The sequence below is a fragment of the Limibacter armeniacum genome (genome assembly GCF_036880985.1).
Classification (GTDB): Bacteria; Bacteroidota; Bacteroidia; order Cytophagales; family Flammeovirgaceae; genus Limibacter; species Limibacter armeniacum.
Genome location: NZ_JBAJNO010000009.1, coordinates 2,249,186 through 2,306,856, shown reverse-complemented (window position 1 = coordinate 2,306,856; position 57,671 = coordinate 2,249,186). Strand labels below are relative to the sequence as shown.

Genomic DNA, 57,671 nt, shown 5'->3' with positions numbered 1-57,671 from the left:
TTGACCCCAAAAAGTAGAGGAGGTTACATACTTTAATTACTAATAAATGAATCGTCTTTTAAGAACACTGTTCTGCTTGGCGGTACCCTTATTGGTTACATCTTGCTTTGAAATTCGTGAAGATATATACCTAAAACATGATGGTACAGGCCGCTATGAAATGATGCTTGATTTCTCAGAAGCCAAGACCATTTTAGAGCAGGTAAATATTAGTTCGTCTCATATTCCAGGCTTTTGGGAAGGAAACAATCCTTTTTTGCACATGGACTCAGTGATGCAGAAACAAGCTTATCAGGTAGCGACCCAATTTGGAATAAGAGACAGTAAAGCTTTGGTAGATCATCAAAACTTTAGATACGGAATAGGGTTTACCTTTAAAAGTGTGGCTTCACTGAACAATGCACTGGTAACGGTTGCCAATTGGCATGGTAAGGAACATGAGTTTTACAGTTATGCAAAAGGAAAGTTAAAACGAAATGAAGTCTTTTACTGGAATGGGTTAACTGAAAAACTGGAGAGTGAGTCTTTACATCAAGAGAATGTTGAGGAATATGCGAAAGAACTTTATAACCGAGCAGGGTATGAGTGGGTTCTACATACAGAAGGTAAAGTCAGTAAGATAAGTAACAAGGGGGTATCACTATCAGAGGATAGCAGTACTGTAAAGTATAGAACTAAGTTAAAGTTTGTGAAGGAGGGAAACGTAAAACTCCGAAATACAATTAAATTTTAAGACTTTGGATATGTTATAAGGTTAGCCATCAATGACAATAGTCTGCTTTTTAGAAGCATAACGATCAGCGAAACCCTATGATAGCCCATAATTATATATAGAATCATTTATAAATACAGAATATCAATATGTCATACTTATTCACTTCAGAGTCTGTGTCAGAAGGACACCCAGATAAAATTGCGGATCAAATTTCAGATGCGATCCTTGATGCTATGCTACAACAGGACCCGGATTCAAGGGTAGCTTGTGAGACAATGGTGACAACAGGACTAGTAGTAGTGGCTGGCGAAATTACGACAAAGGCATATGTTGAAATCCCTGATATTGTAAGGGAAACAATTGCTAAAATCGGTTATGACGAAGATGACTATCAGTTCTCGGCAGACTCTTGTGGTGTACAGGTGGCATTACATAGCCAATCTCCTGATATTGCACAGGGTGTTAACGAAGGAGAAGGAATAGATAAAGAGCAAGGAGCAGGAGATCAGGGAATGATGTTCGGCTATGCTACCAACGAAACGCGTGAGTACATGCCAATGGCATTGGCTTACTCGCACAGACTGGTAAAGGAATTAGCTAGAATCAGAAAAGAAGGGTCAGCGGTCATGTCATACTTGCGTCCTGATGCAAAGGCTCAGGTTACAATCGAATATGATGACAACCACAAACCATTGAGAGTTCATACGATTGTTGTATCAACTCAGCATGATCCATTTGCAGATGAAGCAACAATGCTTAGCACCATCCGCAAAGATGTTATCGAGCATGTGATTAAGAAAGTGATTCCTGTAGAGTTACTGGATGACAATACAATTTACCATATCAACCCGACTGGTAAGTTTGTGATTGGTGGCCCTCATGGTGATGCTGGTTTGACAGGTAGAAAGATCATTGTAGATACTTACGGTGGAAAAGGAGCTCACGGTGGTGGAGCTTTCTCTGGTAAGGACGCTACTAAAGTGGACCGTTCTGCTGCTTATGCATCTCGTCATATTGCCAAAAACCTTGTGGCTGCTGGCTTAGCAGATGAGGTGTTGGTACAAGTGTCTTATGCTATCGGTGTTGCAAAACCTGTTTCGCTTAACATTAATACATACGGTACTGCTAAAATTGATATGTCTGATGCAGAAATCTCGAACAAAGTTTCTGAAATCTTTGATATGAGACCTCGTGCGATTGTAGAGCGTTTAGGTTTGAAAAACCCTATCTTCTCTCCTACAGCAGCATATGGTCATATGGGACGTGATGCTTACAAAGGAGAAGTAGAACTACACCATGTGACAATTGAAGAGGACGATACAAAGAGAGTAGAAGTGAGAAGCAAGGAAACGAAAAACCTTGAATTCTTCACTTGGGAGAAATTGGATTATGTAACTCAGGTGCAAGAAGTGTTCGGTCTATAATTCCGAGTACCTAAATTTTACTATATTCGTAAGGTCCTAGACAAGCTTTGTCTAGGACCTTATTTTTTGTAGGTAAGTCATACTTTTTTGTAAAGTTACAGTGATTACTTGTTGACCTTTCATAGACCAACTTAATGAGACAAAAGCTAACCGTTTTTATATTCATTTTTTCTTTCCTTTTATCCTTCTCATCCTTAGCACAACAAGCATCAGACCGTAAAACAGTAGGAGTGGTACTTAGTGGAGGTGGGGCTAAAGGCTTTGCACATATTGGTGTACTTAAGGTATTAGAAGAACACCAGATACCTGTTGATTACATAGTAGGGGTGTCAATGGGAGCCGTAATTGGAGGCTTTTATGCGGCAGGGTATACAGTGCATGAAATTGATAGTATGGTCAGGAGACCTGAGTTTCAGACATGGGCTTCAGGGAAGCTGACACCAAAAGAGGAGTACTTGTTTGGTAAGAGAACCCTAGGTGCTGATATTCTCAATTTCCATATGAAGGTAGATACAAGTTTTACAACTAAAATAGATGCAACTTTTGTAAACGATGCTGCACTCAATTTTGCTTTAGCAGAACACCTCTACAAACCCATCAAGAAAGCAGGCTATAACTTTGATAGCTTGACAGTACCATTTAGGTGTGTTGCATCTGAAGTTTTTACGAGAACGCCTGTTGTGCTTAAGAAAGGTAATCTGGCTGAATCAATTAGGGCATCGATGGCAGTGCCTCTAGCTTTTCGACCTGTTAAGATAGATGGAAAATACCTTTATGATGGTGGAGTGCTAAATAACCTCCCTGTCAATGTCATGGAGGAAGAGTTTAACCCTGATATAATTATTGCGGTAAACCTGGGAGCAAAGGACTTAATAGAAGAGTACCCGTTTGATAGAGCTGATAAGTTGGTGGAAGGGGCTAATATATTAGGCCCCTTGATCATGAGTAATAGGGCTCCTGAAGCGTTGGGGGAAGAAGATGTGTTTATTGGTGTTGCAGTGGATGAATTTTCAGCAGCAGATTTTTCCTTACCTGACACTTTGATCAGGTTGGGTGAGTTGGCGGCAAATGCCCAGATCACAGAAGTCAGAAAAAAAGTAGGAAATAGAGTTGTCCCACCTCGTGAAAGTAAGTTGTTAGATATTTATACACCTGATAAAAGGGAGGTGTCAGATATTGAGTTTAGTGGAAACCTCACCAGTAAGCAGCAGCGTTACGTTCGGAAAGTGATTAAGCCATCAAGTAAGAAAGAAGCAACTTTAAACGATATTCGTGACCGCTACTACATGTTGATTACGCATGATTTCTTTAGGGATGTTCTGGTCAATATTGATTATGATAATAGCAAAGAAAGCTATAAGGTAGGTCTAGATGTGTCTTCGGAAAAGAAACTTCTACTTGGGCTAGGAGGTAATTTGGCTACAAGAAGTATTGGGCAAGCTTTTCTGAATGCGGAGCTGAGTTTATTGGGCAAGCACCTGCATAACTTTTACACTAATTTTTATTCGGGATCTTTCTACAGTTCTGTATTGTTTCAAACCAAGATGCTCTTTCCTGAGACAACCCCATTTTATTTGCAGTTGGGGTACGTTTATAATGATTGGGATTACGGGCAGGTATCTGAATTCTTTATTAACAATAATGAAGGGGTTAATGTAAAAAGGCTTGATAGGACGATTCGTTTGGAACTAGGTTTTAACCCTGAAAGAAGACGTACATTGAAGTTGACCTCAGGTGTGTTTTTCAATAGGGATGAATATAGCAGAACGTATGTGGAAGTTGTGGATGGGGTGAATGTACCTATCATGATTCAGGGTAAAATGGAGTATGAGGGATGGACAATTGGAGGAAGTTATGGTTACAGTCTGCTTAACCGTAAGCTTTTTCCTTCAGAGGGAAGGCACTACATGATGAACCTCCAGTATTTTAATGGCAATGAGCGATTCAAGCAGGTAAATACAGGCACAGAGTTGGAGAAGGCTTCCCGGAATTGGTGGATGGGGAAATGGGAATATGAAGAATATTTTGGCAAAAAGTTTAGATGGGGAATATACAATGAGCTGGTAATATCCAATGCACCTTCATTTCATACCTTAACAGCTACAACTTTAAATATGCCATTGTATAAACCATTAATAGATAGTGATTCTTGGTTGTTGGAAGATTTGAGGGCGAGAAGTTATCTAGGGGCCGGATTGATTGCGGTGTACCCTGTAGTCGGTAATTTGGAGCTAAGGGGCGAATACCATTCATTATGGAAAAAAGGTTTTATCAGTGAGTTGGAGCGTACTCCACAGGCTGATTTTACATTTGAGTTGGATAAGTCAGCGATGGAGAGAAAAGATATTGGAAGCTTCTCTGTGGTGTATCATACGCCGATTGGACCACTAAGTGTATCAGCAAATTATTATGATGACAGCCATGCGAATTGGAGCTTTCTGATTAACGCAGGCTTATTGTTATATAACCCTAAGCTGATCCAAAATTGATAACATAATTCCCCATTAATCAGCACTGTGAGGTAGATATTTTTCTGGATGGAATCAAAAAAAAATGTAACTGATATTTATTCAAGCAGATAAGTTTAGTATTTAGATTTATATTTCTATATTTGCAGTCCGAATTTTTGGAATAAAAAAAGCAGCAATAAAATGAGCGATTTACTTAAAAGAGTCGAGAAGGACTTTGCAACAAACCTAGCAAAGCACCCTGACTTCAGCGCTGGTGATACTATTGTAGTTCACGTACGAATCAAAGAGGGTGAGAAAGAAAGAATTCAGCAATTCCAAGGTACTGTAATCCAAAGAAGAAACTCTGGTATTACAGAAACTTTCACTGTAAGAAAAATTTCTAACAGTGTTGGTGTTGAAAGAATTTTCCCATTGAACTCTCCTGCGATTGACAAAATCGAAGTGCTGAGAAGAGGTAAAGTAAGAAGAAACAGACTATTCTACCTGAGAGGCCGTCAAGGTAAAGCTGCGAAGGTAAAAGAGTTGCGCTAGTTTTTTCTCTCATCTCTGAGAGAACTGTTCTGAAAAGAAATGAAAGATCTTTTAGAGAAGATACCTATAAGCCGACAAGCTCAATAATAAGCTTGTTGGCTTTTTGTGTTGTTGGAGAAGGAAGCCTTAAGGCTGTGTGCAGTATTGCCTCCTTTTTTCAGCTTTCAATATTTTTAAACCTATAGAAGCGATGCACCTTCCTGAAGGAAAGAAAGTGTATTTCGCTTCAGACTTTCACCTTGGTACACCTAGCCATATTGAAAGTAGGAAGCGAGAAGACAAGATAGTTCGTTGGCTGGAGCAGGTTCGTAAAGATGCAGCACATATCTACCTGATGGGGGATATGTTTGACTTCTGGTTCGAGTACAGTACAGTCGTTCCTAAAGGGTTTATCCGTTTTCAAGGAAAATTGGCTGAGATTACAGATTCAGGTATTCCAATTACTTTTTTTACGGGTAACCATGATATGTGGATCTTTGACTACTTTACTAAAGAGCTCGGAATAGAAGTAGTACGTAAGCCAATTGATGTAAAGATTGCAGGTAAGTCTTTTATGTTGGGACATGGAGACGGCTTGGGGCCTGGGGATTTCTTTTACAAAATCCTGAAGCGCATCTTTGCCAATAAAGTGTGCCAATGGCTTTTTGGCTTTATTCATCCCAATATTGGAATCGGTATTGCCAACTTCTGGTCTCAAAGTAGTAGGGCCAAGAATATGAAGGTGGATGAAGGGTTCTACGGCAAAGAAGGTGAGTGGCTTTGGGTTTATTGCAATGAGCAGGAAGCTGAACAACACCGAGACTTTTATGTTTTTGGTCACAGACATTTACCCCTTGATCTTGAAGTTGGTGAAAGTAGCAGGTATGTGAATTTGGGAGAATGGCTTTCACATTATACTTATGCCGAATTTGATGGAGAAAACCTTAACCTTCTTACATTTGAAGATGAGCCTTCTGTTAGCCGTACTAACAACAGTATGGACAGTAGGAGCAGCTAATGCGCAGCACTTTAAACTTCTCAAAACCCAACCTGTCGCATTGGTGAGTCAACAAGCCAGTGTAGACCGTTATGGACATATATTCGTTTCATCAGAAAACGGAACGGTTTACATGTTCAAGGCTGATGGAACTGAAGTGAAAAAGTATTCATCTGATTTCACAACAACATGGACGGTTTATGGGTGGGAAACAATTAGAACTATATTGTTTTCAAGTGAGCTGCAGAAAGTAGAAGTTTTGAACAGGCAGATGACACGATTGCAGTCAATAGATCTGAATGAACTGGGGATCGGTTATGCGACTTGTTGTTCGCCCTCTACAGATGGCAACCTTTGGGTATTTGATCAGGTTGACAGAAGTCTGAAGAAAGTCTCATATCAACTTGGACGGGTGGTTTCTGAAAATCCTTTAACCTCCAATTTACAGTCAGTGAATATAAGTAATCCTATTTTTATTCAAGAGTATCAAAACCGTCTTTATATCGCCGATAGTGAGGCAGGGGTGATGGTGTTTGATAATATGGGAACCTTCGAGATGTTGTTGACTGAAGATTTGGTAGAGCAGTTTGGGTTTTGGAAAAACCAGCTTTACTATAGTGTAGGTGATTCACTGAAGTTGGTAGATTTATACTTAAGAAAGGTAACGAAGAAAATACAGCCTCAGCAGTTTGAATCAGCTGTGCTGATGGATAGTGGATATTTGATGGGGATTAAGGAGCAGCAGCTATGGTTTTATCGCTACTCTGAATAAAGTGAAGAAAGAATGGATTTGATCGATAAGTGGAAAAGTCAGGCAAAAGCCAAGTCAAAAGAGAACCAGAACTTCCTCAAAAGGCTTAAGAAGTCACGTAACAGCAAACAAATTGATGAATGGGTGAATGAGGCTGATGAAGAAGCCTTTGAGCGCATAGATTGTTTGGCGTGTGCCAATTGCTGTAAGACGATTAGTCCTGTGGTTACCACTACTGATGTAAAGCGTATTGCTTCTGCTTTAAGAATGAAGACCACAGAAGTGGTTGAAACCTACTTGAAGGTAGATCATGAAGGTGATTATGTAATGAATTCTCAGCCTTGCCCTTTCCTTGGTAGCGACAACTATTGCTCGATCTATGAACATAGACCAAAAGGATGTAGAGATTATCCATTAACCCATATGAGAGGGTTTACACAGCGTCCTGCCTTACATCATAAAAATACCCTTACTTGTCCTGCCGTATTCCATGTAGTGGAGACATTGAAGGAGAAGATGACTAAATAAGTTATCGTTCTTCGTATTTCTTGGGAGCATAAAGGAAACCGAAAGCTTCAGCGCCTTCTTTGGTGTGTACTTTATGGTGAATATAATGTGCTCGCATCATTCTACGCAGGTAACTACTCTTTGCCTTAAAGCTGGTTTTGACTCTTCTGTGTACGATAATATCGTGAAACACAACATAGAAAATGCCATAGGCTGTAATGCCAAATCCGATATACATCAAAAACCACAATGATTCGATCTCTGAGCCAACTACAATAGTGATGATGGCAGGGATGCTGAATACAAACCCAAAAAGGTCGTTCTTTTCAAACGTGTCATTGTGATAAGTGTGGTGAGATTTGTGCCAACTCCATAGGAAACCATGCATGATGTATTTATGGGTAAACCAAGCTACGAATTCCATAAAAAGAAAAGTGGCAACGATAATCAGTATGCGCAGAAGAATGCCCATTAGTAATTGGATGTTATGTTAGCTTATCAAAATAAAAAGCCAAAGGTAAATACTCGTAAGAAAAACTAAACGAAGGTATATTTGCCTTTGGCTATTAATAACATATGTGTTAGATAAATGTTTGCCTACTTAGGATATATCCAGTAGTTCACATGTTTTGCGGGCAGCGTCTTGCTCAGCTTTCTTTTTGCTGTAGCCACTTCCAGTCGCCATTACTTCTCCATCTACTACAAGGTTGACCTTGAATTGCTTGCCAACCCTATGGCCACCAGGTTTTGACATAGTAAACTCTACAGAGTGTCCATTCTTCTGAGCCCACTCTATAATCAAGCTTTTGAAGTTGGTATTTGTCTCAACCACTTCATCAATGTCATAATGCTGCTGAAGCAGGTTGTTGATCACATATCGGCGAGTAAAGTGAAAACCTCTGTCCAAATAGATAGCTCCAATAAAAGCCTCCATTGCATCACCATAAATAGATTTATGGCTTTGACCAGTACGTTTACGCCCTTCGAACTCTACCAGATTATTCAACCCGATTTTGAAAGCAAGCCTGTTGAGTGACTCCCTATTCACTATTCGTGAACGGACTTCTGTCAGAAAACCTTCCTCTTTGTAAGGGTACTTCTTAAAAAGGTACTCTGCCACGATTGCCCCCAAGATGGCATCACCCAAGTATTCCAGCCTTTCATTTGACTCTTTGAATCCCTTGATGTTCTCATTCTCGGCAGCAACAGAACTGTGTTGCATGGCCAGATTGTACAGACGGATATTGTATGGCTTTACTCCGATGATCCTTTTTACGGCTTCAGAAAGCTGTTTTTCCTTTTCAGAGTAACTTGTAAACCAACGTAATAAGAATTTCAAAGCTAGTATATGATTGTTTACATTTGCTTAAAGAAAAGCATGATGCAGGTTTGGTTCAAGCATTAGCCCTTCCATTTGATTTGGAAAGAATAAGCAGCTAATAAAAATCCGATCAAAAGGATCGTTTTACCACTGTAAAGTATAACTGCTTAATCACGCCAAAAAACGACTTTGGCGCACCAAAGTTAACAAAAAGTAACAAAGTAGGTTCAATAAAAAAAAAGTATAAAGCAAAACACACTCAAGAAGAGGTGCTTCACTTTATACTTTTCAGAAGGAATAAATAAACCTATTCCTCATATTTTTTCAGAACCATACAAACGTTGTGTCCACCAAAACCGAATGTGTTACTCATCACGTATTTGATGTCGTCTCTGTATTGAGCCTTATTCAAAGTGCAATTCAGTTCTTGATCAAGTTCAGGATCTGGTGTGAAGTTGTTGATGGTTGGAGGGATAACTCCTTTGTTGATCGCAAGCAAACATGCCACAGCCTCAACAGCACCAGCAGCCCCCAATAGGTGACCAGTCATAGATTTTGTTGAGCTAATGTTCAGCTTGTAAGCAGAGTCTCCGAATACACGCTTAATGGCATTTACCTCTCCAATATCACCTAGTGGTGTAGAAGTACCATGTACGTTGATGTACTGGATATCTTCAGGGGTGATGCCTGCATCTTCTAAAGCCTGTTCCATTACACGCTGGCTACCTTCTCCTTCTGGATGTGGTGCAGTCAGGTGATAAGCGTCAGCAGTCATACCGCCACCTACAACTTCTGCATAAATTTTAGCACCTCTGGCTTTGGCATGCTCCAATTCCTCAAGAATTAATGCAGCACCACCTTCACCCATTACAAAACCGTCACGGTCTTTGTCAAAAGGTCTTGAAGCAGTAGCTGGATCATCATTTCTTGTAGAAAGTGCTTTCAATGCATTGAAACCACCAATACCAGCTTCAGTAACAGGGGCTTCAGAACCACCTGTCAGGAAGATATCTGCCTTGCCCATACGGATATAGTTAAATGCATCTACGATGGCATTTGTAGCCGAAGCACATGCAGAAACAGTTACGTAGTTAGGGCCTTTCAGGCCATATTTCATGGATAGGTGTCCTGCGCTAAGGTCCGCAATCATCTTAGGGATGAAGAACGGGTTGAAGCGTGGAGTACCATCTCCTTGTGCATAGCTTTTTACTTCATCTTGGAAAGTTTGCAAGCCACCAATACCAGAACCCCAAATAACGCCAGCTCTGTTACGGTTGATCTTGTCAAGGTCAAGACCGGAATCTTGGAGAGCTTCCTCACCTACGATCATAGCGTATTGTGTGAAAGTGTCCATTTTTCTAGCCTCCTTACGGTCGATGTGGTCTGCGATGTTCAGTCCTTTGACTTCACAAGCAAACTGAGTTTTGAATTTAGATGCGTCGAACTTCGTGATAGGCGCTGCCCCACTAGTACCTTTTTCAAGGTTTTCCCAGTATTCTTGCAGGTTGTTGCCAATTGCTGTCAACGCGCCAAGTCCTGTAACAACTACTCTTTTCAGCTCCATAATTAGTAGTAGGAATCAGTCCAGTAATGGATATAGTAAATTAATGTGATTGTGTGCAATGCGCAATAAAAAAAACAGACCTGACAGGCATTTGTCTTTAAAAAAGACAGAACAATACCTACCAGGTCTATAAGTTTCTTCTAAATCTTGGAGAGCAAGAATTAGCTAGCGTGCTCTTCCAGGTAAGAGATTGCTTGACCTACAGTAGTAATGCTCTCTGCTTGGTCATCTGGAATAGAGATGTTGAATTCTTTTTCAAATTCCATGATCAGTTCTACTGTATCCAGTGAATCTGCTCCAAGATCGTTTGTGAAGCTTGCTTCAGGAGTAACTTCAGATTTTTCTACACCTAGTTTCTCTACGATTATCTCCGTTACTTTTTCTGCGATTTCAGACATTTTCTTACAGTTTAGTTGATTATCCGAGGTGCAAATAAATGCATTTCACTAAATAATATCAAATTTGTTCAAGAAATGTTGAACTTTATTTCAGTATTGTTATGCAAGCATAATAAATAACCTCATTTTTAGAGAATTCTGTTCATTCCCTGTTCATTTATATAGCTTGTCTCGCACTTGCTCTAAGGCCCTTTGCAGCTCATTTTTTGCGATACCAAGCAAAAACTGTGCGATATTCGCTTTTATCATCGTGATGATAGGAGACTCCTTCACTTTGACGTTCTGTTTTACTTGTACCAGTTGGTGCTCTGGGTCATGTCTGTGTAACTCTTCAATATTGTCAAGCTCTCCAAGTGCCTTAATCGGAACATATTCAATCTTCTTTGTTTTGCTGCGGTTCAATAGCAGGTAAAATAGTCCATAAGCACCAAGAAGAATAGCACCGATAACTAGTGTATGTTTACTCGTCTCTTTTACCTCATAGACGGAAGTCTGAACCTGTCCGGAAATCGCCTCCTTATATTTTTTGGTATCAGCCATTAGCTGTTGTTTCTCAAGTCTCATTTTCCTTCTAATAGAAGGTAATTGGTCGTGCTTGTCTTTTTTATCCATATAAAATGTAAGGTCTAAGTAAAAGCCCCCGCTTTCAGGGCAGGGGAGAATATAAGGTTCTTATTTTAAAGATACTCTTCAGGTTCTTTCATCTCAAAATTATCTGAAATGCTTTCAAAGGTAGCGTCCATCAAACCAAGTAGTCTGTTTCGGAACCTTTTCTTGAGTTTGAAAATAACCAGCAGAAGAATAGTATAAAACAGTGCAACAAACAGGAACCCAGCAAATGTAGGTAGATCAAAAAGGTGGTTGAAAAGAAACGCCATACCAATACTGATAAAGATTGCTACCATAGTAGCAAACAAGCCAATGATTACTACCACAGCAATCATGGTGAGAACGTCGGAAAGTGTCATTTGCAGCTCCAGTCTAAAAATCTGCAAGTACGCTTCAATCAGTTTGGTGACGTGGTTCAGGATATTTTGACTGCCTTTCGGCTCTACGCTGCCATTTGTGGAGTTGGTAGCAGAATTCTCTTCAGTCATAAGTTTTTGTGGTCGTTACAAATTGTCATTACTCAAATTTACAAAACCTACATCGAATTATTGCATTATAGAGGTATATACAAGTTTAGATGAGGAATAATATACTTTCGTGGTTGACGATTTGAAGGTTTAGTGTTGGTGTATTAAGTGTTTTTTGGGTGAGTTATTTAGTTATAAATGAGATTTTATTCACATTGATAATCAATTAATTATGTTTTTATTAACAATAAAAGTGTATATAATACACAGAAATAATTGTATTTTATTACTAAAGAATATATAATTGTGCTGTTGTCTCATAGCAATAGACTGTAAGGCAACAAGGAAATTTTATAAGTGGTAAAATTTTTTAAGGATTATTTGGTTTAATTGTTAAAGCTGGAAAGTCCAACCCTGCTAGGGTTGGACTTTTTGTATTTATATATGGTTTGGGTTTTTACTAACTTTTAAATTATTATTTGAAACAAATTTTTTGCAGTAAAACTAAAAACCAAAACAACAGATAGTATGCAATATGATGCCAATTATTGGGTGGATAAGCTAGCACTCAAGTCACATCCTGAGGGAGGTTTCTATAAAGAAATATACCGAAGTAAACTCATTCTTGACCATTATGTGTTGCCTAAGCGGTTCAGAGGGGATAGAAGTGCTGCAACAGCCATCTATTATCTTTTGAGAGGAGGAGAGTTTTCAGCCTTTCATAGGATTGGAGCAGATGAGGGATGGCATTTTTATGCAGGTACCACTTCAATGGAAGTTATAGAAATAAAAAGTAATGGATTGCTGAAAAAACATAGGTTAGGCCAGCAGGTAGAAGAAGGAGAGTCGTTTTTTGCTGTAGTTGAAGGAGGTTCGTGGTTTGCGGCAAGGCCTGTGAGCGAGAGTCCTGATGTTTATGCCTTGGTAGGGTGTACGGTAGCACCAGGTTTTCATTTTGATGATTTTGAGCTAGCAATCAGTGAAGACTTGGAACGTACTTATCCACAACATAAGGAGTTAATCAAGGAACTTTGCAGGAGATGATATAATATGGTGAAGCTTGAGTAGCTTCACCATGTAAATTAAAACCCTTCTTGCATAATACGAATACCTTCTTCGAATGAGTGTGGCTCGTACCCTAGCTGTGTTTGAGCTTTGCGGATGTTAAAGCCAGTTTTCAGAGGTCGTTTGCCAACTTCTACAAACTGACTTGCATTTGTGGGAGAAATCAGGGATTTGTCAAGTCCGAAATACTCAGCAGTTCGGATCGCAATATCATAAGGTCGGAGATAGTCTTTCCCAGATATGTGGAAGATGCCTTCAGCTTTTTTGTCCAAGATTAGCTCACAGCCTTTTGCAAGGTCTAAAGCAAGTGTAGGAGTTCTCCATTGATCATCGACCACTTTGATCGGTTTGCCTGCTTCAAGGTTTTTCTTTACCCAAAGTATAATGTTGGAGCGGCTCATGTCTTTGACTTGACCATAGACCAAGACAGTTCGGGCAATAGCCCATTTGAGTTTACTTTCCTGTACAAGTTTTTCAGCGGCAAGTTTTGTTTGCCCATAGTAGTTGACAGGTGATACGTTCTCTTCCTCAGTCAGTAGACCGGTTTCACCATTGAAAACAAAGTCTGTAGAAATATACAGCAAGAAGGCATCTACTAGACGACATGCATCTATGATATGAAAAGTTCCTGCGATGTTTATCAGGTTGGCTTTCTCAGGTTCACGCTCACAGTCATCTACTTGTGTCATTGCGGCTGTATGAACTACAAAATCGGGCTTGATTTCACCTATTAAATGGGATACAGCTTCATTATCTGTTATATCCAATTCATAATATGTGTAGCCATCTTCACAGAGCCTGTCTGTCCCACGGCCTGTAGCAATCACTTCATACTTACCATCCTCGACAAGAAGTCGGGTAAGGTTTTGCCCAAGCAAGCCATTAGCTCCAGTAATCAGTACTTTTTGCATATTATTAGGTGGCTTTATTCTTCTATATACTGTTTGATAAGTTCATCCAGTTTGCCTTGCACTTCCAGAATGAGGTCACCAACTTCTCTTAACACCCCTTTACCTCCTTTGGCTGTTGTGACGTAATCAACATGCTGCTTGATGTATTCACGAGCATCCGCAGGACAAACACTCAGTCCACATTTTGTCAGTACACCAAGATCTGGAATGTCATCGCCTATGTAAGCGATTTCTTCGTCTTTCAGTTGGTAATCTGCTTTTATTTTATCGTAGTGTTCCGTTTTACGCTTGGAGCCATGATAGTGAAAAGTTAGTTTAAGTTCTTCGCTTCGGTGACGAACTACCGCTGAGTCCCTCCCTGTAATAGCACCTACGATATAGCCCATTTTAGCCATTTGAACGGCAATAAAGCCATCCTTGACATTAAAGTTCTTTATTTCTCTTGGTTGTCCTTCTCCAATACTTTTGGCATCATGCTCATAGATGATTCTGCCGTCAGTCATTACACCATCAATATCAAATACAACTGCTTTGATTTTCTTAGCTTTTTCTGATATAGTCATGATTATATAGTTTTCAATAATAGTCAATCCGTTATTATCCTTGCATTACTTCTGCAGGATCTGTAATAGCACCTTTCCAAGCCGGAATAATAGTCGCACTCAGGTAAGGAAGTACCGCTATGGAAATTATGGTGAAAATATCACCTGCCTCGACAGCCGGAGCAAGATTGTAGGCAGGGTACATTACTGACCACCCAATTAGGAATGGTTTCAGTAAAGGTGCTTGTAGGAAGTATACATGAATAAAGGCAATCAGTATTCCTAATAGTGCAGCTGTAATAGAGATAATAAAGCCTTCCCAGAACTTCATCCACAGTACATCTGAGATTTCCCACCCAATGCCTTTTAGTATTCCCAGTTTTCTCTTCACTGTTTAGTCCGGCAGCTCTGTCCCAAGCTAAAATCAGAAAAGCAAGCACAGAAATAATGGAGCCGTAGATGAAAATACCTCCTCGCCAACTGAAGAGTGTCTCATAAGTGGAGCGAAGCTGTGAGCGGGTGACAACTCTGATACCTCCAAAGCGTTTATCTATTTTCTTACCTATATTATCTGTTTCATCTGAGTTGTATATACGCAATCCAACATCAGTAAATTGGTTACTTTCCAACCCTAGTATGGTTCGGGCATCTGAAGGAGAAAGAACAATCAGGTCTTTGGTGAGTAAGTCTGAAGAAGCCGAAAAAGCTCCTACAATTGAGAAGGTTCTTAGTTCTCCAAAACTATCCTGAATTGTAAAGCGGTCTCCTTTCATCAGGCCTCTCATTTCAAGGAAGCCTGTACCACATAATGCTTCACCCTCTTTTAGTTGGCTAGTTTCCGTGTCAAGCAACTCAAGTCCCTGAAGTTGGGTGCCTGAGCCAATTACAGTAAGTACTGCTCCTGTTGGAATATCAAAGGTATAACCCCATATTCTTGGTTCAACTTTTTCAACACCTCGAATACCTTGAAGAGAGTCTACAAACTGTTGTTGAATAGGGTCAAGCCTTCCTCCGGTTATTTTTTGTACCCAAAGTTCAGGTATATCCTGAAGTACTGCCTGTGTTTCCTGTTTAAGTGAGGAAGTGAAAAAAACGACTGATCCGAAAAAAGCTACCACTATCGCATATATCAGTACTAGAGAGGTATATTTCTTCCATCTTCTAGCAAGGGATCTTGTGGCGTATTCAAGCAGGTTGAGCATTCTGTTCATCTCGTTGTCAATATCGTGTTTGTATCGTATTTGTCTTTTATTGTTGATTTAAGTTTTGGTTGGCAGGTGGGTGAAAGAAAGAGGAGGATGGGAAGTGGTCATGGAAACCAGGCAGGTCTTGGAACGGAGCCATTATTTCAGGCATGCTAATGTGTCGTGTATGACGAGATTCTGTTGAAAAACAGAAGTCTGTAAGCAAAAAACGCTCGCTTAAAGCCCTTTCGTTGCGGTATGTCTGAGTTGGTGATTTCCAGGTAGAATAGACCGTAATTCCAATAATGGTGGCTGTCTGGAGAAGGAGGGATGAAAAAAATAAATTTCTGACTGGAGTAGTTGCCATGATTGTTATAAAAATGTATAATATATCCTTAATTTTGTTGCGAATATACAGGAGAAATACACGAAATCGGAAACTTTGTCTTTCCATTCAAGGTTTTTGTTTTTGTAGTGTATTTAATAGTATATTCCTAACTTTGTTTTTGACAAAAATGAGGAAGTATGAAGTTTCATGAAAAGGAAGATATTGAAGTACTGGAGTTAGACGAAACCAAAGTTGACTCTGAGCTGAACCGTGAATTGATCGTATTTAATGATGATGTGAATACATTTGAGCATGTGATCAATACACTGATTGACGTGTGTGAGCATAGTCCTCATCAGGCGGAGCAGTGTACTTGGATCATCCATTACAATGGCAAGTGCTCTGTAAAGACAGGCTCTTTTGATGAGCTTGCTCCGATGAGAAATGCTATTTGTGACAGGGGGATATCTGCTGAAGTGCTGTAAGTACTTCATGCCCCTTCTGGACCTTTTCTGTATCACCTTGCCTGCTGTTTAACACTTTTAGGTAGCAGATAAGGTATTTTTATGGTTGGAATTCATGCCTAGATAAAGGTGTGGTTAATAGAGATAGAACTTGAATTTTCCTTCTAAGCTGGTAGAAGAAGCAGTCAATGAGATGGCAAAACTGCCGGGTATAGGTAAAAAGACTGCATTGAGGCTGGTACTTTTTCTTTTGAAACAGGATGAGCAGTCAGTAGTGTCATTGGGTGATGCTTTGGTAAAGCTGCGTTCCAATACACGCTACTGTAAAAAGTGCCATAATATCTCAGATGCAGAGCTATGCTCAGTCTGCGATAACAAAATGCGTGACCATAGTATTATCTGTGTAGTGGAAAATATCTCGGATGTGATGGCTATTGAAAACACTTCAAGTTACAATGGTGCATATCATGTCTTGGGAGGAGTGATTTCACCTATTGAAGGAATTGGTCCTGCAGATCTGAACATAGCGTCATTGCTAGGTAGAGTAAAGGAGGAAGATATCAGCGAGGTTATTTTTGCATTGAACTCATCTATGGAGGCGGATACAACCACCTTTTATATTTCAAAAAAACTGAAGGAGATAGGAGCAAAAGTCAGCACAATCGCTCGAGGGGTGCCGATTGGTGGAGAATTGGAGTATACAGACGAAGTGACATTAGGTAGAAGTATTATGGAGCGTGTTTCTTATAAACACTGATCAACAATGCTTAACAGTGTCTAATAGTCCTTGGTAGAATATATTTTTTATCTGAACTTTTATCATATGCAATTTCACCTAACGAGTGAAAATGTTTTTTTAACTATTATAACCCTATGACTATGAGTTTACGCTTTACTCCACAATTACTAATACTATTATGCTTTTTTTGTTTAACCAATAAGTCCTTGGCTCAGGAAACTGAGGTGTTGGGAAAGGTTAAGGCAGCATTGCAATCAGGGAATAGTCAAATGTTGCAAAACTGTTTTGCGAAGCAAGTGACTATTAACATTGGGGAAGAAAAAGGAATGTACAAAAAGCAGGAAACCGTGGATGTTTTTGCAGGATTCTTCTCAAAATATCCTCCTGTGAAATTCGAGTTTGTACATCAAGGAGATAAGAAAGACAATGATTTAAAGTATTCGATTGGGCAGTATACCCATAAGAATGGCATCATGGTCGTGTATATGTTGGTAGGGAAAGAAGGGAAAGGCGAAGTGGTGAGCCTAATGGATTTTGGTCATCACGAATGATAGAAAAGAGGTGATTCCGTATATTGCCGAAGGAATTAAATAGATGATACCCAAAAAGACACCTTACTTTAAGTGTCTTTTTTTTATTTTTGCGCTGAAATGAGACCGAAATATTTAACAGAAGAAGCGATCAATGCATTTATAAATGCAGCCCTTGCTGAAGATGTAGGAGATGGAGATCACTCCTCATTGGCTTCGGTGCCAAAAGGAATTACCCAAAAAGCCCGTCTATTGATTAAGGATGAGGGGATTCTGGCAGGGATGGAAATGGCTGAACGTATCCTGAGGTATGTAAGCCCATCTATGAAGATTGAAGTACTGATCAAGGACGGAGAGCCTGTCAAGTATGGAGACATAGCCATGCTGATTGAAGGAGATGCGCAAGCAATCCTGAAAGCAGAGCGACTGTTGCTCAACTGCATGCAGCGAATGAGTGGTATTGCAACGCATACCCGTGAGCTGATGCAACTGATTGAAGGTACAGGAACCCGTTTGCTCGATACACGCAAGACCACGCCAAACTTTAGGTTGATGGAGAAGTGGGCGGTCTTTATCGGTGGCGGAACCAATCACAGGTATGGTTTATTTGATATGATTATGCTGAAAGATAATCATGTGGATTATGCTGGAGGGATTACCAAAGCTGTACAGGCGACTCAAACTTATTTGAAAGAAACAGGAAGAGATCTGCGGATTGAAGTGGAGACTCGTAATCTGGAAGAAGTAAAAGAAGCTTTAGCTGTAGGTGGTGTTGATGTGATTATGCTAGACAACATGTCACCAGCAGAGATGAAAGAAGCGGTTGCATTAGTAAATGGTCAATGTGATACCGAAGCATCCGGAGGTATTACGAAAGACACTATCAGAGCAGCAGCAGAAAGTGGAGTAGACTTTATTTCAGTAGGTGCATTGACCCATTCAAGCAAAAGTTTGGATATAAGCCTAAAAGCGTATTAAAATATTGTTGATAAATAGAAAGGTGAAAGTCTTTCTTCTAGTAACTGAACTACAGACAAATCTGTATTAAATTTTCACAAATAGGATGATTGTAAAAACAAAAAAATACAAACTTGATACACAGCTTTACATCAAGTTGGCGATGGTAAATGTATTGAAAGAGCAATGGTGGGTGTGGTTTGTGCCTGTAGTGATTATGTTGATCCCAATTTTTGCACCTTCAGCATTATGGTGGTGTTTAGGGATTGCTTTGACAGCCATCGTACTTTATCTGTTGTTTTGGGCTGTACAATTTGCAGGAGCAACACAAGTGGAACAGAATAAGGTCTTGTTCAACAAGCTATCTTATGACATTGACAGTAGACAGATTCTGGTAAAAATGAGCGAGCGTGAGGGTATGCCACTCAAGTGGGATATGATTCAGAAGGTAAACCAAGAAAAAGATGCTTTTGTGATCTTTGTATCAAAAGGACATATCATCCACTGGCCATACAAGATTTTTAAGAATGATCAGGAGGTACGTTTCCTCGAAGCGATCATGCGCCGCAAAAAGCTATTGCCTGAGAAAGAAAAGCAAGAAACTGCTAAGTAATAGCTATAGATATAAGGAGGAAAACCTGAAGGGAAAATTTCTACTCTTCAGGTTTTTTTATGCCAAACCGATCATTATTTAAACTCAATTGCCAACACTTTGCTATAATTCGCAGTTAATAAGGCAGTTTGTGAAATTCAGTTGAATGTTTTTTCTTTCAAAAAGTAGCAAACAATTTCTCTTAACGGACTGTTCAGAGTGTAGTAACAATTTACCAACTCCATTTCGGTCAGGCTTTTTTTAATGACCGAAAGGCTATCTATCAATAATTTACAACAGGATTTTACTTCAGCATTTAGACGTATTTTAAAATGAGTACTTATTCGATCAAGGACCTCGAGCATTTAACAGGTATCAAGGCCCACACTATCAGAATTTGGGAGCAACGCTACAACATTATCCAACCTAAGCGTACGGAAACCAACATCCGCTTCTATGATTCAGAAGATCTGAAGCATATGCTCAATATCTCCTTGCTGAACAATAATGGATTCAAGATCTCCAAGATTGCCAAAATGAGCAGGGATGAGGTATGTGAACACGTACTGAATACCATAGACAAGAAAGAAAACTATCAGGATCAGATCAGTGGGCTGACGCTAGCCATGATTGATATGGACGAAGATAGGTTCGAGAAAATAATGTCCACCAATGTACTTCAGCTTGGTTTTGAGGATACCATGATGAACATTATTTATCCATTTTTGGCACGGGTAGGCTTTCTTTGGCAGACAGATTCAGTAAGTCCGGCACAGGAGCATTTTATCTCTAACCTGATCAGGCAGAAAATAATCGTTGCCATTGACGGGCAGATAAATACAGTTGATAAGAAGCAAAGTACTTATATGCTTTATTTGCCTGAAGGTGAGTTGCATGAAATTGGATTGCTGTTTGCCTCATACCTGATCAAGCAGAGAGGGAATAAAGTTATTTACTTGGGGCAGAGCTTGCCGCTTCCTGAGCTGTCTAAAGTATATGGTTACCATAAGCCAGATTATTTGTTGACCGTCTTGACGTCGGCACCAGACCTGAATTTTGTTCAACGTTATATAGATAATGTTGCGGAGTCATTCCCTGAAGCACAGATTCTAATGTCAGGGTATCAGGTTGTAGGACAGGATATGGACTTGCCTGAAAATGTAGAAGTGATACCTCACGTTAAGTATCTTGTTGATTATGTGGAAGAAGATAATTACCACCGAGCTAAAGAAAAAGTATCCCATCAATAAGCTTTAGCTATATGTAAATAAATAGAAACAGAATTTTAAGGTAATTTTTCTTTCATTCTGTTTGTGATTATTTTTTGTTAAAAATATTATTATTAAAATCCTATTTCTTAAAAGTAGAAATAGGATTTTTTATTTTTGAGCAGATGCAGTCTAAAAACAAACCAATTTACTTTTTACGCTACTACCGGAATTAGCCATGCAGACGCTCTTCCGCAAATACAGGCTACTACTATGATTTTCAAAACAGACAAACATTCTGATCGACGCTACCGCTTTAAGGAGTTAAAAGTATATAACTCAACAGAGTGGTTAGCAAATGGAGAGAAGCGCTACCATAAAACATTGGAAAGTTGTGAGACATCCTATGTATATGCAGAGTTATCTCTTTTCAATAAGTTTTTTGATCAACGGGATTGGTCAGTAAGAGTCAGGTTGAAGTGCTACAGGATAGAGGAGGGAGAAAAAGAAGAACTGTGTGATTTGGCTTTGAGTCAGACCATCAAGAAAGAGGATGCAATAGTATATATCCGTGAAGGGTGGGGGCATGAAGAGAAAGGATATTACTGGAAGAGGGGAGACTACCTTTGGGAAGCCTATGTAGATGACGTGTTGGAAGGTACAGTTTTGTTCTATATTGAAAATGGCGGACCTGTAGAGGACGGCTATAATCCTTACTTCGAAGTGGAAGCACTAAAACTGTACGAAGGAGGAAAAGAAGGAGTGCCACCATTGGATCGTGAGTATTGTAGTCAGTTTAATGGTGCCTTTGCTAAGTATATTTGGGCTGAGTTCAAAATCAATAACCTACAGCACATTCCGTGGTTTTGTGAGGTTGTTTTCAACTTCTACAATCAGGAAGGGAACTTGAAGGGATCGGCGACAGAACTGAAGCGTATTGATGAAAACAGTAAGCAGATTGAAATTGTGACGGGTTGGGGAGCTGAAGCTCCAGGAACCTGGCATGAAGGCTATTACAGGGTAGAGGTTGTGTTTATGGGGTATAGACAGGCTGTTTTACCGTTTTTTTGTGGTAAGCAGCAAGTAGCTGGAATGACACAGTTTGTAGCTGGTAATGAAATAAATGTAAGGGTGTTGGGCAGTAGTGATCTTTCTATGGGGCAAGAGGATTCTATAGAAGAGATCATGCAAGAGCTGAATGCCATGGTTGGCTTGGAGTCAATCAAGCAGAAAGTAAAAGAGTATATAGATTACCTTGCTTTCTTGAAAATAAGGGAAGAAAGAGGGTTTGAAGAGCAACGTAACTTGAATTTGCATTCGGTCTTTAAAGGAAACCCAGGAACAGGTAAAACTTCTGTAGCCAGACTGATGGCAAGAATTTTTCACCGGATGGGGTTCTTGAGTAAGGGGACTGTTACAGAAGTTGGTAGGGCAGAGTTGATAGGGCAATATATAGGGCAAACAGCACCAAAAGTAAAAGAGACGATAGAGAAGGCACGAGGAGGGGTACTCTTTATAGATGAGGCATATGCTTTAGTCAGAAATGAGGAGGATGACAAGGACTTTGGCAGGGAAGTAATTGAAGTACTTGTGAAGGAAATGTCAGATGGAGCAGGGGATATAGCCATATTCGTGGCTGGTCATACAGATGGGATGGAGCAGTTCCTGAATTCTAACCCAGGGTTGAAATCCCGCTTCAGGATGTTATTTGATTTTCCTGACTATATGCCACAGGAATTGGTGGAAATAGGGGAGTCTGTAGCAGTTAATGAAGAAGTAGAACTGTCGGAGGATGCTCGTCAGTTTATGAAAAAGAAGCTGGTGGAGCTTTACCGAAATAGAGATAAGACATTCGGAAATGCCAGATTGGTACAATCGATCGTAGAAGAAGCAAAACTCAAGATGGCACTACGTGTCATGCGCCATGACATGGAAGAGGTAGATGAGCAAATGCTAAAACAGGTCGAAAAGGAGGATGTCGTCAAGATCTTTGAAGAAAATAAGATACGACTGCCTGATATAGGTATAGATGAAAAGCTATTGCAGGAGTCGCTTTCGATGCTTAATCAGCTGATTGGTTTACAGGGCGTAAAGCGAGACTTGGATAGTTTGGTTAAGCTGGTACGTTTTTACAAAGAGTCCGGAAAGGATGTATTGGGGCGTTTCTCTTTACATTCCGTGTTTAAAGGAAATCCAGGAACTGGAAAAACGACTGTAGCCCGAATTCTATCGCAGATATATAAGGCATTGGGAATTCTTGAACGTGGACATTTAGTGGAATGTTCAAGACAGGATTTAGTTGCTGGCTATGTCGGGCAAACTGCCATCAAGACCAATGAAATGATTGAAAAAGCCCGTGGTGGAGTCTTGTTTATAGATGAGGCATACGCTTTGTCTGGAGGTGGTCAGGCTTCTTCTGATTATGGAAAGGAAGCAATTGAAGTACTACTGAAGGAGATGGAGGATAAAAGAGGGGAGTTTATAGTAGTGGTGGCTGGTTATACGGATCAGATGCAGAAGTTCTTGTCAACAAACCCAGGTTTGAAGTCCCGCTTTGACAAGGAGCTCTATTTTACAGATTTCGAAATGGAAGAACTGTATCAGATAGCGGAGCAGTTACTGAAGAAGGAGGACTTGTTCTTTACAGAAAAAGCAGAAGAGCATTTCAAGTTTTACTTAAACAGTCTGTACAAGCAGCGAGATCAGTATTTCGGAAATGGACGAGATGTCCGCAAGATTATTTCAAAGGTAATCAAGAATCAACATCTGCGTATGTCTGATATCCCTTATGAGGAGCGTACGGAAGAAATACTCCGGACAGTAGATATGGAAGATGTTAAAGAGTTTTATCCAGGCAACGAAGAGCTTCTGATTGGGGTTAGAGGCATAGGGTTTAATTATTAGATTGAAAAAAAGGATTTTGGGAAGGAAAGGGTAGTTGGTTGCTCTTGTGGAGTATAGCGTAAATTATGGCAAAAAGAAATCTGATATTTGTAATCAGCCTGATGAGTGTGGCAATGCTCGGACTGATTGTATTACAGTTTTACTGGATCAATGAAGCTGTAGAGGAAAGGACAGAGCATTTCCGTCAAGAGATTGGGGAAGTACTGACTACAGTCGTAAAGCGAATTGAACATCAGGAAGCTGCATTCTTGACAAGGCAGCAGGTAGATGATAATATAAAGCTATCTGATAACCTTAGGTCAGTAGATTATGATTCGGCAGGTAATGCTCGTTGGACAGAACAGCAAAGGCTACGTATCAAAAGAACCTTCAGCTCTGATAAGCTGACTCAGCAGGGTTTTGCTTATCAGGTAGAGGAAGAGGCGGTGATCAAGCGATCGGGTGTTGCTCGTAAGACACCTATTCAGGACTTGAACCGTAATGACCTTCGTTTGGAGCAGAAGATGGACGATATTTCTAAGGTAGTACCTGATTCGTCACATTCAGCTAAAGATGAGGAATTGGCTTACCTGACCAAGATTGCACAGAAGACGAACTTCATCGATATGATCTTAAGGCAGATGGTCATGATGGAGGATAAGGATATAGAGGAACGTGTTTCCTTCAATACCTTGGATTCATTATTGAAACAGGAAACTTCAAGCAGGGGGATCACAACAGACTTCAACTTTGCTGTAAAGCATATGGAAGGTAAAAAGGCTTCCATTGTTTATTGTAGCAATGATAATCAGCAAGCAGATATCTTGAAGTCAGATTATAATATCAGGCTTTTCCCTCAGGACTTTATGGACTCAAAGAATACTCTTTTTGTACATTTTCCTGATGAAGGCGCTTTTATTCTGCAAAAAATGGGTGCCGTATTGGGTATGTCAGTGGTCTTTATTTTACTGACCTTATGTTCATTTGTTTTCGCCGTAATGACGATCATCAAGCAAAAGCGAATTTCGGAGATTACAAATGACTTTATCAGCAATATGACACATGAGCTGAAAACACCCATCTCAACTGTGTCGCTTGCATGCGAGGCGTTATTGGATCCTGATATTCAGAAAATACCTACTATGCAGAACCGTTACCTGAACGTGATCAAGGATGAGAACAACAGGTTAGGAATGCAGGTAGAAAAAGTGTTGCAGATTGCAAGGTTGGAGCGTCAGAATATCAAGTTGAAGATTGTGAAGACAGATCTTCATAACCTGATCAATAAAGCAGTCCAGAATGCAGCAATTCAGGTAGAAAATAGAGGAGGGGCTATAGAGACAGATTTGCAGGCTGCTGATACGTTGATAGAGGCAGATGAAGTGCATATGACCAATATTATCCATAACCTATTGGATAATGCCAATAAATATTCACCTGAGGTACCACAGATTTCCATTAAGACGGAAAATAAGGATGGAGGTATTATGCTGATGATCTCTGACAATGGGCAGGGAATTCCTAAGGAGTCGGTAGGGAAGATTTTTGACAAGTTCTATCGGGTGCCAACAGGAAATGTGCATAACGTAAAAGGGTTTGGCCTTGGACTGAGTTATGTCAAACACATTGTTGACGCACATTTGGGTCAGATATCAGTAAAAAGTAAAGTAAATAAGGGAAGTACATTCACAATATATATACCATTGAAACATGGAGAAAACTAGAATATTACTCGTAGAAGACGATCCGAATTTGGGCATGCTTTTGTCTGAATACCTTGAAGTAAAAGGTTTTGATGTAAAGCACTGCAAAGATGGTGAGGAAGGTCTTAAAGCATATCAAGAAGGCGATTTTGACTTGTGCATTTTTGACGTGATGATGCCAAAAATGGACGGTTTTACATTGGCTGAACGTATTAGAAAATCAGATGTAGAAATTCCTATTTTCTTCCTGACGGCTAAGTCTTTGAAAGAAGATACGTTGAGAGGTTTTGAAGTGGGAGCAGATGATTATATGAGTAAGCCTTTCAGTATGGAAGAGCTGTTGGCAAGGTTGCAGGCAATCTTGCGTCGTTCAAAGAAAGCATCGAATGAGAAAGAAGCGCAGACAGTATTTGATATTGGTCGCTTCACGTTTGACTTCAATGCTCAAAAGCTGAAAGACAACGAAGAGAACACAGAGCAAAGACTGACTTCAAAAGAAGCTGCATTGCTTCGTTTGTTGGCAATCCATAAAAATGAAGTGATGGATCGTTCTGAAGCTTTGAAGAAGATTTGGTTGGATGACAATTACTTCAACTCTAGAAGTATGGACGTTTACATTACAAAGCTGCGTAAATTCCTGAAAAGTGATGAGTCGCTGAAGATTGTCAATGTTCACGGACAAGGATTCAAATTAGTGGAGCTTAACTAAGCAAAACGAAAATTGATACAATTAAAAAAATCACCTGCTCAAGAGGTTTTTACTTTTGGCCAGGTGATTTTTTGTTTTTCTGTTATAATTGAAACTGCTTTGTTGGCATATCCTTAACAAATATCAAAAACGGACAATATGTATTATCAAAGAACCTTTAAGCTAAAGCCTTATTCAAGAGGTTTTCACCTGATTACGCGTGAGATTGAAGAGCACTTGTCTGACTTGAGTGCCATTGAGGTGGGGATGGCAAATATTTTTATCAAGCATACTTCAGCTTCACTGACGCTCAATGAGAATGCAGACCCTACAGTAAGGAGTGACTTTGAGAGACATATGAATAAGATGGTGCCTGAAAATGCACCTTATTTTGAGCATACATATGAAGGTCCTGATGATATGCCAGCCCATATCAAAAGCTCATTGATGGGAGCTTCAGTGAGTGTTCCCGTTACAAATGGAAGGTTGCATCTAGGAACTTGGCAGGGAATTTACTTGTGTGAGCACCGTAATCATGCATCAAGCAGGGAGATAGTTGTAACAGTTATGGGAGGGAAAAAAGGCAACTTGTATTAAGTGAAGGAACATGTTCGTAATTTGATTTGTTAGCACTTGGTTTCGGCTTATAAAGGTAAAAAACATTAACTTGCGAACCTGTTTGAAAATAGCACTGAACTTAACAATACCTAGGCATGTTTTATAAAGCTAGGTAAGGGATACAACATACTAACACAAACTTACAGAGATGAGCCGTAAAAAGGGTTTGAAAAAACTGAAATACGATGTGCTTTATGTGGTAATCAAGGCAATGATTGACATGATCTGCTTTATGCCACGTAAATCCATGATTCGTTTGGGTGGAGCTATCGGCAAGCTTGTATATGCCGTAATGAGTGGGGAGCGTGAAAAAACGATCCGTAACTTGACCATTGCTTATGGAAATGAGAAATCTCCTGAAGAGATTAAGAAAATGGCTAAGAAGGTATGGGAAAATATTGGTAAGAATGCCATTGACATTATCCGCTACCGCAACATCCAAAACCTTGAAGACTATAAGAAAATCGTCAAGATTGAGGGTGTTGAGAATTTGGAAGCAGCCTACAATTCCGGTAAAGGTGTAGTAGGACTGGTTCCTCACCTAGGTGCATTTGAGATGGTGGGTACCATGCCATTTGAAATGGGCTATACGGTAACCATTGTAGGTGCGGCTTTGAAGGATCCCCGAATGAATCAGCTTCTTGTAGGAAACCGTACTTTGAGAGGTGCCAAATATGTGGAAAGAGGTCAAAGTACCATTAAGTTGGTGAAAGCACTAAAGAGTGGAGAGATTGTCTTCTTGCTGATTGATCAGGATACACAGAAGGTCCAAAATGTGTTTGTTGACTTCTATGGCAAAAAAGCGGCTACTCCGATTGGCGCTACCATGTTGGCACAGCGTACAGGAGCTTTGGTATTGCCAATGGCAATCAGAAGAATGGAAGATGATACGCATCTATTGACCATCAAGCCTGCAGTGGAGCTAAAAACGACAGGAGATCAGGAAAAGGATATGGTGAATAATACACAGATACTTTCCAATTACCTTGAAGACTTTATTAGGGAAGCACCCGAACAGTGGGTGTGGATGCACGAAAGGTGGAAAACAAGACCTGAAGAGGAATTGGTATCATAATGTGATTCCAGAAAAATTGGAGAAAAATATAAATCCCTTAGAGAATGTACTAAACATCATCTAAGGGATTTTTTATGGAATTGTCAATTAGATTTTCTTTCGCCTGTTTCTTTGGTAATCCTCAAAGATCAAATCTCCTAACCCTCTCAAGCTACTGAAGTAAGCTTTTCCCTGATTGACTTCTGTAAATTCTCGTACAAACTGTTGTAAGTACGGGTCTGTGGCAATCATAAAAGTGGTAATTGGAATTTTCAGCTTTCTACACTGAGCAGCAAGGGTAAGTGTTTTATTCAGAATTTTCTGATCAATGCCGAAGCTGTTTTTATAATAGTGTAACCCTTCCTTGATACAAGTAGGCTTTCCATCCGTAATCATGAAAATCTGCTTGTTCGGATTTTTTCTCCTTCTCAGAATATCCATCGCCAACTCAACGCCAGCCACTGTATTGGTATGGTAAGGTCCCACTTGCAAGTAGGGTAAATCTTTCAGTTCGATTTGCCAAGCGTCATTTCCAAATACAATAATGTCCAAGGTGTCTTTTTTGTATTTGGTAGTAATGAGTTCAGCCAATGCCATTGCTACTTTTTTGGCAGGAGTGATGCGGTCTTCCCCATAAAGGATCATGGAATGGGAAATGTCAATCATCAGCACTGTAGAGGTTTGTGCCTTGAACTCTTGCTCCCTGATTTGTAAGTCACCCTCGGTTAAGGTAAAGTCTCCTAAACCATGATTGACTTGTGCATTCTTGATAGACTCCGTCATAGAGATCTGGTCAAGAGAGTCTCCAAACTGGAAGTCACGTAACTCAGAAGTGAACTCATCACCTTGCCCAATATGAGGTGTCTTGTGGTTTCCTTTATTTCGGGATTTTCTGAGCTTACCAAAAATTTCCTCCAATGCACTTTTACGGATAGTCTGCTCGCTTTTGGCGGTCATATTGAGTTCTCCCGTTTGTGGATTTTCCTTGATATAGCCTTTATTCTTCAGGTCTTCAATAAAATCCCCAATGCCATAGTCACCATTAGTCAGGTTATACTGCTTGTCCAGCTCAGTCAGCCATTGCAAGGCTTCAGCTACGTCGCCTGCGGTTATGGTCAGCAGTTGCTTGAATACGTCCATCAGGTTTTCGAATGGAGAATTTCCATTGCCTGTTTTGGGTATATATTTTTCGAAACGGTATCCTTTCATGTCAACAGGAATTGATTGCTGAGAGTATTGGTGTTGCTTCCAGATCAGAATGAGAAGCTTATTCAATATACAAACTATACAACCAAACTATGCAGGCTCTTGTTTATTCTCCTTCTACCTTATTCATATTTTCGCATTTCTTCGGCTAGGTCTTTTTCTGATACAATCTTGAGGGATTTGTCTTCATACTGAAGAAGACCCTTGCCTATCAATCTTCGAATAATCCTGTTGATACTGCGAACACTTGTTCCCAAGTACTGTGCTATATTTTCCTTGTTGAGGTCTAGCGTTTCATCATCCTTAGCACTATTGATCAGTTTCAGGACAGAGTATTCCATCGGAAAACTGAGATGTGTTGAGGCTCTTTCTGAAATCCGCATCAGTCGCCAAGCAAGCAGCTTGTTCATATGCAGTGAGAAGGCAGGGTCATGATCCATCCAATCCTGATAGAGGGGTTTAGGAATCAATACTGCTTTACATTGGCTAATGGTCTCCACACTACAAAAACAAGGACTGTCAAAAAGGATTTCAGCTTCTCCCATAACTTCGCCTTTTCCAAATAAGCCAATCAGGTATTGATTGCCTTTGGAGGTAGTATGAAATGCTCTTACGCTTCCTTCCAGTAAAATAAAAATCTGTTTTGGGGGAGTGCCTTGCTCCAACAGGTTTTCGTGAATTCCATATTGGCGTGTGATGAAGTGACGCTTGATTTGCTCAGGAGCATTTTCAAGTAAGTTAAGTATATCTGTGGAGTGTGGAAACATCTTATCAATTGCTGTTTGTAAATCCTATTTAAGGCAAAAATAGGAAGCTGTTATAAGATCATTGACATTCCCCAATAAAAAATCCCTCTGAATCGATTCAGAGGGATTAATGGCTGTATTAATATATGTCTTATTTTTCTACGGCTACAGCAGCCGTTTCATATTCTTTGATCAAGGTGGTGACTACCTCATCTACAGAACGAACAGCATTAACATACTCAATGGAAGGTCCGGCACACCAAACTGTTTTGTAAGTAGCACTGAAGGCGGACTTTTCAAGCATCTTCATACCTTTATAGAAAGTCAGCATCTTGGCAAACTTTTTCATTTGCTTATTGCTGTTCAGAAATGATTCCAAGAAGTTTTGTTTGGTCCCAATTTTCTGAACGTATGGCGTGTTGATTACAGTGCAAGGAGTACCTGAAAGCTTGTTGGTCATCACAATATCCTTGGCTCCGTATTGCACGCAAGCTTGCTTGTATTCTTCTGAGACACCTGCCTCGTGAGTGGCAATAAAAGGACTTCCCATTGAAATACCACAAGCCCCTAAATCCAGTTTCTCCTTGAATTGAGCTCCTGTTCCTACACCACCCGCAGAAATTACAGGTAAATTACAAGCGTCAAGCAGCTCAGGAATCAGCTCCGCAGCAGGTGTAGGACCTGCATGTCCTCCTGCTTCTTTGTTGACTGCTATAAGTGCATCTGCACCAAGTTCTTCTACTTTTTTGGCGTACTTGGCATCTACTACATCACAAAATACCTTGATGCCTTGTTGCTTACATTTCTCAATGATGCGTTGTGGACTTCCTAGAGATGTAATGATGTAATCAATTTCAAGGTCAAGGCAACTTTGCAGTTGTTCTTCCAGTCGTACATTGGATTTGTTGGCAATAAGGTTGATGCCTACAGGTCCGCTAACCTCATTTTTTATTCCCTCGATAGCTGCTCTAAACTCTTTGTCCGTTCGGTAGTTGAGTGCAGGGACAGCACCTGTAATTCCACTTCGGATTGCTGCTTTTAGCATCTCAGCATTAGATACCAAAAACATAGGAGCTATGATAATCGGATAGCGAATACCCAACATTTCAGTCAGTGCAGTGTCTATTTTGTTCATTGGGTTCATCTTTGTTGTGTTGTTTAATGATTTGATCAGAGAATCAAGATATAGAACATTTCTTTTAAATGCACTATTGCGGTAGTGAATATTCATTTACTTAGGATAGGCAGTAAAACGAAATGACAAGGCAGCGTGTTACTAAACGAGGAAATAGGGTTTGTAGTGAGAATTAATCCTTGGTAAATGGAAAACCCTTCCAATCTTTGGAAGACTTACTGTATTTTTGTGAAAATATTGAAAAACTGATAATTGGAAGATGGCAAATAGCAAATTGACTTCAGCAGATACAGAAGTACATAAAATCACAGCAAAAGGTTTTCTGGAGCAGTATCAGCAAGATGCACAAGTGAGGATGCTTGCTGATCAGCTTTCTGGTAAAGAAGCGATGTGTTTGCAGGTAAAAGGCATGTCAGGAAGCTTGGATGCAGTAGTGACAGCGGCTATCTGTGATTCGAAAAAAGGAACTCACTTGTTTGTGATGCATGACAAGGAAGAGGCTACTTATTTTCTGAATGATTTGCAAAGTATTTTACCTGAAAGAGAAGCCTTGTTTTTTCCGACTTCCTATAAAAAGCCTTATGAGTTTGTGGAGGTCGAAAATGCCAATATTCTCCAAAGAGCAGAAGTGTTGAATATTATCAGCCAGAAGAGAAAAGAAGGAGAGCTGATTGTCACTTACCCTGAGGCATTGACTGAAAAGGTAATCAATCAACGGTCTTTGTTGGAAAATACCTACACTGCTCGGGTAGGAGAAAAGTTCAATATTGATTTTATCACGGAGCTTTTAGTAGAATACGAATTTGAGAAAACGGATTTTGTATATGAAGTTGGACAGTTTGCTATTCGTGGTGGAATTGTTGATATCTTCTCGTATGCGCATGATTATCCTTATAGAATAGAGCTTTTTGGTGACGAGATTGATACGATCAGAACTTTTGATCCGTTGACACAACTCTCAAAAGAAAGCTGTGACTATGCTGCCATTGTTCCTGATGTTCAGACAAAGCTATTGCAAGAAATCAGGGAATCATTTTTACGTTTTTTACCACAGGATACTACAATTTGGGTAAAGGAGTATCAACTGACTTTGGATGTCATTGAAAACTACTTTGAACGTGCTACAGACAGTTTTCAGGAAATATTGGCAGCCAATGGAAATACTCAGGTAATTCATGGACCTGATGAGCTTTTTGAGACAAAAGATAACTTTGAAAAGTTTGCAGAACAGTACCATAGAGTGGAGTTTGGGAATCGCTTTTTCCTGAAACCAGACCTTGAGATCGTTTTCGAATCAAGTCCGCAGCCTTCTTTCAATAAGGACTTCAATATGTTGGCAGATACATTGGAGGCAAATCAGCATCAGGGGGTTCGTAATATTCTAGTGGCAGAATCTCCAAAACAGTTGGAGCGTTTACATACCATATTTGAAGAAGTAAACCCAGATCTGACACTGTTCGAGTTGAACTTGGGACTGAGAGGAGGCTTTTTGGATAAGCTTAACCAAATTGCTTGCTATACGGATCATCAGATTTTTGAACGTTACCACAAAGCTAAAACAAGATCCCGTTTCAAGTCTTCCTCAGCGATGACCTTGAAAGAACTGCAATCGCTGAATATCGGTGATTATATTACCCATATTGATCATGGCATTGGCAGATTCGGAGGATTGGAAAAGATGGAGGTCAATGGTAAGGAGCAGGAAGCTGTGAGGTTGATTTATCGAGATGATGACTTATTGTATATCAGTTTGCATGCGCTTCACAAGATCTCCAAATACTCAGGGCAAGACGGTACAATGCCTCAAATGAGTAAGTTGGGCTCTCAGGAATGGGAAAAGAAAAAGTCTAAAGCCAAGAAAAAGGTAAAGGATATAGCTCGGGAGCTAATTAAGCTTTATGCAAAGCGAAGGGCAGCGAAAGGGTTTGGTTTTTCTCCTGATAGCTATTTGCAAGCAGAATTGGAGTCATCATTCCTTTATGAGGACACACCTGACCAAGCAACAGCTACAGCAGCAGTCAAACAAGATATGGAGCAGGATTACCCGATGGACAGACTGGTTTGTGGCGATGTAGGTTTTGGTAAAACAGAGATAGCAATACGAGCAGCATTTAAAGCTGTAGCAGACAGTAAGCAGGTTGCGATACTTGTTCCTACGACTATCCTTGCCATGCAGCATTACAATACCTTTAAAGGGAGGTTAGGGAATTTGCCATGCCGAGTTGAGTATATTAACCGTTTCCGTTCAACAAAGCAGATTCGTGAAACACTGAAAGACTTGAAAGAGGGGAAGGTTGATATCCTTATTGGTACACATCGGATTACAAATAAGGACGTTCAGTTCAAAGACCTTGGGTTGTTGGTGATTGATGAAGAACAAAAGTTTGGGGTTAAGACTAAGGAGAAAATAAAGGAAATGCGTGTCAATGTAGATGTTTTGACATTGACGGCAACGCCAATTCCAAGAACACTTCATTTCTCAATGATGGGCGCAAGGGACCTTTCCGTAATTTCGACACCACCTCCAAACCGTCAGCCTGTCACGACTATTCTGTCAACCTACAGTGATACGATGGTTCGTGATGCAGTTGCTACTGAGATTAGAAGGGGAGGGCAAGTATTTTTTGTCCATAACCGAATCAGCGACATTGAGCATATGGCTAATAATATCATGCATTTGGTACCTGATGCAAAGGTGGCTTATGCTCATGGTCAGATGGAAGGTCCAAAGTTGGAAAAGATCATGCTCAAGTTTATCGAAGGGGAGTATGATGTATTGGTCTCTACCAATATCATTGAGTCTGGTTTAGATATTCCAAGTGCTAATACCATCATTATCAATCGGGCACATATGTTTGGCCTGTCCGATTTGCATCAAATGAGAGGTCGGGTTGGGCGCTCTAATAAAAAGGCATATTGTTATCTGATGACGCCTCCGATGATTAACCTGACAGCTGAAGCACGAAAGCGTTTGAGTACGTTGGAACAGTTCTCGGATCTTGGGGATGGTTTCAAGGTGGCGATGAGAGATTTGGACATTCGGGGAGCTGGAAATCTGCTTGGAGGAGAACAATCTGGATTTATTACAGATTTAGGCTTCGATGCATACAATAAAATACTAGAAGATGCAGTTCAAGAATTGAAGCAGGAGGAATTTAAGGAACTTTTCAAGAATGAATTGGACCTTGGAATGCTCAAAGTCAGTTGCAGTATTGAAACTGATTTTGAGATTTTGATCCCTGAGGACTATGTTAGCAATATTTCTGAAAGATTAAATCTTTATATTGCTGCCGATAAGCTAAAGGATGAGAATGGGTTGGAGAAATTCAGAAACTCACTCACCGATCGCTTTGGGCCTATTCCATCACAAGTAGAAGATCTGCTTAAAACAGTCAGGTTACGTTGGTTAGCAGAATCATTGGGCATGGAGAAGATTATGCTTAAAAATGATACGCTGAAAATCTACTTGTTGGAAAATAAACACGTTTCCTATTATCAATCAGAAGAGTTTGGTAAGATATTGGCATTTGTCCAACAGCAAGGGAAACGTTGCACATTAAAAGAAACGAAAAAGCGTTTGATCATTATCTTAGATGATGTTTCCTCAATCAAAGAAGCGATCAAATGTCTTGAGCATATAAAAAATGCATGATTATTAGGATCAAGCAGAGTTGAAAGTAAAAATGATATTGAATAATTCTTACATGGCAATATTTTTTCAACCTAAAACGAGAATTTTTTAGATTTTTTTACTTTTGCCCTTTGTTAGGTATAATTATTGACACCGAGTTAAGTGAATTTTAATACCGGATATTAGATAATCATTCGTTCATTCGTTAATATTGAGCTTAAAAATACAGGGAGCGGCAAGAGCCCTTTTCCGGTGAATTTTTATTCAGACACAACTATGAACAAAGTAAGAAATTACATTTACCTGTTTACATTGCTGTCGGTTCTGGCAGGTTGTTCAAAAAATACTAAACCGGACGCTTACGGTCCCGGAAGAGCAAGTACAGTTACAGGGCTGGAATATAACGGGGATGATGACAACTCGTTTGCAGTAAGAGATTATAATGGTATGCCTGAGGCACCGAACATGGTTTACATCGAAGGTGGTAGGGTTGTATTGGGCTCTTACGAAGAAGATCTTTTGAAATCGATGGATAACATCGAAAGAACAGTCTCAGTAAGTTCATTCTGGATGGACGAAACAGAGATTGCCAATATTCACTGGCTTGAGTACTTGCACTATGCAATGGACTCAGGTAAGCAGTACTATGATGAGGCTTTGCCTGATTCAACAGTATGGAAAGAAGAGCTGGCATTCAATGACCAGTATGTAGATCACTACCTTCGTTATCCAGGCTTTAGATATTTCCCAGTAGTGGGTGTATCTTGGATCCAAGCTCAGAAATACTGTCAGTGGAGAACTACTACTGTAAACAAGCAATTGGCACTTCAGAATGGTAACGATGATGAGGTGGAAGCTGCTGAAAACGGTCAGAGAATTCCATTGGAGTCAGGAATTGTACTTCCTGCTTTCAGATTGCCTACAGAGGCAGAGTGGGATTACGCTGCTCAGGCATTGATCGGTTTGCAAGAGTTGGATGAAAACTACAGTGAGAGAAGAATCTACCCTTGGGATGGCCACTCATTGAGAAACCCTTATGGTGAAAGCATGGGTGACTTCATGGCTAACTTTAAGAGAGGTCGTGGTGACTACGCAGGTATCGGTGGTAAGCTGAATGATGCAGCGATGATTACTACTTGGATCTATGATAACCCTCCAAACGACTTTGGTCTGTACAATATGGCAGGTAACGTAAGTGAGTGGGTTGAGGATATCTACCGTCCGCTTTCTTACCAAGACTTCAGTGACCTGAACCCAGTTCGTAACAGTGATTACTTGGATGGTCCTGATTATGGTTATGCTTATGACAGCCGTAACTACGAAACATTTATCTCAGACCACATTAGAGTATACAAAGGTGGTTCTTGGAAAGACGTAGCTTATTGGTTGGCGCCAGGTACAAGAAGATTCCTTGAGCAAGATTCAGCTACTTCTACAATTGGTTTCCGTTGTGCAATGATTAATGCAGGTAGAAACCACTAAGAAGTAATCAATATAGAATACTGAAAAGCCCTTACAGTAAGATAACAATACTGTAAGGGCTTTTTTTATACCAAAGGCTGGAATAATCCTTTGTGTTTAAGGCTGTAAATGATATTTTTGCGACTGTCAATTAAGTGGTGATTTATAAATATATAATAGTAATATTCATGAAAAAGAACCTGATCAAATTGGCTTCAGCGGCAATGCTGCTAGCTTTGGCTTCTTGCGGTCAACATAATACAGCACCAAGTAAAGGTGTTAACCTTGACAGCGAAAGAATTTACGGAAAGAGCAGAACTGCAACTCCAGCTCAATTGGATATCCAATACCCTGAGCCAACTTCAGAAGATGCTGAAAGAGTAAACAAAATCAGAGAGGAATTATTCCCTAACTAATCTTACTCTTTTTGAATAAAAAAACAGGACAAACGATATGATACCGTTTGTCCTGTTTTTTTATAACAACTTTTTATTGATGCTCGAGGAGCTTTTTAGGATTGATCTTATATATCTTATAAGTGGTTCTGTCTTTTACCGGTAAGTGAATTTGAGAAGTAGTAAAGTATAAGTTACCATTTCCATCAGTAGCAAAAGAATCTGCCCACTTAATATCTGAAGAGTTAATTAACTCAACGTATTTTCCATTATTAGTAAAGCTGTAAATAGCATTGGTTTCTAAAGAAGCCATATAGAGGTTTCCATTTTTACCGAATAACATCCCATCAGGAGCATGGATTTCATGGACCTTCTCAACCTGTTGTCCTAGCTCTTGATCAGTGTTTGTAAGAAGTGCTTCAGTTGGGACACGATACAGCGTATGCCCTGAAAGAGCAGCATAATAAAGGTACTTACGATCAGGAGACAGGGCTATTCCATCTGAGTTTACACTATTCATCCAAGTGATATCACCAATCGTCAATCGATCTGTTTCTGCTTTTGTAGAAGGATGGTTCGATAACCTACGATTTGCTTCACCTGTTTTTAAGTTTAAAGTGATAATACCTCCTGTTCCAGAGTCTGTGATATAGGCAGTATTGTTTTCCTCATCAATACGAATATCATTTAGGTAAGTATCATTTGGAATGATATCAGAAGGAAAACGGTAACTTCTTACGAGGGAATCTGTATTGAGATCAAATTGATAGAGCCTTGGTCCCCTTTCGACAACACCTCTAAACATTGGATTTGCGGGATCTAATACCCAAAGTCTGTCTAGTTTGTCTACAAAGACACTCTGTACACATACAAAACTACTGTCATTGTTGTCTTGATAGTTATTCCATAAGCTGTCAGGATAAGCAATAGCCTCACCATCAATAATTTCGGCAACGGAAACAGGAACATTTTCAGACCACCTTGGATAATTGACAAACATTCGTCCGCTTTTACTTATAGCTATACCAGTCCATTGCTTTTCTGATGAAGCAACTTCCTGTAGCTTTTCACTTTCTTTTGCAGCTTGAGTGGAATCTTGCTTGGACTGACAGCTTATAAGGAGGATGGGAATTGTGATTGGGATAATATATTTCTTCCAGTTCATTGTAATTGATCTTTTGAATGAAATTAAAATAAAAGTTGGAAACTGAGTAACTGGAAAAGGAGGGAGGATGTTCAGACAGGAATAAGTATGATGTATCCCTGTCTGGTATCAAATTTATATGTTGAGACAGTTGTCAACTTTATAGAATATAGTTGTGCACTTATTATACACCATACCGGGAGCCATGCCCCAAAAGTCAATCTTCTTAAAACCTTTTTCTGTCATAAAGTCTATTGCTTCCTGATATGAAGCCCGTTCTGTGTCGTCGAGAACAAGAATACCTGATGAGGATAGCGCAGAAACTGAAGCTTTTGTACATGCTACACGGTCTCTGCCATCTACTATAATAATATCATATTGCTTACCTGATTCAGGAGCAGCATTATAGTAAGATGTAGGGTCTTCTTTTAAGTTCCGAAAAAGGAGTTGGGCATTGGTAGGAAGCATTTCTTTAACCTCTTTGATCCATTCCTCATCATGCTCTACTGATGTTACAGAGTTACACCTTTCTGCATAAAAAGCTGTAGAGTTTCCACTTCCGTATTCGAAGATATTGAGTTCTTTGTGAAGACGGGGTCTAATGAATTCTATAAAACTATAGGTAACCCAAGGTATTGGGCATTGGTCCTTATTTACGGGTCTTTTTTGAAGAAAAGATACACCCCATCCAGTTTGATGAAGGTAACTGTCCTTATACATAAATAAGTCGCCTGCCGCTGAAAATAATAGGTCTAGCCTTTTGGCACGGACGCTGCCTAAAAAAGGCTGTAGAAGTTTTGCAAAAAAATTCATTAGTAGTTTTATGCGCAATTAATATTGATTGTTAAATAACTTTATTCTCTTCCTGCATGGATTTCATGTCCAATCCACTGTTTGATTTTATTTTTCACCTTTACCAAAAAACCTTTTAGAGTTTTCTTGTTAGTAAATAGGTAAAAGTTTCTCAAATATTCTCGTCCAATAGCACTTTCTTCAATAGGAATAGGAGATACAGTAATAAAGTTGGTTACAGATACTTCATAGGGATTGTTATATAGTTCACCACTATTTTCTCCGCTGCCATCAAAGCCAATATTTCTGACCAATGTCTGTTTTGGATATAGACATAATCCTCCTTCAAGAAAAATACTTGTAAACCATTTGATTGCCCAAGTTTTCATCTTGCCTTGCAGATTCCATTCCAACTGTTGATGGAAAGATATTGCTCCATCTAGGTTAAAAGCATTCAGCTTATTTTCTTTATTGATTTCCTCTAGCAAATAGCCAGTGTCAAGGTTTATTTTTGCCCATGCATCTTTCCAAGTGGCCCATCCCCAACAACTCATGAATGTCAGGAAGAAGGTTTCAGGAAGTTCGTATTGCTTAGCATTGGGAAACTGTTGCGGTAGAAAACCGCTAATGTGCATTACATTAGGTTGCTCTGCATATAAATTCAAGGCATCATTCATATACTGAAGAAAACCTTTGGACGTAGTGATGTCATCTTCCAGGACGATCACTTTTCCATATTGGTTTACTACTGCTGTAACACCTTCAACTATGGAGTCTGCAAGACCTTTATTTTTATCTGACTCAATAATATGAACTTCCTTACACCATTGTTTTTTATGGGCAACTTGTCTTGTAGCTGCGATTTCTGCAAGGTCTGCTTCTGATGCACTATCTTTTGGACCATCTGCATAGATGTAAAGAGTGGACTGATCAGCCAAATTATTTTGGCTGAGTGCCTCTAGGGTTTTCTCAGTATGCCATGCACGGTTATAAATAAATAGTACAATTGGAGCTAGTTCCATATAACTATGAGTCTGTTAGATAATTTAAAGTAGGTGATACCTTATTTGCAAAGTTAATATTATTGCAGATATAGCTTTTGGAGAACTTAGTCCTGTTTTCCTTTAGCAATAGCCTTGATTGTGCTTACAGTGTCCAAAAGTAGAAGCGAACGTAGCTGTATCCGTAACACTTTCCTAGTAGAAGAAAAGAATAAGCTGAAAAGCTGGGTAACGATAATTTGCGTGATTACAGAAGCCAGAGCCGCACCTTTACCTCCAAGTTTTGGAATCAGTAGCAAGTTAAATCCAATATTGATAATAGGAGCACCGAAAGCAAACCATAATATAATACGCTGTTGGTTGGAGATCGTTAAGTAGCTTCCTCGTAACCCACCGTTGTACATAAAGATGATTCCAACCATCAAGATCAGCAATATATCAGTAGAAGCATGGTATTCTTCTCCATATAACCACGGTATAAACCAAGGCGCAATAATAACTGTAGCAACTAGTCCAAGGTAGGCAATCAAGGTCATTAACTGTACCATTCTCCTATAATTATCAAAGAAGAAGTTTTCCCCTTTTTTATAGAATTCGGTCAGCTTGGGGAAGAATGTAGTACCTAGTATTGTCAGTACAGAAAGTGGAACTTCATAGAGCTTGGTAGCTGTAGCGTACAGTCCTACCTCTTTGGCATCCATCATAGTTCCAAGCATAACCTGGTCAATTCTCATGTACATCATGTATGCAATTCCGGCAGCCATCAGTGGCCAACTTTGAGACAACAGCTTTCGAGACATTTTACGGTTGTAATGCCATTTACCCAGTTGTTTTTCATTACGCTGATAGATGTAAAGTAATAGAATTGCGGAGAGAACCATTTCTCCTAAATATGCCCAAGCAAATGCAACTAAAGGTTGATGAGTCAAAATCAGCCCTACCTTAATTATGGAAAAGATAAAAAAGGAGGGTCCTTTTGCTAGTACAGAGTTACGTGCTTTGAGTAAACTTTGATTGAAAAACACAATCACCTCTGTTGCCTGAACCAAAATACCTCCAGCTGCAATTCCTACTAAAACCAAATAGGTAGGATCAACACCTTCCAATAGCAAAATAGCCCCAATACACCCAGCAGAGGTGATAATCCCACTCACTAGACGTAGAGAAAAGGCAGTTCCAAGAATGGTATTCCTGAGTTTAGGAGTGTTAACTAGTTCACGTGTAACGAGCTGCTCAAGACCCAATGCTGAGATAATGACAAAGATGCCAGAAATAGCCAGAACAAAGTCCCATTTTCCTATTTCATCAGGACCAAGGTAACGCCTTACCCAAGCATTGACAAGTAGCCCTAATACGATCCGCATGACACGGTCTAGCATCAGCCAGTTGGCGTTGTTGGCTACTTCCATAAGGGACCTATTATTGCGTAGGTTGTTGAAGTAAGTCGTAATTTTATTTAGCAAAGTAAACGGTGGTCTAAGAATGATAAAAAATGAAACGGTACTTTCTCTGGTAATGCAAATCTTGCTTGCTAACCAAAAGTGCGGGTAAATTTAGTAAACTCTATTCGGTATTTATGCTACAGTTTGTAACCAATTGATATTGTACTGCAATAAAGTCAGTTCAGTTTCTTAGTTTCGGGGCTTGTTCACTGTATAAGACAGTAAACGGTATATAGAAATACAGGATCAAAAATAATGAAAGTAGTACATATTAACGTCTCCGATGCGGGAGGTGGCGCAGAACAGTTTGCATTTGACTTGGCTACGTCAAGCCAGTATGAGGGAAGCTTGTTTGTAAAGAAAAAGAAACGGAACAATAGCCGGGTAGAGGAGATTCAGCGGGCTTCCATGAGTTATTATATGAATGGAGTGGATGCGCTACTTCAGAAGTTCTTTGGAAAAACACTTTATGTGGACATTGGGGTGCTCTATCCGTTACACGGTTCATGGTTAGGAATCAGAAAAAGGGATATATATAGGCAGGCTGATGTGGTTTGTATTCATAATATCCATACGGATTACTTTGACTTAGATACATTAAAGCAAATAGCTGCTGAGAAGCCGATTGTTTGGGTGATGCATGATATGTGGAGCTTTACAGGAGGGGAGGTCTATGTATTTGATGATGAAGGCTACAAATCTGGAAATGCGGTGACTCCTTATGCTAATCTGTTCCCATTTTATAACCCAATTAAAGATCGACGCCAAGATTATTTGGAGAAAAAGAAAGCCCTATACCTTGAACTAGTAGATCGTATCACCTTTGTACCTGTATCAAAGTGGTTAGAGAGCTGCCTTCGGAACTCTTATGTATACAATGACAGAATGAAAATACAATGTATCCAGAATGGTGTAGACACCAGTATTTTCTATGATAAAGGTGAAAGAACTTGGGATAAGCCTAGAGTACTTTTCTTCAACAGTGAAAGCCCTTATAAAGGAAGTCATTTATTTAAAGAGGAAATACTGAAGGTTAAAGCACCATTTGATTTGTATACTGTTGGAGAATTGGTACCTGATATTACAGAACAATATCGTTTTGACCCTATTAGAAACAGGGAAGAACTGAATGACCTATACAATACAGTTGATATAATGGTTTTTCCATCTGAGGCAGAAAACTTCCCTCTGACTGTTTTGGAAGCTATGGCTGCAGGTGTACAAGTTGTAGGAGCGGCTACTGGAGGTATCAAGGAGCAGTTGGCAGAAGAAAGGGGAGTGTTGTTTGAATCAGGTAATGGGGATGATTTAAGAAAAATGCTGGAGTCTGTATTGGAGAAGGGAGTACACAATATCCGTACAGAAGCACAGGTAGGTATGCAATATGTGGTAGCACATTGGAATCAGCGAATGATGGAAGAGCACTATATGCAGTTGTTTGAGAATTTGACTGCAAACAAAGATTCTTGAATTTTTTTTGCTGGGGAAGTGATTCAATAACGGGATTATCTCAAGATTTTTTTGTGATTGCCTATATTGAGGCTTCAATAATATAAACTAATAAGAACAGACACTGGTTACTGGTTAAATTTTTCTCTATGAATAAGTTTTCGGTGCAGAAAGCACTACCGTATCTGATAGCTATACCGATTTTTTATCTGGTTACTACTCTTTACTTCCAAGCAGAGATGTTGGATGGATTGCATTTACCTCAAGGGGATGTAGTGCAGTTTGAGGGGATGAAGAAATTTTCAGAGGCATATTCTGAAAAACATGATGGAGAGCCTCCTTTATGGAATGTGAGCATGTTTAGTGGTTTTCCAGAATACTTGATTTCCAGTATTGAAGATGGACCACTTCGATATATACCTAGTATCACAAAAGGGTTACTGAGTGGTGAAAGTACGGCAAGTGTATTTTTCCTTTGTATGACCATGTTCTGGTTGACACTATTATGTTTTGGTGTCGGTCCGTATTTGGCAATTATTGGAGCAATTGCTTTTGCATTAAATACCTTCTTTATCGTTAGTACTGAGGCAGGGCACATGACCAAGATGTGGGCAATTGCCTATGCATCGATTGTGTTGGGTGGTATGTCGTTGGTATTCCGCAGAAAATACTTTTTAGGTTTTGCGGTTTTTGCAATGGCATTGACACTTCAGCTACGTGCTAATCACTTCCAGATTACTTACTACCTGATATTTGTGTGCCTAACATATGTGGTAAGCGAATTGATCTTTGCTGTCAGAGAAGGAAGAGTATCCTCTTTTGTGAAGACAGGAAGTATCTTGCTGGTGGCTGCACTCCTTGCAGGTCTGACACAGACAGGACGTATCTGGATGACAAAAGAGTATAGTAAGTATTCAACTCGTGGAGCCCGTGAACTGTCAACAGAGAATGAGTCAGTAGAAGGTAAAGATGGGCTAGATAAAGAGTATGCCTTTAGCTGGAGTGAAGGCAAAATGGAGACCTTAACATTGATGGTGCCATACTTCTATGGTGGAGGCAGTCAAGAACGTCCGCTAAAGGATGGTCCATTTTCTAAAGTTCTTGCTAAAGTGGCAGGACAACAGCAGGCAGACCGTTTGATTGGAGATGAGAACTTCCGTCTGCCAATGTATTTCGGGGATCAGCCATTTACTGCAGGTCCTGTTTATATGGGGGCAATCATCTGTTTCTTGTTCGTGTTGGGAATGTTTGTGCTTGATAACCGATATAGATGGTGGATGTTATCCGCAACGGTGATCACTATGATGATAGCTTGGGGTAAGAACTTGGAGTGGTTTAACTATTTCCTTTTTGACTATCTGCCAGGGTTCAATAAGTTCCGAACAGTGGCAATGGCATTGTCTCTTTCAGCAACTGTGATGCCGATTGCAGGCTTTATGGGATTGCAGAAAGTGTTAGACAATTCCTCAGATCAAGAGATAACAGGAAAGTTATTCAAGGCTTTATATATCACGGGTGGTTTGGGAGTAGTCCTTATTTTAGCTGCCGGTATGATGAATACAGGTGCTCCAAATGATGCGGCACTTTTCCAAAGAAGTTTTGGAATCAATGATCCAAATATGATCAAGCAGTTTGTCAATGCTTTGGAAGATGAGCGAGCAGCTTTGATCCGTAAGGATGCGATTAGGTCACTAGTGCTGATTTTACTTTCATTTGGCGTTATCTGGTTTGCTATTAAAGGAAAGCTTCGACACCAATTGGCGATACTGATTTTGGGTGTACTGATTGTAGGCGATCTTTGGTTGGTGGCGAAACGTTACCTGACAGATGACCAATACGTGAAACAGGATAGTAAGGCTGTTCATCAAATGACAGATGCAGATAAGGCAATCAAGCAGGATGATAGTTATTACCGTGTAATGAACCTTGCTGGAAATACCTTTACAGAAGCCCGCACTTCATATTTCCATCATTCAATTGGAGGTTATTTCGCAGCTAAAATGCGTCGTTACCAAGACTTGATTGATCGTCAGTTAACATCAGATCAGCAACGTTTGATTCAATCATTGAGAGATGGTCAGCCAAGTTTTAAAGGTTTGAATGGCATTAACATGCTTAATGTAAAGTATGTGAAGATTGGCAATAAAGCCACCGATGTAATCATGAACCCTATGGCAATGGAACATGCTTGGTTTGTGAAGGAAGTGGTACCGGTTAATTCTCCAGATGAGGAAATCACTTTGTTAGGACAAATTGATTTGGAGACACAAGCTGTGGTAGATACTGATAAGTTTGTGATCTCTAAAACGGACTTTGTACCAGACAGTACAGCTACTGTGAAGTTGGCACACTTTGATAACCGTTCGGTTAAGTATGAATCCAACTCCAAAGCTGATGGTTTGGTTGTGTTCTCTGAGATCTATTACCCAGAGGGTTGGGAAGTGAAGATTGATGGTAAAGAGGTGGAAATGGTACGAGCAAACTATATTTTACGAGCGCTTGAAGTACCAGCAGGAAAACACGAGATCACATTTGACTTTAAACCGGAGTCATACTTTGTAGGTCAAAAGATTACGTTGGTTGCTTCGTGGATTGTATTCCTGTGTTTTGTAGGTGCCATTGGTTTAGCTGTATATCAGAAGACAAAGGAGTAAAACGTAAATTTATTATATATAGAAAATCCGTTATGGCACTTTTATGTTGCTGTAACGGATTTTTGTTTTTGGAAGCAGCATGATTGAATTGAGACTGTTCAAGGTCTTATTCAGATGTCTCGGTAGTTATTTATAAATTAAGGAAATACAACTAATGTGGCTGAAAACCCAATACTGAAAATGAAAAGACACGAGATAAGTTATTCGAAGCTTTTATGGATACTACTAGCATCACTATTGGTCTTTGGTTGCCAAGAAGCCAAAAAAGATAAGCAAGTAGCTGTTGCTCGACCTGAGTTGGTACCGCCTAGCAGGACTTATGGAGACTTACTTGAAGCAGTGCAGCTGAAGAAAGTATTTGAGGATGGAAAAACATTTGTGGACTGTGTACCAAAAGAAGAAGTAGATAAGATTGTTCAGGAATATGAAGCCGAAAAAAATCAACAGGGGTTTCAATTGGACAGCTTTGTCAAGGAACATTTTGATTTGCCTGTGCAATATGCTTCAGGGTTCAAGAGTGATACAACAAATACAGTGGAAGAGCACATTCTAACCTTGTGGAAGGTATTGAGAAGGGATGCCGATTCAGCCAATATAGGCACTCGTATAGCATTACCTCACCCTTATATAGTACCAGGAGGCCGTTTTGGTGAGATTTACTATTGGGATAGCTATTTTACAATGTTGGGTTTGGAGGCTAGTGGAGAAACCGCTTTGATCAATGATATGGTTGATAACTTTGCCTATATGTTGAATGAGTTTGGTTTTATCCCAAACGGAAACAGAACATACTATCTTGGAAGGTCTCAACCGCCATTTTTTGCTTTGATGGTAGAACTGTTGGCAGGGATAAAAGGAGACAGTATTTATGTGCAATACCTCTCTTATATGGAAAAGGAGCATGCCTTTTGGATGAATGGCCAAGAGCAACTTCAAGAAGATTATACTGTATATAAAAGAACAGTGCAGTTGCCGGATAGCAGTATTTTAAATCGCTATTGGGATAACCTTCCTGGTCCACGATCTGAGATGTATGCTGACGATGTTGAAACGGCAAAAGAAGCAGGTCGCCCAACAGAGGTAGTGTATAAGCATTTGCGGGCAGGAGCTGAGTCAGGTTGGGATTTTTCGTCACGATGGTTGGCTGATACAACAAACCTATCTACCATTCATACAACGGATATTATCCCAGTGGACCTTAATGCATTACTTTTTAAGCAAGAGCAGATAATAGCCAAGGCAGCTGACCTTAGTGGAGATCAGGGAAAAGCAGAGCACTATCACCAACTTGCAGAAGATAGGAAAGCTGCCATTCAAAAGTATTGTTGGGATGAGCAGACAGGTTTTTACAGGGATTATGACTTTAGGGCTAAACATATGACATCAATACTATCGCTGGCAGGTGTTTACCCTCTATGTTTTGGAATAGCAACACCAGAGCAGGCATCAGAAGTGGCGACACATATCAAAAAGGACTTTCTAAAACCTGGAGGAGTTGTGACAACACTTCAGAATACAGGACAGCAATGGGACGCCCCAAATGGGTGGGCACCTTTACAATGGATGACTATCTGGGGACTTAGAAATTATGGAGAAATAAAATTGGCTGACGAAATAGAGCAACGTTGGGTAAAGCTGAATACCAAAATATATAGAAATACAGGCAAGATGGTGGAGAAGTACAATGTAGAAGACATATCTCTTGAAGCAGGAGGAGGAGAGTACCCTGTACAAGACGGTTTTGGCTGGACCAATGGTGTATTGATCCGGTTAATGAGAGAGGAGAGTGTCGCAAAACCTGAGTAGTAATTTATTAAGCCTAAATGAATGTAATAACTGTCTAAAGATGTTTCAGTTATGAAGGTTATTGATTAATGAAATTGCATATAAATTGACTGAAAAATGAAAACAGTAGTAGCAGCTATATTAATCCTAATGTTCTGTATTAGAGGAGGAGAGCCGATACCTGAGGTATCTAGCGGTGAGATTAGGCGGCTTTCTAGTTTTCCTTCAGCATTTATTTCTTCCAGAAATGTTGATATCTGGCTTCCTGCAGGATATACAGCTGACAAGGAATATGATGTCTTGTATATGCATGATGGACAAATGTTGTTTGATGACAATATAACATGGAACAAGCAGGAGTGGGGAGTAGATGAAGTGGCTTCAGCATTAATGAGGGACGGAGAGGTAAGAGATTTTATTGTTGTAGGTATCTGGAATGGAGGAAGTGAGTACCGCACAATTGAGTATTTTCCTCAGACGCCGTTTGAGTCTATAGAAAAGGTAAAGCAAGATTCTATCTTGAGTGTATTTAGAAGTAATGAGCAATTTAAACTTGCAGACAAACCGATGTCTGATCGGTATCTGAAGTTTTTGGTGAAAGAACTGAAACCTCATGTTGATAGCACATTCTCAACCAATCAAGGACGTGAAAATACCTTTGTGGCGGGATCTAGTTATGGAGGACTAATCTCCTTATATGCCATCTGTGAGTATCCGGAAGTATTTGGTGGAGCGGCCTGTATATCTACACATTGGCCCGGAACTTTTGATACGAAAAACAATCCAATTCCTGATGTTTTTCTTTCCTATATGAGAGAACATCTTCCGGACCCTGCTACACATAAGATTTACTTTGATTATGGCACTGCTACTTTAGATTCTCTTTACCCACCTATTCAGCAAAAAGCAGATCAAATAATGAAAGAAAAAGGCTTCAAAAAGGGAAAGAATTGGGTGACAAAAAAATATGAAGGTGCGGCTCATACAGAAACTGATTGGAATGCCAGACTGGCCGTACCTGTAACTTTTTTGTTTGGAAAGTAAATATGTTTACTCGTTAGCCACTTTGTATAAAGAACACATAATGTAGAATTTAAAGCGTGATAAATGTCTTTCGATAGAGAGATTATTATCACGCTTTTCTGATTATATAAATCACTTTATATACAATTTTCATTTTCGGACACAATGTTATAGAGAATTAACTTATGTTAACTAGTTGCGAATGGTGTTGAGCAATCGGTTGCGGTATCGGTTGAGTAATTTAATTAACTGTAAATCAGTATTTTAACGTGTTTTCACGGTGTGTTAAAAGAACGTATAATTGCAAGCGTAATCCAGACACATTATATGTCTTGAAAAGAACAAATCTATAGTGTAACAATACTTTGTGTATATGAAGATGAGGAGTCTACTATTAAGCTTGCTGTGTACGTTAATGATGCCACTGGCATTGTTCGCACAGGACCGTGCTGTCTCCGGTACGATCACAGACGAAAACAACGAACCACTTCCAGGTGTGACGATCGTTGTAAAGGGAACTACTCGTGGAACTACTACCAACCTTGATGGTCAGTACACGCTAAGTGTAAACGCTGATCAGGAGGTTATGGTGATTAGTTATATTGGTTACTTGCCAAAAGAAGTAGTGGTAGGAGCATTAACAACTTTCGACTGGCAAATGCAGCTGGATGCGGAGCAGTTGGAGGAAATCGTGGTAATCGGTTATGGTACTGCTAAGAAAGAAGATGTTACAGGTTCAATTGCAACAGTTGATGCTAGTAGCTTTAACAAAGGAGCACTTTCATCTCCACAGGATCTACTGAATGGTAGAGTAGCAGGTGTACAGATTACAAACTCTGGTGGTGCTCCAGGCGCAGGATCAACAATCCGTATCCGTGGTGGTTCATCACTGAGTGCATCAAACGATCCACTAATTATTATTGATGGTGTTCCTGTTGATAATGGAGGTGTAGCTGGTATGCGTAACCCTCTGAATACCATCAACCCGAATGATATTGAAACTTTCACTGTATTGAAAGACGCCTCTGCAACAGCAATTTATGGTTCTAGAGCTGCAAATGGTGTGATTATCATCACAACAAAGAAAGGTTCACAAGGAGGTTTGTCTGTAGACTATACAGGAAGCGTGTCTGTAAACACACCATCAGGTTATGTTGATGTATTGAAGGCAGATGAATATAGAAAGTTGATGGAAACATATCACCCAGAGGTAGTGGGCCTGATGGGAGATGCTAATACAGATTGGCAGAAGGAAATCTTTAGAACGTCAATTAGTACAGATCACAACGTAGCAGTAGGTGGTGTAGCAGGTGAGTGGTTGCCATTCAGAGCTTCAGTAGGCTACAACAATTCACAAGGTATTCTTGAGAACACCTCGATGGAAAGAACTACCATGGCTTTGAGCTTGACTCCTAAGTTTTTGGATGATCACCTTAAGGTAAATACAAATGTGAAAGGTGTGTTTATCAAAAACAACTTTGGTGAAGAAGGAGCTATTGGTAATGCAATTACAATGGACCCAACTCAGCCAATTTATGATGCGGATGGTAATTATTTCGCTTGGTACAATGGTGATGGTGAGACAAACCTGAATGCACCACAGAACCCAGTTGCAATGATCAACCAGAAGACTAATACAGCAGATGTTACGCGAATTATCGCTAATACTGAGCTGGATTATAAATTCCACTTCTTGCCTGAAATGAGTGCTAAACTGAATGTTGGTATTGATCACTCTAGCTCTAATGGAGAGGTTTATGTACCATTAGATGTAGTTTGGTTAAATTCTCAAGGTGTGAATAACACTTATGAAGAGACTAAATCAAATGAGTTATTGGACTTCACATTGAATTACAATAAAGAGACAGGTCTTCATAGAATAAACGGTATGTTGGGATATTCTTGGCAGCACTTCAAAGGTGATAAAGTAGAGAATTACTCAGATGTGCCAGGTACTGATAACCCAGCGATTACTTATACTCAGATTAGTAAATGGGAAAACTATTTGGTGTCATTCTTCGGTAGAGGACAGTATACATACGATAACCGTTATACGCTGACAGCAACATTGAGAGCGGATGGTTCATCAAGATTCGCTGATGATAATAGATGGGGTATTTTCCCTTCAGTAGCAGCAAGCTGGAATGTGATCAATGAAGACTTTTTGGCAAACTCGTCAACAGTTTCTGACTTGAAGTTGAGAGTAGGTTACGGTGTAACTGGTCAGCAAGACATTGGATCAAACTACGGTTATATCCCAACTTATACGTTAAGTAACAATTCAGCTAACTATGGCTACTATGATGAGAACGGTACGTTTGTGCCAGTGACAACACTTCGTCCAGAAGGATATGAAGTAAACCTGAAATGGGAGGAAACAGCAACTTACAATGCAGGTATAGATTACGGGTTCTTTGATAATAAGCTAACGGGTTCATTGGATGTTTACCATAAGAACACAAAAGACTTATTAAGTATTATTGACCCGCCAGCAGGTACAAACCTTGAGAATAAAATTTATCAGAATATTGGTTCAATGACCAATACAGGTGTAGAGCTCTCAATGAATGCAAAGCTGATTCAGACAAGCAAAATGAATTGGAGCCTCGGTTTCAACCTGACAATGAATAAAAATGAGATTACTCAGCTGACGTCCAATAATGATCCAGACTACATTGGTATCGCAACAGGGGGTATCAGTGGTGGTACAGGTAATACTGTACAGATCCACTCTACAGGTGAAGCAATCAATACATTCTATGTTTACCAGCAAATCTATGGTGAAGACGGTAAGCCAATTGAAGGCGCATTTGTTGACCGCAACGAAGATGGTATTATCAATGATTTAGATCGTTACCATGCAGGCAACCCAGCACCTACAGCAACGATTGGATTGAATACGAACTTCATGTATGGTAACTGGGACTTCTCAGCGGCAGGCCGTGTTAGGTTGGGGAATTACGTTTACAACAACGTTAATTCAGACAGAGCATTTACAAATAAGCTAAATACTTCAGGTGAGTATTCAGGAAACCTGACAAGTGATATTTATAATACAGGTTTTACACAGCCTCAGTATCTGTCAGATTACTATGTGCAGAATGCTTCTTTCTTCCGTTTGGATAACGTTATGGTAGGGTACAATTTCCCTAACAAGATCTTCTCTAATTCTTGTACAATGAGAGTATATGCAACAGCAAACAACCTGTTTGTAATAACTCCATATGAAGGACTGGATCCAGAAGTGAGTGGAGGTATTGATAACAATATCTACCCTAGACCTAGAACATTCTTAGTAGGTGTAAACATTGGTTTCTAATTAAAGAGAGAGCGTAATCATGAAAAAGCAGATATATAATATCACATTGGCAGTCTTAATGGCTTGCCTAGGAGGGTTGACCTCATGTGTAAATGACTTGGATGTATTGCCAATTGACCCAGATGAATTACATCCTGGAAATGTAGGACAGAGTCCGGAGAACTATTCTTTTATGTTGAATAAGCTGTATGCAGGATATGCAACAGTTGGACAGGAAGGATCATCAGGCAATGCTGACTTAGGAGGACTTGACGCTGGTGCATCTCAATACATGCGTCGTTTATGGGATGCAGAGGAGCTGCCAACAGATGAAGCAATTAATGCATGGAACGATGGTAACCTAAATGCATTTAACTATGCATCATGGACTATTACCAATGAGTTCAATACTATTTTCTTTGATAGAATTTATTTCCAGGTAGCACAGAGTAATGAATTCATCAGAATTATGAGTGCTTTAGAGCCAACTGAAGATTTACCTGCATCAGAGATAGCGCGCTATATTGATGAAGCTAGGTTTATCAGAGCATTGAGCTACTGGCATGGATTGAACTACTACGGTAATGGTATTCCTAAGGTAACAGAAGAGAATACTGTAGGAGGTGATAGACCACTGCCATGGGGTACATGGGACGGTTCAGAACTGTTTGATTACTTAAAGTCTGAATTGGAATACTTGACTTCAAATGAGTCAGCCTTGAAAGAGATGGGTACAGCATACTTTGGTTATGCAGACAAAGGAGCAGCAGCAATGCTGTTAGGTAAGCTTTGCCTAAACAATGAAGTGTACCTTGGTACAGATAATAATAATGCAGGAGAGTATTACGCAGTAGCAGAAGAAGCACTGCAAAGTCTGGTTAATGGAGGTTATTCATTGACAACTACAGATTACACTAACGTGACAGCTTACCAATCGTTGTTTGCTGGTGACAACCAGTTACAGAAAAACGAAATCATCTTTGGTATTTCATATGACGGTGCTGCTATCCAAACTTATGGAGGTACTACTTACCTAATGTTGTCATCTGTTGGTGGAGATATGAAAAGCTCAGATATCAATATGAATGGTAACTGGGGTGGTAATAGAACTACTGGTGCGTTGTACGATCTGTTTGAAAGTGGAGACAGCAGAAGAAACTATTTCTTTACAGGACATGAAAAAGAAATTAATAACCCTTCTCTGTTTACAGATGGTTATGGTGTGATGAAATTCACGAATGTTAGAACTGAAAGCATGGACAGAAATGATCCTAATGGAGGTTTTGCAGACACGAACTTCCCTATGTTCCGTCTGGCAGATGCTTACCTGATGTTGGCTGAAGCTGAGTTGAGACAGGGTAAAGCTGTTAGTGGCACAGCTGAGAGTGGTATTGCTGCTATCAGAGAAAGAGCAGATTTGAGTGCTCCAGCTTCAATTGATTTGGACTTCATCTTAGATGAAAGAGGCAGAGAGTTGTACTGGGAAGCTCACAGAAGAACTGACTTGGTTCGCTTTGGTAAGTTTACATCTGGTGAATATGTGTGGCCTTGGAAGGGTAATGTGAAAGATGGAGCGGAAATCGATGCTAAATATCGTGTGTTCCCTATTCCTTCGACAGCCATCAACAACAACTCAAACCTAGTAAGAACACCTGGTTACTAAGATAAAACTAGGGCAGGGATCTCCTGCCCTACTAAAAATATTAGAATATGAAAAAGCTTAACTTACTGATCGCATTTTTGGCAGCAATGCTGCTAGTGGGCTGTGAGGAAACAAAAGAAATAGAGTTTCATCCAGCAAATGTGAAAGCACCGAGAATCTCTTCAGAATTGAAAGCAGTATACCCTGCTTTTGAAATGGAGCACTCACACTATATTTGGGAGCAATTGAGCTGGAATGCAGCGGATTTTGGAGTTGGTTTTGGAGTAGATTATCAACTAGAGCTTTCTACGGATGAGTCGTTTGAGGAGGCTGTGAAAATCTTGGTGACTTCTAAAACAGAAACAGTGATTTCTGTGTCTGATATTAATGATGCAATGGTAGCCAGTGGCATTAAAAGTGGTGAAGAAGTAAAAGTATTCCTGAGAGTAGTGGCAAAAGCTACAGGACTTCAGTCGGATGGATCAAGTAACTTGCCGACAGTTTCTCCAATAGCTTCAGAAAACATCCTTTCTACAAAACTTACTTGCTATGAAGCTTCATTCCCTTCAATCTACATGATTGGAGCTGCTGTAGGAGGTTGGGATCCTGGGTTGGCAGTAGAAATCGCTTCAACAGGAGTTCCTGAAGAGTATTCGACATACGCCTATTTTGATAATAGTGGTGAAGCTTACTTCCGTTTCTTCTCATTCCCTGATTGGGGAGGTAATATTGGTGGTGTAAATATTTTCACTGAATATCCAACAGATTTACTTCAGCCTCAGCCAGGTGAAAACAGTGACAATAACTTTATGTTTACTGGAGAGACAGGTTGGTACAAGATTGATGTGAATCAAGGTAGTGGTTCAATTGCAATGAAAGCACTGGATAGTGAGCCTGTACTTTACCTGACTGGAGGAGCGACACATGGTTGGGGTTGGGATGCCGATCCATTGACTCAACTGAATTGGGTTGGACACCAAACTTGGGAAGGTACTGTGACATTTAGTAACTCAAACTTTAGATTCTTTGAAGATGCGTCTTATGATGCAATTAACTTTGGTTACGATGTGTTAACAGAATACGATGCGGGTATGCTTGAGCCTGCAACAGGTGACTCAGACCCTAACTTTAACTTTGTAGGTGCGCCAGGTACTTATACTGTAAGAGTAGACAAAAGAGCAGGATCAGTAGTAATTGAATAATCCTGTTTAAAAATATAGCTGGTATACACTGATACAGTGTATACCAGCTTTTTTATTTACTGCAATCTAAACTTTACAGGCAATACCATTCTTTGTCTTACAGGCCTTCCCCTTTGTTTCGCAGGTTTCCAGCTTGTCGCTTTTTTCAGGACTCTTACAGCTTCTTCATCACAACCTCCTCCTATACCTCTCATTACCTGGAAGTCTGTTAGATTTCCATCTTTATTAACAATGAACTGTACATATACTGTACCTTCTACCTGCATTCTTTTGGCTTGAGAAGGGTATCTAATATTGCCAGCCACCCATTTTAGGAAAGTTCCCATTCCACCTTCTGGCAAAGCATTTTCTTCTACAATATCAAAAGGTTCATCACCAATCACTTCTTCTATTTGAGTTGTTTCCTCTATTTCTTCAATGTCCATATCAGGGTCAAATTCAATAAAATCAACCTTGATATCCTTGATAAGCTCTGTGTCATCAACTTCCACAATTTTTGGGGCAGTTATGACTTTAGGAGGCTGAGGCGGTTTCATTTTGGTAATTGGTGGAAGTTCAGGTTTCTCTTCATCCAATTGTAGTTTTCCTAAAGAAATAAGCGTCTCATCATTATATGTTTTCCATTCAAAAGCCATCAGTGTTAGTGAAAGGCTTACAGATAGACCAACAGTTATAAAAAAGGGTCTCCATTTGTGTAGCGGGTTTTTCTCCATTGTTGTAAGGTTTATGTTCTTAGATCCTTATACTTTCTGATAAGTATTTTGACGACATAACACCTGTTGTTGGAAAGGTTACATATGACTGTAGTAGATATTTATGCTTATTTTTTAATGAATAGTATTTTGTGAATAAAATTGAAGAGGGTGTTCGTTTATAATCTCTTTCGGAACGCTTAAAATATAGTTTCATTAATTTAACATATTTTAACTTTGGCAATATGTTATTATCAATCGGTTGCGGAACCGATTGCGATGATTATATATTTGATAATCAAATAATTAACAAATTTTTACATTCACTCAACTCTCTCTATAATTGCAAATGTAAATGGTACACATAATGTGTGTCAAAAACTCAACTGAGAATAAACATTTGTATGAGAATGAAAAAACTACTCTTCACCTTTATATGTGCTTTGATGGTGCCATTGACGATTCTAGCACAAGACCGTACTATTACAGGTACGATTACTGATGAAAACAATGAATCACTGCCAGGTGTAAGCATTGTAATCAAAGGAACAACCTCAGGTACTACTACAGACCTATCTGGTAAGTACACACTGAAGCTTCGTTCAGAAGAAGATATTTTGACAGTTAGCTATATTGGTTATCTGACAAAAGAAATTCAAGTAGGAAACAGATCGGTACTAGACCTTCAAATGGAAATAGATGCTGAGCAGTTGGAAGAGGTAGTAGTAGTGGGATATGGTAGTATGGAGAAGAAGGATGTGACAGGGGCTATGTCATCTGTAACATCGGAAGGCTTCAACAAAGGAGCGATGACTTCAGCTGACCAACTGATTCAAGGTAAAGTGGCTGGTGTGATGATGACACCTGCATCAGGAGAGCCTGGTGGAGGAGTCAATATTCGTGTACGTGGTGGTACTTCCCTTACAGCATCAAACGAACCACTTTATGTAATTGATGGATTTCCTATCGACAATACAGCCTCTGACCCGGGGTCAGGATCAAACTTAGCAACATCAGGAGCAAGAAACCCTCTTAACTCGATTAACCCTGCAGACATTGAATCAATAGACATTCTGAAAGATGCTTCAGCTACAGCTATCTATGGTTCTAGAGGTGCCAATGGTGTGATTATCATTACAACAAAGAAAGGCAAGGAAGGAAAGACAGCTGTTAACTACGATGGTTACTTGGGCGTGTCTAACATTGCAAAGAAACTTGATTTATTGACTGCTGATGAATATAGAAGCATTGCAACTGATGCAATTGATCAAGGAGGTAACACGGATTGGCAAGATGTAATGACAAGACAAGCCATGACACAAAGCCATAACTTGTCTATTACAGGTGGTAATGAGAAGACTCAGGTACGTGTTTCATTAAACTACTTTGATCAGGAAGGTATCATTATTAATTCTGGAGTTGAGAGAATGACAGGTCGTATGAACCTGACTCAAAAAGTAAATGACAGAATGAAGATTCAGGCTAACCTGATGGGATCATTCGTGGAAGATAACAACCTTCCATTCGGTACTGGTAGCTTAGGAAGTGGAGGCGTTATTAACAACATGCTGATGGTTTCTCCGCTGTTCCCACAAGACTTTACACCAACAGGTATTGAGTTGAAAAACCCATACCTGATGGCAACTATGGTAAATGACTTTACACAGACAAAACGTTTGCTGGGTAATATTTCAGCTGAATACGAATTATTGACAGGTTTGACTGCAAAGTTGAATTTAGGTGCAGACATGTCAGGAGCTAAGCGTAAGGCATACTATCCTAAGGCAGACTGGTTGGTAGCAAATGGTATTGCCGTTCAGAGAGAAAAAGATCTGATGAACACATTGTTGGAAGCTACACTGAATTACCAAAAGGAGTTTGGCAACCATAGAATCAATGCGTTGGCGGGTTATACTTACCAAGAGTTTATGACTGACGAGTTTGGTGCATCAGCTGGTAATTTCACTTCAGATATTACAGGTGAAAATAACTTGGAGTCAGCTCCTACTGAGACACACAGAGTTTATTCACAAAAGGAGTCATACAAGCTTATCTCATTCCTTGGTCGTGTGAACTACAGCTTTATGGATAAGTATGTAGTAACAGGTACTGTTCGTGCTGACGGTTCGTCAAAGCTGGCTAACAAGTGGGGTGTGTTCCCTGCTGCATCAGTGGCTTGGAGAGTAGCAGAAGAGGATTTCCTGAAGAGCAGTGATGTACTGTCTGACTTGAAACTGAGAGCTGGTTGGGGTGTGACTGGTTCACAAGAGATCCCTAATTATGGTGCAGTATCTCAGGTAGCGGTAGACCCTAACTACCAACATGTAGTAGGTAGCCCTGATAACGTGGAGTCAGGTGTAGCAGCCTCTAACGTAGCCAATACTGATTTGAAATGGGAAACAACATCGCAGTTTAACATTGGTGCAGACTACGAATTCCTACAAGGTAGAATATATGGTTCATTGGACTACTATGTGAAAAACACATCTGACCTGTTGTTGAAATATAAAAACCCTCAACCAGCTGTTGTGGAAGAGAAGTTGGTAAACGTGGGTGAGGTAAGAAATACAGGTGTTGAATTTGTAATTAATACAGTAAACGTTACAAAAGATGATTTCACTTGGGAAACAGGAATCAACTTCACAGCTAACAGAAATGAAGTAATCAGCTTGGGAGAACTTCCAGAAATCATCACAGGTAATTTAGGAGGTCGTGGTCTGACAGGACAATATGCTCAGGTAATCCGTCCAGGTGAAGCTTATGGTATCTTCTGGGGGCCTAAGTACATTGGTACTGATGAGTCAGGTGCTGAAATGTTTGAAGACTTGAACAACGATGGTGAGATCAACAGTGATGACAGCCAGGTTATTGGTAATGCTCAGCCTGACTTCACTTTCGGTATCAACAACACTTTCAAATACAAGCGTTTCGATTTCAACTTCTTTATGCAAGGAGCTGTAGGCAATGATATAGTGAACAATACAGCGATTGAGCTTGCTTCAAATGTATCGTCTCTGACAGGTGCTGATGCTGATAGAAACACATTGGCTGATGCAGTTGGTGAAGGTACTCCAACTTCAGTAAAAGGATTCTCAAGCAGATTTGTTGAGGATGGCTCATTCCTAAGAATGGCAAACATGACATTGGGATACACATTTAATACAACAAATGTATCATGGCTGAACAACTTGAGAGCTTATGTAAGTGGTCAAAACCTATTCGTGCTAACTAATTACTCTGGTTTCGATCCAGAAGTAAATACAGCACTGGATGGCAGTCAGGTAAAATCGGTAGGTATTGATTATAACAGCTACCCTAGAGCTAGAACATTTACTGTAGGTGTAAGTGTAGGTTTCTAAGTCTGACATTATTGCCCTATTGGCAAATCAAGAAAATGTTGTTCACAATCTCAAAAGTGTATTATAATGAAATTTAGAAATAGATTAATCACAGTTTTGGCAGCAGGTGCACTAATGGCAACAGCACCAGCATGTACTAACCTTGATGAGGAACTATATAGCTCAATTCCTGCGGATGAATATTTTACAACCCCTGAAGAGCTACAGGCAGGTATTAACCCTGTTTATGCTTCATTGAGAAGCCTTTATCATCACGAGGATTTTTGGGGCTTTAACCAAGTATCTTCTGATGAAACAATTGTTCCTGCAAGAGGAGGTGACTGGTATGACGGAGGTAAGTGGCTTCAATTGAATGCACATACTTGGGATGCTAACCACCCACATTTGCAACGTATGTGGAACAACCCTTATACA

General features: G+C 39.8%; 49 protein-coding genes (1 of these 49 cut by a window edge). 31 read left to right on the top strand and 18 right to left on the bottom strand.

The genetic code is table 11. The features are described 5' to 3' along the window. Positions 1-46: 46 nt before the first annotated feature. The 7 genes from V6R21_RS27430 (at position 47) to V6R21_RS27400 (ending at position 7,396) form a co-directional block, all read left to right on the top strand. Positions 47-733: a hypothetical protein gene (locus V6R21_RS27430; protein WP_334246713.1), complete on the top strand. Its 687-nt coding sequence runs from the start codon at positions 47-49 to the stop codon at positions 731-733. 128 nt (positions 734-861) lie between these two features. Continuing rightward, positions 862-2,139, top strand: a complete 1,278-nt coding sequence (gene metK / locus V6R21_RS27425) for a methionine adenosyltransferase (protein WP_334246712.1) — start codon at positions 862-864, stop codon at positions 2,137-2,139. 134 nt (positions 2,140-2,273) lie between these two features. Then, entirely contained in the window at positions 2,274-4,628 is a 2,355-nt protein-coding gene (locus V6R21_RS27420; protein WP_334246711.1) for a patatin-like phospholipase family protein, read from the top strand. Between the two features lie 162 nt (positions 4,629-4,790). Next, positions 4,791-5,141: a 50S ribosomal protein L19 gene (gene rplS, locus V6R21_RS27415; RefSeq protein WP_334246710.1), complete on the top strand. Its 351-nt coding sequence runs from the start codon at positions 4,791-4,793 to the stop codon at positions 5,139-5,141. Between the two features lie 190 nt (positions 5,142-5,331). After that, entirely contained in the window at positions 5,332-6,138 is an 807-nt protein-coding gene (locus V6R21_RS27410) for a UDP-2,3-diacylglucosamine diphosphatase (protein WP_334246709.1), read from the top strand. Then, on the top strand, positions 6,086-6,889 hold the full coding sequence (locus tag V6R21_RS27405; RefSeq protein WP_334246708.1) for a hypothetical protein: 804 nt from the start codon (positions 6,086-6,088) through the stop codon (positions 6,887-6,889). The genes V6R21_RS27410 and V6R21_RS27405 overlap by 53 nt, the downstream gene beginning before the upstream one ends. Before the next feature lie 12 nt (positions 6,890-6,901). Further along, a complete protein-coding gene (locus V6R21_RS27400) occupies positions 6,902-7,396 on the top strand; it encodes a YkgJ family cysteine cluster protein (protein ID WP_334246707.1) in 495 nt (164 codons plus the stop codon). A 1-nt stretch (position 7,397) separates the two neighbouring features. Here V6R21_RS27400 and V6R21_RS27395 read toward each other — a convergent pair whose 3' ends face one another. The 6 genes from V6R21_RS27395 to V6R21_RS27370 all read right to left on the bottom strand — a co-directional run bounded on the left by V6R21_RS27395 (position 7,398) and on the right by V6R21_RS27370 (position 11,755). Continuing rightward, positions 7,398-7,847: a sterol desaturase family protein gene (locus tag V6R21_RS27395; protein ID WP_334246706.1), complete on the bottom strand. Its 450-nt coding sequence runs from the start codon at positions 7,845-7,847 to the stop codon at positions 7,398-7,400. Between the two features lie 129 nt (positions 7,848-7,976). Beyond that, entirely contained in the window at positions 7,977-8,714 is a 738-nt protein-coding gene (gene rnc, locus V6R21_RS27390) for a ribonuclease III (RefSeq protein WP_334246705.1), read from the bottom strand. A 289-nt stretch (positions 8,715-9,003) separates the two neighbouring features. Beyond that, entirely contained in the window at positions 9,004-10,260 is a 1,257-nt protein-coding gene (gene fabF, locus V6R21_RS27385; protein ID WP_334246704.1) for a beta-ketoacyl-ACP synthase II, read from the bottom strand. A gap of 161 nt (positions 10,261-10,421) precedes the next feature. Next, on the bottom strand, positions 10,422-10,658 hold the full coding sequence (locus tag V6R21_RS27380) for an acyl carrier protein (protein WP_334246703.1): 237 nt from the start codon (positions 10,656-10,658) through the stop codon (positions 10,422-10,424). A 153-nt stretch (positions 10,659-10,811) separates the two neighbouring features. After that, positions 10,812-11,270: a hypothetical protein gene (locus V6R21_RS27375; protein ID WP_334246702.1), complete on the bottom strand. Its 459-nt coding sequence runs from the start codon at positions 11,268-11,270 to the stop codon at positions 10,812-10,814. 65 nt (positions 11,271-11,335) lie between these two features. Next, positions 11,336-11,755, bottom strand: coding sequence for a phage holin family protein (locus V6R21_RS27370; protein ID WP_334246701.1), 420 nt, complete (start codon positions 11,753-11,755; stop codon positions 11,336-11,338). 507 nt (positions 11,756-12,262) lie between these two features. Between V6R21_RS27370 and V6R21_RS27365 the strand changes: the two genes are divergently transcribed. Further along, positions 12,263-12,778 carry a cupin domain-containing protein gene (locus tag V6R21_RS27365; protein WP_334246700.1) on the top strand — a complete coding sequence of 172 codons (516 nt, stop codon included), beginning with the start codon at positions 12,263-12,265 and terminating at the stop codon, positions 12,776-12,778. A gap of 38 nt (positions 12,779-12,816) precedes the next feature. Here the strand turns inward: V6R21_RS27365 and V6R21_RS27360 are convergent, their stop codons facing one another. From V6R21_RS27360 to V6R21_RS27345, 4 genes are all read right to left on the bottom strand, one after another. Continuing rightward, positions 12,817-13,710 carry an SDR family oxidoreductase gene (locus V6R21_RS27360; RefSeq protein WP_334246699.1) on the bottom strand — a complete coding sequence of 298 codons (894 nt, stop codon included), beginning with the start codon at positions 13,708-13,710 and terminating at the stop codon, positions 12,817-12,819. 14 nt (positions 13,711-13,724) lie between these two features. Continuing rightward, the gene (locus V6R21_RS27355; protein WP_334246698.1) at positions 13,725-14,273 is read right to left on the bottom strand and encodes a KdsC family phosphatase; all 549 of its coding nucleotides are present in this window, start codon (positions 14,271-14,273) and stop codon (positions 13,725-13,727) included. 34 nt (positions 14,274-14,307) lie between these two features. Then, complete coding sequence (locus tag V6R21_RS27350; RefSeq protein WP_334247608.1) at positions 14,308-14,583, bottom strand: ABC transporter permease family protein; 276 nt, start codon at positions 14,581-14,583, stop codon at positions 14,308-14,310. 917 nt (positions 14,584-15,500) lie between these two features. Then, positions 15,501-15,803, bottom strand: a complete 303-nt coding sequence (locus V6R21_RS27345; RefSeq protein ID WP_334246697.1) for a hypothetical protein — start codon at positions 15,801-15,803, stop codon at positions 15,501-15,503. A gap of 158 nt (positions 15,804-15,961) precedes the next feature. Here V6R21_RS27345 and V6R21_RS27340 point away from each other — a divergent pair, with 158 nt between their 5' ends. From V6R21_RS27340 to V6R21_RS27290, 11 genes are all read left to right on the top strand, one after another. After that, positions 15,962-16,249 (top strand): ATP-dependent Clp protease adaptor ClpS, encoded by a 288-nt coding sequence (locus V6R21_RS27340; protein ID WP_334246696.1) that lies wholly within the window; start codon positions 15,962-15,964, stop codon positions 16,247-16,249. A gap of 130 nt (positions 16,250-16,379) precedes the next feature. Further along, on the top strand, positions 16,380-16,985 hold the full coding sequence (gene recR, locus V6R21_RS27335; protein WP_334246695.1) for a recombination mediator RecR: 606 nt from the start codon (positions 16,380-16,382) through the stop codon (positions 16,983-16,985). A 188-nt stretch (positions 16,986-17,173) separates the two neighbouring features. Beyond that, positions 17,174-17,518, top strand: a complete 345-nt coding sequence (locus V6R21_RS27330; RefSeq protein WP_334246694.1) for a DUF4783 domain-containing protein — start codon at positions 17,174-17,176, stop codon at positions 17,516-17,518. Positions 17,519-17,617: 99 nt separating this feature from the next. Continuing rightward, complete coding sequence (gene nadC / locus V6R21_RS27325) at positions 17,618-18,475, top strand: carboxylating nicotinate-nucleotide diphosphorylase (protein ID WP_334246693.1); 858 nt, start codon at positions 17,618-17,620, stop codon at positions 18,473-18,475. Positions 18,476-18,560: 85 nt separating this feature from the next. Next, positions 18,561-19,067, top strand: a complete 507-nt coding sequence (locus V6R21_RS27320) for a YcxB family protein (protein ID WP_334246692.1) — start codon at positions 18,561-18,563, stop codon at positions 19,065-19,067. Positions 19,068-19,378: 311 nt separating this feature from the next. Beyond that, the gene (locus tag V6R21_RS27315; RefSeq protein ID WP_334246691.1) at positions 19,379-20,296 is read left to right on the top strand and encodes a MerR family transcriptional regulator; all 918 of its coding nucleotides are present in this window, start codon (positions 19,379-19,381) and stop codon (positions 20,294-20,296) included. Positions 20,297-20,527: 231 nt separating this feature from the next. Continuing rightward, positions 20,528-23,158: an AAA family ATPase gene (locus V6R21_RS27310; protein WP_334246690.1), complete on the top strand. Its 2,631-nt coding sequence runs from the start codon at positions 20,528-20,530 to the stop codon at positions 23,156-23,158. 65 nt (positions 23,159-23,223) lie between these two features. Continuing rightward, positions 23,224-24,861, top strand: coding sequence for a sensor histidine kinase (locus tag V6R21_RS27305; protein ID WP_334246689.1), 1,638 nt, complete (start codon positions 23,224-23,226; stop codon positions 24,859-24,861). Next, positions 24,848-25,549 carry a response regulator transcription factor gene (locus V6R21_RS27300; protein ID WP_334246688.1) on the top strand — a complete coding sequence of 234 codons (702 nt, stop codon included), beginning with the start codon at positions 24,848-24,850 and terminating at the stop codon, positions 25,547-25,549. The genes V6R21_RS27305 and V6R21_RS27300 overlap by 14 nt, the downstream gene beginning before the upstream one ends. Before the next feature lie 138 nt (positions 25,550-25,687). After that, entirely contained in the window at positions 25,688-26,125 is a 438-nt protein-coding gene (locus V6R21_RS27295; protein ID WP_334246687.1) for a secondary thiamine-phosphate synthase enzyme YjbQ, read from the top strand. 169 nt (positions 26,126-26,294) lie between these two features. After that, the gene (locus V6R21_RS27290) at positions 26,295-27,221 is read left to right on the top strand and encodes a lysophospholipid acyltransferase family protein (RefSeq protein WP_334246686.1); all 927 of its coding nucleotides are present in this window, start codon (positions 26,295-26,297) and stop codon (positions 27,219-27,221) included. Positions 27,222-27,308: 87 nt separating this feature from the next. On the opposite strand, the gene V6R21_RS27285 is transcribed toward V6R21_RS27290, so the two are convergent. From V6R21_RS27285 to V6R21_RS27275, 3 genes are all read right to left on the bottom strand, one after another. Then, complete coding sequence (locus tag V6R21_RS27285; protein WP_334247607.1) at positions 27,309-28,409, bottom strand: vWA domain-containing protein; 1,101 nt, start codon at positions 28,407-28,409, stop codon at positions 27,309-27,311. Positions 28,410-28,528: 119 nt separating this feature from the next. Next, positions 28,529-29,173 carry a Crp/Fnr family transcriptional regulator gene (locus V6R21_RS27280; RefSeq protein ID WP_334246685.1) on the bottom strand — a complete coding sequence of 215 codons (645 nt, stop codon included), beginning with the start codon at positions 29,171-29,173 and terminating at the stop codon, positions 28,529-28,531. Positions 29,174-29,303: 130 nt separating this feature from the next. Continuing rightward, positions 29,304-30,287, bottom strand: a complete 984-nt coding sequence (locus tag V6R21_RS27275) for an NAD(P)H-dependent flavin oxidoreductase (RefSeq protein WP_334246684.1) — start codon at positions 30,285-30,287, stop codon at positions 29,304-29,306. A gap of 259 nt (positions 30,288-30,546) precedes the next feature. Between V6R21_RS27275 and mfd the strand changes: the two genes are divergently transcribed. The 3 genes from mfd (at position 30,547) to V6R21_RS27260 (ending at position 35,795) form a co-directional block, all read left to right on the top strand. Beyond that, entirely contained in the window at positions 30,547-33,939 is a 3,393-nt protein-coding gene (gene mfd / locus V6R21_RS27270) for a transcription-repair coupling factor (protein ID WP_334246683.1), read from the top strand. Between the two features lie 255 nt (positions 33,940-34,194). After that, positions 34,195-35,400: a gliding motility lipoprotein GldJ gene (gene gldJ / locus V6R21_RS27265; protein WP_334246682.1), complete on the top strand. Its 1,206-nt coding sequence runs from the start codon at positions 34,195-34,197 to the stop codon at positions 35,398-35,400. A gap of 167 nt (positions 35,401-35,567) precedes the next feature. Beyond that, on the top strand, positions 35,568-35,795 hold the full coding sequence (locus V6R21_RS27260) for a hypothetical protein (protein WP_334246681.1): 228 nt from the start codon (positions 35,568-35,570) through the stop codon (positions 35,793-35,795). A 73-nt stretch (positions 35,796-35,868) separates the two neighbouring features. On the opposite strand, the gene V6R21_RS27255 is transcribed toward V6R21_RS27260, so the two are convergent. From V6R21_RS27255 to V6R21_RS27240, 4 genes are all read right to left on the bottom strand, one after another. Continuing rightward, a complete protein-coding gene (locus tag V6R21_RS27255; RefSeq protein WP_334246680.1) occupies positions 35,869-36,939 on the bottom strand; it encodes an L-dopachrome tautomerase-related protein in 1,071 nt (356 codons plus the stop codon). 114 nt (positions 36,940-37,053) lie between these two features. Further along, entirely contained in the window at positions 37,054-37,731 is a 678-nt protein-coding gene (locus V6R21_RS27250; RefSeq protein ID WP_334246679.1) for an FkbM family methyltransferase, read from the bottom strand. A 41-nt stretch (positions 37,732-37,772) separates the two neighbouring features. Continuing rightward, complete coding sequence (locus V6R21_RS27245; RefSeq protein WP_334246678.1) at positions 37,773-38,732, bottom strand: glycosyltransferase family protein; 960 nt, start codon at positions 38,730-38,732, stop codon at positions 37,773-37,775. An 86-nt stretch (positions 38,733-38,818) separates the two neighbouring features. Further along, on the bottom strand, positions 38,819-40,174 hold the full coding sequence (locus V6R21_RS27240; protein WP_334246677.1) for a flippase: 1,356 nt from the start codon (positions 40,172-40,174) through the stop codon (positions 38,819-38,821). Between the two features lie 234 nt (positions 40,175-40,408). On the opposite strand from V6R21_RS27240, the gene V6R21_RS27235 reads away from it, so the two are divergent. From V6R21_RS27235 to V6R21_RS27205, 7 genes are all read left to right on the top strand, one after another. Next, complete coding sequence (locus V6R21_RS27235; RefSeq protein ID WP_334246676.1) at positions 40,409-41,623, top strand: glycosyltransferase; 1,215 nt, start codon at positions 40,409-40,411, stop codon at positions 41,621-41,623. 128 nt (positions 41,624-41,751) lie between these two features. After that, positions 41,752-44,256 carry a YfhO family protein gene (locus V6R21_RS27230; RefSeq protein ID WP_334246675.1) on the top strand — a complete coding sequence of 835 codons (2,505 nt, stop codon included), beginning with the start codon at positions 41,752-41,754 and terminating at the stop codon, positions 44,254-44,256. Between the two features lie 180 nt (positions 44,257-44,436). Continuing rightward, the gene (treF, locus tag V6R21_RS27225) at positions 44,437-46,062 is read left to right on the top strand and encodes an alpha,alpha-trehalase TreF (protein ID WP_334246674.1); all 1,626 of its coding nucleotides are present in this window, start codon (positions 44,437-44,439) and stop codon (positions 46,060-46,062) included. A gap of 96 nt (positions 46,063-46,158) precedes the next feature. Next, positions 46,159-47,085, top strand: coding sequence for an alpha/beta hydrolase (locus V6R21_RS27220; protein ID WP_334246673.1), 927 nt, complete (start codon positions 46,159-46,161; stop codon positions 47,083-47,085). 352 nt (positions 47,086-47,437) lie between these two features. Next, positions 47,438-50,383, top strand: coding sequence for a SusC/RagA family TonB-linked outer membrane protein (locus V6R21_RS27215; protein ID WP_334246672.1), 2,946 nt, complete (start codon positions 47,438-47,440; stop codon positions 50,381-50,383). A 19-nt stretch (positions 50,384-50,402) separates the two neighbouring features. After that, positions 50,403-52,025, top strand: coding sequence for a RagB/SusD family nutrient uptake outer membrane protein (locus V6R21_RS27210; RefSeq protein ID WP_334246671.1), 1,623 nt, complete (start codon positions 50,403-50,405; stop codon positions 52,023-52,025). A gap of 47 nt (positions 52,026-52,072) precedes the next feature. Further along, positions 52,073-53,206 carry a SusE domain-containing protein gene (locus V6R21_RS27205; RefSeq protein ID WP_334246670.1) on the top strand — a complete coding sequence of 378 codons (1,134 nt, stop codon included), beginning with the start codon at positions 52,073-52,075 and terminating at the stop codon, positions 53,204-53,206. A gap of 56 nt (positions 53,207-53,262) precedes the next feature. Here the strand turns inward: V6R21_RS27205 and V6R21_RS27200 are convergent, their stop codons facing one another. Then, entirely contained in the window at positions 53,263-53,919 is a 657-nt protein-coding gene (locus tag V6R21_RS27200; protein ID WP_334246669.1) for an energy transducer TonB, read from the bottom strand. 389 nt (positions 53,920-54,308) lie between these two features. On the opposite strand from V6R21_RS27200, the gene V6R21_RS27195 reads away from it, so the two are divergent. Further along, positions 54,309-57,257: a SusC/RagA family TonB-linked outer membrane protein gene (locus V6R21_RS27195; RefSeq protein WP_334246668.1), complete on the top strand. Its 2,949-nt coding sequence runs from the start codon at positions 54,309-54,311 to the stop codon at positions 57,255-57,257. 66 nt (positions 57,258-57,323) lie between these two features. Then, positions 57,324-57,671 carry the beginning of a RagB/SusD family nutrient uptake outer membrane protein gene (locus V6R21_RS27190; protein ID WP_334246667.1) on the top strand. It continues 1,284 nt past the right edge of the window, so 348 of the gene's 1,632 nt are visible here — the first part of the coding sequence; it begins with the start codon at positions 57,324-57,326; its stop codon lies beyond the right edge, outside the window.

Bases quoted from the DNA above. Each gene is read 5' to 3' on its own strand.
- V6R21_RS27430 (WP_334246713.1), top strand. From the start codon at position 47: ATGAATCGTCTTTTAAGAACACTGTTCTGCTTGGCGGTACCCTTATTG.
- metK (WP_334246712.1), top strand. From the start codon at position 862: ATGTCATACTTATTCACTTCAGAGTCTGTGTCAGAAGGACACCCAGAT.
- V6R21_RS27420 (WP_334246711.1), top strand. From the start codon at position 2,274: ATGAGACAAAAGCTAACCGTTTTTATATTCATTTTTTCTTTCCTTTTA.
- rplS (WP_334246710.1), top strand. From the start codon at position 4,791: ATGAGCGATTTACTTAAAAGAGTCGAGAAGGACTTTGCAACAAACCTA.
- V6R21_RS27410 (WP_334246709.1), top strand. From the start codon at position 5,332: ATGCACCTTCCTGAAGGAAAGAAAGTGTATTTCGCTTCAGACTTTCAC.
- V6R21_RS27405 (WP_334246708.1), top strand. From the start codon at position 6,086: ATGAGCCTTCTGTTAGCCGTACTAACAACAGTATGGACAGTAGGAGCA.
- V6R21_RS27400 (WP_334246707.1), top strand. From the start codon at position 6,902: ATGGATTTGATCGATAAGTGGAAAAGTCAGGCAAAAGCCAAGTCAAAA.
- V6R21_RS27395 (WP_334246706.1), bottom strand. From the start codon at position 7,847: ATGGGCATTCTTCTGCGCATACTGATTATCGTTGCCACTTTTCTTTTT.
- fabF (WP_334246704.1), bottom strand. From the start codon at position 10,260: ATGGAGCTGAAAAGAGTAGTTGTTACAGGACTTGGCGCGTTGACAGCA.
- V6R21_RS27380 (WP_334246703.1), bottom strand. From the start codon at position 10,658: ATGTCTGAAATCGCAGAAAAAGTAACGGAGATAATCGTAGAGAAACTA.
- V6R21_RS27375 (WP_334246702.1), bottom strand. From the start codon at position 11,270: ATGGATAAAAAAGACAAGCACGACCAATTACCTTCTATTAGAAGGAAA.
- V6R21_RS27370 (WP_334246701.1), bottom strand. From the start codon at position 11,755: ATGACTGAAGAGAATTCTGCTACCAACTCCACAAATGGCAGCGTAGAG.
- V6R21_RS27365 (WP_334246700.1), top strand. From the start codon at position 12,263: ATGCAATATGATGCCAATTATTGGGTGGATAAGCTAGCACTCAAGTCA.
- V6R21_RS27360 (WP_334246699.1), bottom strand. From the start codon at position 13,710: ATGCAAAAAGTACTGATTACTGGAGCTAATGGCTTGCTTGGGCAAAAC.
- V6R21_RS27355 (WP_334246698.1), bottom strand. From the start codon at position 14,273: ATGACTATATCAGAAAAAGCTAAGAAAATCAAAGCAGTTGTATTTGAT.
- V6R21_RS27350 (WP_334247608.1), bottom strand. From the start codon at position 14,583: ATGAAGTTCTGGGAAGGCTTTATTATCTCTATTACAGCTGCACTATTA.
- V6R21_RS27345 (WP_334246697.1), bottom strand. From the start codon at position 15,803: ATGGCAACTACTCCAGTCAGAAATTTATTTTTTTCATCCCTCCTTCTC.
- V6R21_RS27340 (WP_334246696.1), top strand. From the start codon at position 15,962: ATGAAGTTTCATGAAAAGGAAGATATTGAAGTACTGGAGTTAGACGAA.
- nadC (WP_334246693.1), top strand. From the start codon at position 17,618: ATGAGACCGAAATATTTAACAGAAGAAGCGATCAATGCATTTATAAAT.
- V6R21_RS27320 (WP_334246692.1), top strand. From the start codon at position 18,561: ATGATTGTAAAAACAAAAAAATACAAACTTGATACACAGCTTTACATC.
- V6R21_RS27315 (WP_334246691.1), top strand. From the start codon at position 19,379: ATGAGTACTTATTCGATCAAGGACCTCGAGCATTTAACAGGTATCAAG.
- V6R21_RS27310 (WP_334246690.1), top strand. From the start codon at position 20,528: ATGATTTTCAAAACAGACAAACATTCTGATCGACGCTACCGCTTTAAG.
- V6R21_RS27305 (WP_334246689.1), top strand. From the start codon at position 23,224: ATGGCAAAAAGAAATCTGATATTTGTAATCAGCCTGATGAGTGTGGCA.
- V6R21_RS27300 (WP_334246688.1), top strand. From the start codon at position 24,848: ATGGAGAAAACTAGAATATTACTCGTAGAAGACGATCCGAATTTGGGC.
- V6R21_RS27295 (WP_334246687.1), top strand. From the start codon at position 25,688: ATGTATTATCAAAGAACCTTTAAGCTAAAGCCTTATTCAAGAGGTTTT.
- V6R21_RS27290 (WP_334246686.1), top strand. From the start codon at position 26,295: ATGAGCCGTAAAAAGGGTTTGAAAAAACTGAAATACGATGTGCTTTAT.
- V6R21_RS27285 (WP_334247607.1), bottom strand. From the start codon at position 28,409: ATGAAAGGATACCGTTTCGAAAAATATATACCCAAAACAGGCAATGGA.
- V6R21_RS27280 (WP_334246685.1), bottom strand. From the start codon at position 29,173: ATGTTTCCACACTCCACAGATATACTTAACTTACTTGAAAATGCTCCT.
- V6R21_RS27275 (WP_334246684.1), bottom strand. From the start codon at position 30,287: ATGAACAAAATAGACACTGCACTGACTGAAATGTTGGGTATTCGCTAT.
- mfd (WP_334246683.1), top strand. From the start codon at position 30,547: ATGGCAAATAGCAAATTGACTTCAGCAGATACAGAAGTACATAAAATC.
- gldJ (WP_334246682.1), top strand. From the start codon at position 34,195: ATGAACAAAGTAAGAAATTACATTTACCTGTTTACATTGCTGTCGGTT.
- V6R21_RS27260 (WP_334246681.1), top strand. From the start codon at position 35,568: ATGAAAAAGAACCTGATCAAATTGGCTTCAGCGGCAATGCTGCTAGCT.
- V6R21_RS27255 (WP_334246680.1), bottom strand. From the start codon at position 36,939: ATGAACTGGAAGAAATATATTATCCCAATCACAATTCCCATCCTCCTT.
- V6R21_RS27250 (WP_334246679.1), bottom strand. From the start codon at position 37,731: ATGAATTTTTTTGCAAAACTTCTACAGCCTTTTTTAGGCAGCGTCCGT.
- V6R21_RS27245 (WP_334246678.1), bottom strand. From the start codon at position 38,732: ATGGAACTAGCTCCAATTGTACTATTTATTTATAACCGTGCATGGCAT.
- V6R21_RS27235 (WP_334246676.1), top strand. From the start codon at position 40,409: ATGAAAGTAGTACATATTAACGTCTCCGATGCGGGAGGTGGCGCAGAA.
- V6R21_RS27230 (WP_334246675.1), top strand. From the start codon at position 41,752: ATGAATAAGTTTTCGGTGCAGAAAGCACTACCGTATCTGATAGCTATA.
- treF (WP_334246674.1), top strand. From the start codon at position 44,437: ATGAAAAGACACGAGATAAGTTATTCGAAGCTTTTATGGATACTACTA.
- V6R21_RS27220 (WP_334246673.1), top strand. From the start codon at position 46,159: ATGAAAACAGTAGTAGCAGCTATATTAATCCTAATGTTCTGTATTAGA.
- V6R21_RS27215 (WP_334246672.1), top strand. From the start codon at position 47,438: ATGAAGATGAGGAGTCTACTATTAAGCTTGCTGTGTACGTTAATGATG.
- V6R21_RS27210 (WP_334246671.1), top strand. From the start codon at position 50,403: ATGAAAAAGCAGATATATAATATCACATTGGCAGTCTTAATGGCTTGC.
- V6R21_RS27205 (WP_334246670.1), top strand. From the start codon at position 52,073: ATGAAAAAGCTTAACTTACTGATCGCATTTTTGGCAGCAATGCTGCTA.
- V6R21_RS27200 (WP_334246669.1), bottom strand. From the start codon at position 53,919: ATGGAGAAAAACCCGCTACACAAATGGAGACCCTTTTTTATAACTGTT.
- V6R21_RS27195 (WP_334246668.1), top strand. From the start codon at position 54,309: ATGAAAAAACTACTCTTCACCTTTATATGTGCTTTGATGGTGCCATTG.